Origin of the sequence: Agathobaculum sp. LCP25S3_E8 (assembly GCF_052117165.1) — a bacterium.
Classification (GTDB): Bacteria; Bacillota; Clostridia; order Oscillospirales; family Butyricicoccaceae; genus Agathobaculum.
Window position 1 is genome coordinate 1 of sequence record NZ_JBQKJR010000011.1, and the last position, 56008, is coordinate 56008.

At 56.2% G+C, this 56008-nt stretch carries 63 protein-coding genes and 4 tRNA genes (1 of these 67 cut by a window edge); 29 read left to right on the top strand and 38 right to left on the bottom strand.

What is annotated here, in order from left to right:
• From ACTQ34_RS05885 to ACTQ34_RS05900, 4 genes are all read right to left on the bottom strand, one after another.
• The coding region (locus ACTQ34_RS05885; protein ID WP_441362953.1) for an IS256 family transposase at window positions 1–861 on the bottom strand (861 nt) is incomplete at its 3' end.
• A 503-nt stretch (window positions 862–1364) separates the two neighbouring features.
• The gene (locus ACTQ34_RS05890; RefSeq protein WP_441362954.1) at window positions 1365–2372 is read right to left on the bottom strand and encodes a M42 family metallopeptidase; all 1008 of its coding nucleotides are present in this window, start codon (window positions 2370–2372) and stop codon (window positions 1365–1367) included.
• Window positions 2369–3391, bottom strand: a complete 1023-nt coding sequence (locus ACTQ34_RS05895) for a M42 family metallopeptidase (RefSeq protein ID WP_441362955.1) — start codon at window positions 3389–3391, stop codon at window positions 2369–2371. The genes ACTQ34_RS05890 and ACTQ34_RS05895 overlap by 4 nt, the downstream gene beginning before the upstream one ends.
• Window positions 3388–4422 carry a M20/M25/M40 family metallo-hydrolase gene (locus ACTQ34_RS05900; protein ID WP_441362956.1) on the bottom strand — a complete coding sequence of 345 codons (1035 nt, stop codon included), beginning with the start codon at window positions 4420–4422 and terminating at the stop codon, window positions 3388–3390. The genes ACTQ34_RS05895 and ACTQ34_RS05900 overlap by 4 nt, the downstream gene beginning before the upstream one ends.
• A 247-nt stretch (window positions 4423–4669) precedes the next feature.
• Between ACTQ34_RS05900 and ACTQ34_RS05905 the strand changes: the two genes are divergently transcribed.
• Window positions 4670–4981 carry a DUF6442 family protein gene (locus ACTQ34_RS05905; RefSeq protein ID WP_441362957.1) on the top strand — a complete coding sequence of 104 codons (312 nt, stop codon included), beginning with the start codon at window positions 4670–4672 and terminating at the stop codon, window positions 4979–4981.
• 3 nt (window positions 4982–4984) lie between these two features.
• On the top strand, window positions 4985–5194 hold the full coding sequence (locus ACTQ34_RS05910; RefSeq protein ID WP_441362958.1) for a helix-turn-helix transcriptional regulator: 210 nt from the start codon (window positions 4985–4987) through the stop codon (window positions 5192–5194).
• 44 nt (window positions 5195–5238) lie between these two features.
• Here the strand turns inward: ACTQ34_RS05910 and ACTQ34_RS05915 are convergent, their stop codons facing one another.
• The 20 genes from ACTQ34_RS05915 to ACTQ34_RS06010 all read right to left on the bottom strand — a co-directional run bounded on the left by ACTQ34_RS05915 (window position 5239) and on the right by ACTQ34_RS06010 (window position 24420).
• On the bottom strand, window positions 5239–5655 hold the full coding sequence (locus ACTQ34_RS05915) for a hypothetical protein (protein WP_441362959.1): 417 nt from the start codon (window positions 5653–5655) through the stop codon (window positions 5239–5241).
• Complete coding sequence (locus ACTQ34_RS05920) at window positions 5652–7193, bottom strand: Y-family DNA polymerase (RefSeq protein ID WP_441362960.1); 1542 nt, start codon at window positions 7191–7193, stop codon at window positions 5652–5654. The genes ACTQ34_RS05915 and ACTQ34_RS05920 overlap by 4 nt, the downstream gene beginning before the upstream one ends.
• A gap of 242 nt (window positions 7194–7435) precedes the next feature.
• Window positions 7436–7936 carry a hypothetical protein gene (locus ACTQ34_RS05925; RefSeq protein WP_441362961.1) on the bottom strand — a complete coding sequence of 167 codons (501 nt, stop codon included), beginning with the start codon at window positions 7934–7936 and terminating at the stop codon, window positions 7436–7438.
• 36 nt (window positions 7937–7972) lie between these two features.
• Window positions 7973–9397: an Asp-tRNA(Asn)/Glu-tRNA(Gln) amidotransferase subunit GatB gene (gatB, locus tag ACTQ34_RS05930; protein ID WP_441362962.1), complete on the bottom strand. Its 1425-nt coding sequence runs from the start codon at window positions 9395–9397 to the stop codon at window positions 7973–7975.
• Window positions 9398–9412: 15 nt separating this feature from the next.
• On the bottom strand, window positions 9413–10882 hold the full coding sequence (gatA, locus tag ACTQ34_RS05935) for an Asp-tRNA(Asn)/Glu-tRNA(Gln) amidotransferase subunit GatA (protein ID WP_441362963.1): 1470 nt from the start codon (window positions 10880–10882) through the stop codon (window positions 9413–9415).
• Between the two features lie 14 nt (window positions 10883–10896).
• On the bottom strand, window positions 10897–11184 hold the full coding sequence (gene gatC, locus ACTQ34_RS05940; RefSeq protein ID WP_297275931.1) for an Asp-tRNA(Asn)/Glu-tRNA(Gln) amidotransferase subunit GatC: 288 nt from the start codon (window positions 11182–11184) through the stop codon (window positions 10897–10899).
• Window position 11185: 1 nt separating this feature from the next.
• Entirely contained in the window at window positions 11186–13174 is a 1989-nt protein-coding gene (gene ligA, locus ACTQ34_RS05945) for an NAD-dependent DNA ligase LigA (protein ID WP_441362964.1), read from the bottom strand.
• Window positions 13175–13239: 65 nt separating this feature from the next.
• A complete protein-coding gene (gene yunB / locus ACTQ34_RS05950) occupies window positions 13240–13932 on the bottom strand; it encodes a sporulation protein YunB (RefSeq protein ID WP_441362965.1) in 693 nt (230 codons plus the stop codon).
• Window positions 13933–14018: 86 nt separating this feature from the next.
• Window positions 14019–15953, bottom strand: a complete 1935-nt coding sequence (locus ACTQ34_RS05955; protein ID WP_441362966.1) for a bifunctional 4-hydroxy-3-methylbut-2-enyl diphosphate reductase/30S ribosomal protein S1 — start codon at window positions 15951–15953, stop codon at window positions 14019–14021.
• Window positions 15950–16537 (bottom strand): lysophospholipid acyltransferase family protein, encoded by a 588-nt coding sequence (locus ACTQ34_RS05960; RefSeq protein ID WP_441362967.1) that lies wholly within the window; start codon window positions 16535–16537, stop codon window positions 15950–15952. Before ACTQ34_RS05960 ends, ACTQ34_RS05955 begins: the two co-directional genes overlap by 4 nt.
• Entirely contained in the window at window positions 16534–17214 is a 681-nt protein-coding gene (gene cmk, locus ACTQ34_RS05965) for a (d)CMP kinase (RefSeq protein WP_441362968.1), read from the bottom strand. Before cmk ends, ACTQ34_RS05960 begins: the two co-directional genes overlap by 4 nt.
• Window positions 17214–18446: an NAD(P)/FAD-dependent oxidoreductase gene (locus ACTQ34_RS05970; RefSeq protein WP_441362969.1), complete on the bottom strand. Its 1233-nt coding sequence runs from the start codon at window positions 18444–18446 to the stop codon at window positions 17214–17216. Before ACTQ34_RS05970 ends, cmk begins: the two co-directional genes overlap by 1 nt.
• The gene (locus ACTQ34_RS05975) at window positions 18443–19312 is read right to left on the bottom strand and encodes a MurR/RpiR family transcriptional regulator (RefSeq protein WP_373163308.1); all 870 of its coding nucleotides are present in this window, start codon (window positions 19310–19312) and stop codon (window positions 18443–18445) included. Before ACTQ34_RS05975 ends, ACTQ34_RS05970 begins: the two co-directional genes overlap by 4 nt.
• An 84-nt stretch (window positions 19313–19396) precedes the next feature.
• On the bottom strand, window positions 19397–20122 hold the full coding sequence (locus tag ACTQ34_RS05980) for a pseudouridine synthase (RefSeq protein WP_441362970.1): 726 nt from the start codon (window positions 20120–20122) through the stop codon (window positions 19397–19399).
• A 23-nt stretch (window positions 20123–20145) separates the two neighbouring features.
• Complete coding sequence (locus tag ACTQ34_RS05985; protein WP_441362971.1) at window positions 20146–21231, bottom strand: serine hydrolase; 1086 nt, start codon at window positions 21229–21231, stop codon at window positions 20146–20148.
• Window positions 21232–21304: 73 nt separating this feature from the next.
• Window positions 21305–21736 (bottom strand): GerW family sporulation protein, encoded by a 432-nt coding sequence (ytfJ, locus tag ACTQ34_RS05990; protein ID WP_441362972.1) that lies wholly within the window; start codon window positions 21734–21736, stop codon window positions 21305–21307.
• Window positions 21729–22379, bottom strand: a complete 651-nt coding sequence (locus ACTQ34_RS05995; RefSeq protein ID WP_441362973.1) for a DUF2953 domain-containing protein — start codon at window positions 22377–22379, stop codon at window positions 21729–21731. The genes ytfJ and ACTQ34_RS05995 overlap by 8 nt, the downstream gene beginning before the upstream one ends.
• Window positions 22380–22386: 7 nt before the next feature.
• The gene (gene scpB / locus ACTQ34_RS06000; protein ID WP_441362974.1) at window positions 22387–23034 is read right to left on the bottom strand and encodes an SMC-Scp complex subunit ScpB; all 648 of its coding nucleotides are present in this window, start codon (window positions 23032–23034) and stop codon (window positions 22387–22389) included.
• A gap of 6 nt (window positions 23035–23040) precedes the next feature.
• Window positions 23041–23751: a segregation and condensation protein A gene (locus ACTQ34_RS06005; RefSeq protein WP_441362975.1), complete on the bottom strand. Its 711-nt coding sequence runs from the start codon at window positions 23749–23751 to the stop codon at window positions 23041–23043.
• A 12-nt stretch (window positions 23752–23763) separates the two neighbouring features.
• Entirely contained in the window at window positions 23764–24420 is a 657-nt protein-coding gene (locus ACTQ34_RS06010; protein WP_441362976.1) for a site-2 protease family protein, read from the bottom strand.
• Between the two features lie 399 nt (window positions 24421–24819).
• On the opposite strand from ACTQ34_RS06010, the gene ACTQ34_RS06015 reads away from it, so the two are divergent.
• A complete protein-coding gene (locus ACTQ34_RS06015) occupies window positions 24820–25902 on the top strand; it encodes a sensor histidine kinase (RefSeq protein ID WP_441362977.1) in 1083 nt (360 codons plus the stop codon).
• The gene (locus ACTQ34_RS06020) at window positions 25899–26606 is read left to right on the top strand and encodes a response regulator (RefSeq protein ID WP_441362978.1); all 708 of its coding nucleotides are present in this window, start codon (window positions 25899–25901) and stop codon (window positions 26604–26606) included. Before ACTQ34_RS06015 ends, ACTQ34_RS06020 begins: the two co-directional genes overlap by 4 nt.
• A gap of 63 nt (window positions 26607–26669) precedes the next feature.
• Here ACTQ34_RS06020 and ACTQ34_RS06025 read toward each other — a convergent pair whose 3' ends face one another.
• On the bottom strand, window positions 26670–27092 hold the full coding sequence (locus ACTQ34_RS06025) for an HIT family protein (protein ID WP_373163318.1): 423 nt from the start codon (window positions 27090–27092) through the stop codon (window positions 26670–26672).
• A gap of 70 nt (window positions 27093–27162) precedes the next feature.
• Window positions 27163–28230: an FkbM family methyltransferase gene (locus ACTQ34_RS06030; protein ID WP_441362979.1), complete on the bottom strand. Its 1068-nt coding sequence runs from the start codon at window positions 28228–28230 to the stop codon at window positions 27163–27165.
• Window positions 28231–28383: 153 nt separating this feature from the next.
• On the opposite strand from ACTQ34_RS06030, the gene ACTQ34_RS06035 reads away from it, so the two are divergent.
• Window positions 28384–28989, top strand: a complete 606-nt coding sequence (locus tag ACTQ34_RS06035; protein WP_441362980.1) for a hypothetical protein — start codon at window positions 28384–28386, stop codon at window positions 28987–28989.
• Window positions 28989–29852 (top strand): hypothetical protein, encoded by an 864-nt coding sequence (locus ACTQ34_RS06040; RefSeq protein WP_441362981.1) that lies wholly within the window; start codon window positions 28989–28991, stop codon window positions 29850–29852. Before ACTQ34_RS06035 ends, ACTQ34_RS06040 begins: the two co-directional genes overlap by 1 nt.
• A gap of 47 nt (window positions 29853–29899) precedes the next feature.
• On the opposite strand, the gene ACTQ34_RS06045 is transcribed toward ACTQ34_RS06040, so the two are convergent.
• The 7 genes from ACTQ34_RS06045 to ACTQ34_RS06075 all read right to left on the bottom strand — a co-directional run bounded on the left by ACTQ34_RS06045 (window position 29900) and on the right by ACTQ34_RS06075 (window position 37635).
• Window positions 29900–30862, bottom strand: coding sequence for a carbohydrate kinase family protein (locus ACTQ34_RS06045; protein WP_441362982.1), 963 nt, complete (start codon window positions 30860–30862; stop codon window positions 29900–29902).
• 2 nt (window positions 30863–30864) lie between these two features.
• Window positions 30865–31725, bottom strand: a complete 861-nt coding sequence (locus ACTQ34_RS06050; protein ID WP_441362983.1) for a Cof-type HAD-IIB family hydrolase — start codon at window positions 31723–31725, stop codon at window positions 30865–30867.
• A 3-nt stretch (window positions 31726–31728) separates the two neighbouring features.
• Window positions 31729–33135 carry a glycoside hydrolase family 32 protein gene (locus ACTQ34_RS06055; RefSeq protein WP_441362984.1) on the bottom strand — a complete coding sequence of 469 codons (1407 nt, stop codon included), beginning with the start codon at window positions 33133–33135 and terminating at the stop codon, window positions 31729–31731.
• Between the two features lie 15 nt (window positions 33136–33150).
• Window positions 33151–35037, bottom strand: coding sequence for a glucose PTS transporter subunit IIA (locus ACTQ34_RS06060; RefSeq protein WP_441362985.1), 1887 nt, complete (start codon window positions 35035–35037; stop codon window positions 33151–33153).
• 210 nt (window positions 35038–35247) lie between these two features.
• The gene (locus ACTQ34_RS06065; protein ID WP_441362986.1) at window positions 35248–36312 is read right to left on the bottom strand and encodes a LacI family DNA-binding transcriptional regulator; all 1065 of its coding nucleotides are present in this window, start codon (window positions 36310–36312) and stop codon (window positions 35248–35250) included.
• Window positions 36249–36764: a M48 family metallopeptidase gene (locus ACTQ34_RS06070; protein WP_441362987.1), complete on the bottom strand. Its 516-nt coding sequence runs from the start codon at window positions 36762–36764 to the stop codon at window positions 36249–36251. The genes ACTQ34_RS06065 and ACTQ34_RS06070 overlap by 64 nt, the downstream gene beginning before the upstream one ends.
• Window positions 36751–37635 (bottom strand): DMT family transporter, encoded by an 885-nt coding sequence (locus ACTQ34_RS06075; RefSeq protein ID WP_441362988.1) that lies wholly within the window; start codon window positions 37633–37635, stop codon window positions 36751–36753. The genes ACTQ34_RS06070 and ACTQ34_RS06075 overlap by 14 nt, the downstream gene beginning before the upstream one ends.
• Before the next feature lie 171 nt (window positions 37636–37806).
• Here ACTQ34_RS06075 and selD point away from each other — a divergent pair, with 171 nt between their 5' ends.
• On the top strand, window positions 37807–38844 hold the full coding sequence (gene selD / locus ACTQ34_RS06080; protein WP_441362989.1) for a selenide, water dikinase SelD: 1038 nt from the start codon (window positions 37807–37809) through the stop codon (window positions 38842–38844).
• Here the strand turns inward: selD and ACTQ34_RS06085 are convergent.
• On the bottom strand, window positions 38831–39982 hold the full coding sequence (locus ACTQ34_RS06085; RefSeq protein WP_441362990.1) for an aminotransferase class V-fold PLP-dependent enzyme: 1152 nt from the start codon (window positions 39980–39982) through the stop codon (window positions 38831–38833). The two genes, selD and ACTQ34_RS06085, sit on opposite strands and share 14 nt — an antisense overlap.
• Window positions 39983–40109: 127 nt before the next feature.
• On the opposite strand from ACTQ34_RS06085, the gene yedE reads away from it, so the two are divergent.
• Genes yedE through yqeC form a run of 4 tightly spaced genes read left to right on the top strand, consistent with a single transcriptional unit; the run spans window position 40110 to window position 42350 of the window.
• Window positions 40110–41204 carry a YedE family putative selenium transporter gene (gene yedE / locus ACTQ34_RS06090; protein ID WP_441362991.1) on the top strand — a complete coding sequence of 365 codons (1095 nt, stop codon included), beginning with the start codon at window positions 40110–40112 and terminating at the stop codon, window positions 41202–41204.
• Window positions 41197–41409 (top strand): sulfurtransferase TusA family protein, encoded by a 213-nt coding sequence (locus ACTQ34_RS06095; protein ID WP_346704300.1) that lies wholly within the window; start codon window positions 41197–41199, stop codon window positions 41407–41409. Before yedE ends, ACTQ34_RS06095 begins: the two co-directional genes overlap by 8 nt.
• Window positions 41406–41648, top strand: a complete 243-nt coding sequence (locus ACTQ34_RS06100) for a DUF3343 domain-containing protein (RefSeq protein WP_441362992.1) — start codon at window positions 41406–41408, stop codon at window positions 41646–41648. The genes ACTQ34_RS06095 and ACTQ34_RS06100 overlap by 4 nt, the downstream gene beginning before the upstream one ends.
• Before the next feature lie 3 nt (window positions 41649–41651).
• Window positions 41652–42350 carry a selenium cofactor biosynthesis protein YqeC gene (gene yqeC / locus ACTQ34_RS06105; RefSeq protein ID WP_441362993.1) on the top strand — a complete coding sequence of 233 codons (699 nt, stop codon included), beginning with the start codon at window positions 41652–41654 and terminating at the stop codon, window positions 42348–42350.
• A gap of 35 nt (window positions 42351–42385) precedes the next feature.
• Here yqeC and yqeB read toward each other — a convergent pair whose 3' ends face one another.
• Both yqeB and ACTQ34_RS06115 read right to left on the bottom strand, forming a co-directional pair.
• Window positions 42386–43228 carry a selenium-dependent molybdenum cofactor biosynthesis protein YqeB gene (gene yqeB, locus ACTQ34_RS06110; RefSeq protein ID WP_441362994.1) on the bottom strand — a complete coding sequence of 281 codons (843 nt, stop codon included), beginning with the start codon at window positions 43226–43228 and terminating at the stop codon, window positions 42386–42388.
• A 5-nt stretch (window positions 43229–43233) separates the two neighbouring features.
• Window positions 43234–43590, bottom strand: a complete 357-nt coding sequence (locus tag ACTQ34_RS06115; RefSeq protein ID WP_441362995.1) for a winged helix-turn-helix domain-containing protein — start codon at window positions 43588–43590, stop codon at window positions 43234–43236.
• Window positions 43591–43835: 245 nt separating this feature from the next.
• Between ACTQ34_RS06115 and ACTQ34_RS06120 the strand changes: the two genes are divergently transcribed.
• The 9 genes from ACTQ34_RS06120 (at window position 43836) to ACTQ34_RS06160 (ending at window position 50753) form a co-directional block, all read left to right on the top strand.
• Window positions 43836–44861 carry a molybdopterin-binding protein gene (locus ACTQ34_RS06120; RefSeq protein ID WP_441362996.1) on the top strand — a complete coding sequence of 342 codons (1026 nt, stop codon included), beginning with the start codon at window positions 43836–43838 and terminating at the stop codon, window positions 44859–44861.
• Window positions 44862–44863: 2 nt separating this feature from the next.
• Window positions 44864–45832, top strand: a complete 969-nt coding sequence (gene moaA / locus ACTQ34_RS06125; RefSeq protein ID WP_441362997.1) for a GTP 3',8-cyclase MoaA — start codon at window positions 44864–44866, stop codon at window positions 45830–45832.
• 1 nt (window position 45833) lies between these two features.
• The gene (locus ACTQ34_RS06130; RefSeq protein ID WP_441362998.1) at window positions 45834–46766 is read left to right on the top strand and encodes a molybdopterin-binding protein; all 933 of its coding nucleotides are present in this window, start codon (window positions 45834–45836) and stop codon (window positions 46764–46766) included.
• An 80-nt stretch (window positions 46767–46846) separates the two neighbouring features.
• Window positions 46847–47692 (top strand): molybdate ABC transporter substrate-binding protein, encoded by an 846-nt coding sequence (modA, locus tag ACTQ34_RS06135; protein ID WP_441362999.1) that lies wholly within the window; start codon window positions 46847–46849, stop codon window positions 47690–47692.
• A gap of 67 nt (window positions 47693–47759) precedes the next feature.
• Window positions 47760–48425, top strand: a complete 666-nt coding sequence (gene modB / locus ACTQ34_RS06140; RefSeq protein ID WP_441363000.1) for a molybdate ABC transporter permease subunit — start codon at window positions 47760–47762, stop codon at window positions 48423–48425.
• On the top strand, window positions 48422–49465 hold the full coding sequence (locus tag ACTQ34_RS06145; RefSeq protein WP_441363001.1) for a sulfate/molybdate ABC transporter ATP-binding protein: 1044 nt from the start codon (window positions 48422–48424) through the stop codon (window positions 49463–49465). Before modB ends, ACTQ34_RS06145 begins: the two co-directional genes overlap by 4 nt.
• A gap of 12 nt (window positions 49466–49477) precedes the next feature.
• Window positions 49478–50431, top strand: a complete 954-nt coding sequence (locus ACTQ34_RS06150; RefSeq protein ID WP_441363002.1) for an XdhC family protein — start codon at window positions 49478–49480, stop codon at window positions 50429–50431.
• Between the two features lie 127 nt (window positions 50432–50558).
• A tRNA-Leu gene (locus ACTQ34_RS06155) sits at window positions 50559–50643 on the top strand.
• A gap of 24 nt (window positions 50644–50667) precedes the next feature.
• A tRNA-Leu gene (locus ACTQ34_RS06160) sits at window positions 50668–50753 on the top strand.
• Window positions 50754–50940: 187 nt separating this feature from the next.
• Here the strand turns inward: ACTQ34_RS06160 and ACTQ34_RS06165 are convergent.
• Both ACTQ34_RS06165 and ACTQ34_RS06170 read right to left on the bottom strand, forming a co-directional pair.
• Entirely contained in the window at window positions 50941–51279 is a 339-nt protein-coding gene (locus ACTQ34_RS06165) for a hypothetical protein (protein ID WP_441363003.1), read from the bottom strand.
• The gene (locus ACTQ34_RS06170) at window positions 51276–51488 is read right to left on the bottom strand and encodes a hypothetical protein (RefSeq protein ID WP_441363004.1); all 213 of its coding nucleotides are present in this window, start codon (window positions 51486–51488) and stop codon (window positions 51276–51278) included. Before ACTQ34_RS06170 ends, ACTQ34_RS06165 begins: the two co-directional genes overlap by 4 nt.
• A gap of 261 nt (window positions 51489–51749) precedes the next feature.
• Between ACTQ34_RS06170 and ACTQ34_RS06175 the strand changes: the two genes are divergently transcribed.
• From ACTQ34_RS06175 to ACTQ34_RS06215, 9 genes are all read left to right on the top strand, one after another.
• Window positions 51750–52058 carry a CD3324 family protein gene (locus tag ACTQ34_RS06175; RefSeq protein WP_441363029.1) on the top strand — a complete coding sequence of 103 codons (309 nt, stop codon included), beginning with the start codon at window positions 51750–51752 and terminating at the stop codon, window positions 52056–52058.
• Window positions 52059–52195: 137 nt separating this feature from the next.
• A complete protein-coding gene (locus ACTQ34_RS06180; protein ID WP_441363005.1) occupies window positions 52196–52894 on the top strand; it encodes a conjugal transfer protein in 699 nt (232 codons plus the stop codon).
• Window positions 52895–52914: 20 nt separating this feature from the next.
• A complete protein-coding gene (locus ACTQ34_RS06185) occupies window positions 52915–53571 on the top strand; it encodes a CatB-related O-acetyltransferase (RefSeq protein ID WP_441363006.1) in 657 nt (218 codons plus the stop codon).
• On the top strand, window positions 53558–53731 hold the full coding sequence (locus ACTQ34_RS06190) for a hypothetical protein (protein WP_441363007.1): 174 nt from the start codon (window positions 53558–53560) through the stop codon (window positions 53729–53731). The genes ACTQ34_RS06185 and ACTQ34_RS06190 overlap by 14 nt, the downstream gene beginning before the upstream one ends.
• Before the next feature lie 160 nt (window positions 53732–53891).
• On the top strand, window positions 53892–54206 hold the full coding sequence (locus ACTQ34_RS06195) for a helix-turn-helix domain-containing protein (RefSeq protein ID WP_441363008.1): 315 nt from the start codon (window positions 53892–53894) through the stop codon (window positions 54204–54206).
• Between the two features lie 234 nt (window positions 54207–54440).
• Window positions 54441–54725: a hypothetical protein gene (locus ACTQ34_RS06200; RefSeq protein WP_441363009.1), complete on the top strand. Its 285-nt coding sequence runs from the start codon at window positions 54441–54443 to the stop codon at window positions 54723–54725.
• Window positions 54726–55014: 289 nt separating this feature from the next.
• Window positions 55015–55099 (top strand) — tRNA-Leu (locus ACTQ34_RS06205).
• Window positions 55100–55122: 23 nt separating this feature from the next.
• Window positions 55123–55208, top strand: a tRNA-Leu gene (locus ACTQ34_RS06210).
• Between the two features lie 340 nt (window positions 55209–55548).
• Window positions 55549–56008, top strand: the 5' portion of a protein-coding gene (locus ACTQ34_RS06215; protein ID WP_441363010.1) for a DNA adenine methylase. It continues 680 nt past the right edge of the window; 460 of the gene's 1140 nt are visible here — the first part of the coding sequence; the start codon lies at window positions 55549–55551; the stop codon falls past the right edge of the window.

Consider the following 56008-nt stretch of genomic DNA (forward strand, 5'->3'; position numbering starts at 1 on the left):
TTCTCGGGCGGCTTTCTTGCTCTCCTGAGCGTGGATCGCCTTGAGCATCTTGGCCACCAGCTTCACCTTTGAGCGAGGTGTGACAGAGAACACATTTCGGTAAAAATGGACGGTACACCGCTGGTATTTGGCCTCAGGAAATATCTCTCCCACGGCTTCCAGCATACCAAGACACTTGTCGCCAACAATGAGTTTCACACCGTTCAGACCACGGCCACGCAGCCACTGGAAGAAGCTGATCCAGCTGGCCTTATCCTCCTTCATGCCCTCTGCGGCGCCCAAAACCTCACGATATCCATCCTCATTAACCGCAATTGCCACAAGAATGGCTACATTTTCAAATTCTCCACCCCAATTGCGGCGCAGGTAGATCCCATCCACATAGACATATGGATACCGCCCACCTCGCAGAGGACGGTTCCGCCAATCTTCAATGTGGACATACGCTTTCTTATTCAGCTCACTGATGGTGGAGGGAGAGACTTTGCTGCCCCACAGGGCCTCAGTGATGTCCTCTACACGCCGGACGGATACACCTGCCAGGTACATTTCAATAAGAGCCTCTTCCACACTGCTCTCCCGGCGGCGATACCGCTCAATAATGGCAGTCTCAAAGGAGATTCCCTTGAGCTTAGGCACCTTGAGAGTGACATCCCCAGAAGTGGTGGTGAGGTTGCGGCTGTAGTGACCGCTGCGGTAGCCCTGGCGCTGCTTGTTACGCTCGTACCGGGCCGCCTGGGTTAGCTTCTCCGCCTCGGCCTCCAGAAGCTCATTGAGTGTTTCTTCTACGCTTCCACGTACAAGTTCCTTGAGCTGCCCCTTGATAACTTCCTCGTTTAGCTGTACAATCTTCTCGGACATGGTTTGCTGTCTCCTTTCGAATGGTGTGTCGCGACTTCATTCTACCAAAGATCTGCAAACCATGTCTTTTTTGTTTTTGCGAAACTTATTCTACCTGACCAAATACTATCATGCAAGTCATACAAATCATACAAGTAAACTCATTTAATTGTCATCACTTGGTTAAGTTGATAATATCGAAAAAAACCGCTTATTTTTACAAATAAGCGGTTGCATATATTTTTAATTTAGAATAAAATAATAATGGAGGCCTTTGGATGGTATCTCCCCCAGTCAAGCACGCTACCAGCTGCGCTACACCCGGATAGATTCACCGAAATAAATCTTGCTAAAATAGAATAACAAATTTGACAGCGATTGTCAAGAAAAATCTATAAAAAAGCTGCAAGTCTGGAGCAAACTACAAACAGGCTCATGCTTTTGCCCGTTGCAGAATAGAGCCTTCCAACTGCAGACCGGACGGGACACGATATCTTCCGTATCCCGTCCGGTTTTCTGCTGTTTTATGCATTGTTTGTTCCATAGGTCATTGCAAACCGCGCAAGCAGTTTTGCTGCGTCCTCGACATCGCTCACCGCGCACATCTCGCTCGGAGAATGGATATAGCGCGTCGGAATAGACACTGCGCCTGCCTGCACGCCCGCGCGCGCCTTTTGCAGCGCGGCCGTATCCGTACCGCCGAACTGTAAAATCTCGCGCTGGGTGGCAACGCCGCAGTCGTGAGCCGCCCGCTCGAGTGCTGCACACACCGCCGGTGTGCAGATGACCGAGCGGTCCATCACCTTGACCGCCGGGCCTTTTCCCATGTCGACTGCCATCGGCGTTTTACGCTCAGGCAGGTCGCCCGTGTCGGTCACATCCACTGCAATGGCGACATCCGGCTGCACGGCAAACGCCGCCGCTCCCGCGCCGCGCAGGCCGACTTCCTCTTGCGCCGTGAATACGAAATACAGGTCGTTGTCCGTCTCCCCTACCTGCTCCATCGCGCGCAGCAGCGTCACGCAGCCGATGCGGTTGTCCAGATACGGGCCGCACAGCACACCATTCTGCTCAAAGCGTGGCGCTTCAAATACCGCAAAATCACCCACTTGCACCTGCTTTTCCGCATCCGCGCGGTCCTTTGCGCCGATATCGATGAACAGATTGTCCAGCGTCAAGTCCTTAAACGGTGTTTTCTCTTCATAAGAGATGACCCCACGCGTACCGTTTGCAAAGCGCACGGTGATATTGATGAGGTCGCCCTTGAACAAGCCGCCGACTTGCGAAAAGCGGATAAATCCCTTTTCGTCGATATAGGTGGCCACCACGCCGATGGAATCCATATGTGCGGCAAACAGCACCTTTTTACCGCTTCCCTTTTTGCGGCAAATGAGATTGCCCAACGCGTCGGTCGTCACGTCGTCAATATATTCTCCTGCGATGGCCGCAATCGCCTCGCGCACGGCATCCTCGCGGCCGGATGGGCCAAACGCACCGCCGACCTCGTTCCATAAATCAAAAACCTTGCTCATTCGGTTTCTCCTCCCAGTTCCTCCAGAAATGCGCGTGCAGCCTGCAAAACCGCCTCGCAGTCGCTCAGTGCCGCCACGCTCGACGGCGAATGGATATAGCGCACGGGCGCGGCCACGGCGCACACGCGCACGCCTGCCCGGCTCTTATGGATGCGGCCTGCATCCGTGCCGCCGGAAATGCGCGTCTTGGTCTGCCACGGAATGCCGCGCCGGATACATGCGTCACGCAGCATCTCAAACAGCGCCGCATCATAAATCGTCGCGCCGTCCATGAACGGAATAACCGCCCCGCCGCGCACGCGGCAAACCGCTTTACCATCCTTCACTTCCGCCAAATCGGCTGCGGTCGTGCCCTCGATGACGAGCGCAAATCCCGGGTCGAGCGCATAGGCCATACTCGCCGCACCACGCAGGCCGGTCTCCTCCTGCACGGTAAAGCAGAACCAGGTATCAACCAGCGGCTGCTCCTCCAGCAGCGTCAGCAGCGCCGCGCAGCCGATACGATCGTCAATTGCCTTGGCTTTGATGAGCCCATCTCCGAACAGCACCACATCCGAATCGAACACGCCGTAATCGCCCAGCGAAACCTTGGCTTCGGCCGCCGTGCGACTGGTTGCGCCAATATCGATATATAAGTCCTTAATTTTGGGCATAGTGCGCCGCTCGGCAGCGGTTGTCAAATGCACCGCCTTGATGCCGATGACGCCGCGCGTGTCGCCAAACCGCACGCCCTTGCCGATTACAACGCGCGGGTCGACCCCGCCGACAAAACCAAATTTCAGCATGCCATCCTCGGTGATTTTTTTGACGATAACGCCAACCTCGTCCATGTGCGCGCACACGGCGACCGGCCGCTCGAGTGTCTTTTTCCCCTTGCGGAACACCATGACGTTACCGATGGAATCCGTTCGGATTTCATCCGCGAAAGGTTTTGCTTTTTTGAGCACAAACTCGCGCACCGCGTCCTCACAGCCGGATGGACCGGGCAGCGCGCACAGCGTTTTGAGCAGTTCGGTCATGCTTCCACCTCCCCGTCAAAGTCGCACAGGAACCGATACATCAGTTCTGCCACATCCTCCACATCGGATGTTTTGACTACCTCGACCGGCGTGTGCATGTATTTCTCCGGGATGGACAGCAGTGCAGTCGCAATGCCGTGCGCGACAATCTGCATTGTCCACGCATTCGTACCCGTATTGCCCTCCATCACCTCGAGCGAATAGTCGATATCGTTGGCCTTCGCGGTTTTGATAAGCCGCTTGGTCAGCCCGCGGTGCAGATTCGGCCCCACGCCGATGGCCGGGCCGCTGCCCAACTCAAACACGCCGTCCGACGGGCCATCCGGCGTTTTACCGTGCGTTACGTCCACCGCAATTGCATACTCCGGCTGTACGACAAACGCGCCGGTCTGTGCGCCGAGGCCTGTGACTTCTTCCTGCGCGCTGATGAGCACCGCGATATTACAGCGGCGCTTTTTATGCTTTTTGATTTTTTCCAACGCAAGCAGAATCGCGGCCACGCCCGCGCGGTCATCCAAGCATTTGCTGCAAACCTGCCCGCCAAGCAGCTTGACCGGCTGCTGTGCAAACACGATCGGCGTGCCAATACGGATTTTCTCCTTGGCGTTTTCCAGTCCGGTGTCAATCAGCATTTGATCCACCGGCACCGCCTTATCCTGTTCGCCCGCTTTCAGCAGGTGCGGCGGCATGCAGCTGACAACGCCGTATAACGGCTCGTCCGCCAGAATAGTCACTTCGGTTGCCAGCAGCATGCGCGGGTCAACGCCGCCCACCGGCGCAAAGCGCAAAAAGCCACCGTCCAGCACCTCGGTAACGACAAAGCCAATCTGGTCGAGGTGTGCGTCAAGCAGCACGGTTTTGGCGTGCTTGCGACCGCAGCCCTTATAGCCCAGCACATTGCCGTTGTGGTCGATTTCAACCGTATCACACAGCGGACGCAGCAGCGCGGCAACTGCCTGTGCCGCCTGTTCTTCAAACCCGCTCACCGCCGGCAGCGCGCACAGCGTTTGCAGGGTTTTCTCTATCTGCAAGGAACATTCCTCCTTTTTTCTCTACGGTGGGCCGCAGCCCGCCCGTAGACTCTATTATACCCGTTTCCCCTGCCGGAAACAATACGCCATCCACAGTGATGGATAGATTTTACGTCCGATTTTCCGCTTCCAAGCATTTTGCCAAGAAAACTTTGCAAATCTTCTTGACAAGTTTACTTGGCGTGTTATACTGAATATGCAAAGAACACTTGGTATATTATTGGATAGAGACAGTGAGGTGTTCCCTATGAATAAAGAGGAAATTCTGGCAAAAAGCCGCAGAGAAAATCTGGATGAAGGCAAAAAGAATGCAGAAAATCAGGGCAGACAAATCGGCATCATCTCATTCATCACCGTTCTGATTTTTCTCTTCATTTTCAACATGTGTACCAATCGGTCAAACGACGCGCTGGCCGCAGTCTTTTGGGCATATGTTGCAGCCGAAGCCTATCCCCGCTATCGGTTCAGCAAAGATAAATCTCTATTGGTGACCTCCATTGCAGGCGGTTTTCTCTCCATTACCAACCTTATCACCTATGTAATGCGCGTGGTGGGATGAGCGATGAACGAAAAACTGATTCTGCGCAACCGTCTGAAAGAAGCGCGCGGTGAGAAAAATTTATCGCAGGCACAGCTGGCCGAGCTGGTCGGTGTATCACGCAACACGATTAGTTCCATCGAGACCGGACAATTCAACCCAACCGCCAAGCTCGCGCTCATTCTGTGCATCGCACTGGACAAAAAATTCGAAGATTTATTTTACTTCGAGTGAGCAATCCAAACAGGCCGGCCGCTTTCCGCGGTCGGCCTGTTTCATCATAGCAAATGCAGGTCCATCACCTGCTCCACCGGCACGATCGTGCCGTCTTCCAGCACGATCTGCTTTTCAAAATCGCGTATTTTACAAACGCGGCCGCGTACGGTCACATACGCTCCGCCCTCCTTTTTATGGTCCGGCACGAAATAGGTAATCTCCGCTGCCGGTTGTGTGCCGATCTGCGCGCGCAGCTGACCGATGCGTGCGTCCAGTTCAGCGATCACGCCTTCGTCAAGCGCTGCACGCGGCTGGGTCAACCGCGCGGTTTCCGCGACTGCATCCACATGACCGGTCAATGCAGCAAAAGGGGCAAACTGCGCCGCACGATTTTCCCGCGGCATAGGCGGATGCCGCAACGATGTGTGATGCGGCAAATACAGCAGCTCCGCATATCGCTCCACTTCGTTTTTTCTCATGCCTTATGTCCTCCGATCTGGTCGTTGCGCGCCCGCGTGGTCGCTGTATCCTGCAAATCCATGCCTTTCAGAATCGCATTTTTGCCAAATTTACGCTTGATGGAAAGAATCGCTTGCTGCATCTGCTGTTCTCGCGCCAGTATAGCAGCCTGCTCCCGTTCCTGCTGCTGCCGCGCCGCATAATCAGTAAATAAATCAATCTGCTCATATTCCGGCACTCGCTCCAATGTGGCCTCGTCCCGCAGGTGATTGGCCGACAGCGATAACCGCCGCACAAGCAGTTCGCGCCGCACAATACGATCATAGAGTCCACTTACCGCATCGGTCAACAGCTTAGCGGATGCGGTGTGCTGTTCCAAATTTGTCGTACCATGCGCATGCTTTGGTATTGTACGGCCATAATGGTCGGTCACAACAGCACCCTGATACTGCGCACGCCGCGCTGGATCGGTTAGACTAACACGGTCATATCCCACCGTCAGCACAATCTGGTCGGTTGTCAAATGCTTTTCCACCAATTCAAGTGCAAGCAAATCAACCATTTCGCGCACCACCAAACGCGCATCGGCAAAGGAATACGGTTCTTGCAGCACCTGCCCGGAGGCAATACTTTTTTGCGCCGGACGATAGGACTTAATCTCCTCCATCGTGCATGACTCAAATCCCCATGCATGGTCAATCAGCAGCTCTGCATTCACACCGAACAGACGATACAGCAATTCTTCGTTGTAGTAATCCTGCGGTGCTCCTATGGAACAGCGCGCAATATCACCCATGGTGCGCAGCCCGTGCTGCTCCAGTTTGCGTGCGTAGCCGTGCCCCACCCGCCAGAAGTCGGTCAGCGGCCGATGTGTCCACAACTGCTGCCGATAGGACATCTCGTCGAGCTGCGCGATGCGGATACCATCCGCATCCGGTGTGATATGCTTCGCCACAATATCCATCGCAACCTTGGCCAGATACAGATTGGTGCCGATACCTGCCGCTGCCGTGATGCCGGTTGTGTGCAGGATATCCCGCACGATATGGGCGGCCAGTTCGCGCGCGGTCAGGCCATAGTGCGGCAGATAGGCAGTCGCATCGATAAACACCTCGTCAATCGAATACACATGGATATCCTCCGGCGCAATATATTTGAGATAGATCTCATAAATTCTTGTGCTCCACGCAAGATAATGCGCCATTTGTGGCGGCGCAGTCAGATAATCCACCGCAAGGGACGGATTTTTCCGCAGCGTGCTGTCATCACAGGATTTGCCGGTTAGGCGATGCCCCGGTGCCTGATACCGGCGCATTTGGTTTACCTGCCTGAGCCGCTCGTTCACCTCAAACAAGCGCGCCCGTCCTGGGATTCCATAGGCCTTGAGCGAGGGTGACACCGCAAGGCAGATGGTCTTTTCCGTGCGGTTGGGGTCTGCCACCACCAGATTGGTGGTGAGCGGATCCAGCCCGCGCTCCACACACTCTACCGAAGCATAGAAGGACTTCAGATCGATTGCAAAGTAGATGCGCGTCTGCGCTGCACTTGCCGACACCATTTCTCTCTCCCTTCCAGCTATACTTACATTGGTTACCCTCATTATAACATGCTCTTGCCCCAAAATCAAACATTTGTTCGATTTTTATCCTACATCATTCTTCCATATTCCTATACTATGTCGTTCTTTCTGTTTACAGCATCTATTTTGCCGCTTGTTTTCAGTTTTTCCATTCGATCAAATGTCATACATGAAACAAAAAAGCCTGAGGGATGCTCCCTCAGGCTTTTTTATGCGTTTATTCAAGTATCCAGCTCACAGCAATACAGCGTATTGGTATCGGTGTCATAAATCCCCACGGTGAAATTGAAAGACGCCCGGTTCAGAATATCCGTACCGGTTGCCTTTCCCTGCTCCACCTGCCGATCGATCAAACGATAATATCCATTTGCAATCTCAGGCACTAAGACCTTGCCGTCTTCATCCGTCAAAAACGGGCCGACACTGCTTGTCTCATCAGACACCCCATATACCAACGTCTGAACGGTTTTGTCCAGCGGAAATGGTTTCCATGCGTTGTCTGCTTTGATCTGTTTTATCATCTCGTTACCGTCAAAATGCAGCACAACACAGAACGTGCCGTCGCCGTTGCCGCTATGCGTGTCCATACTGGACATTGTGCTGCCGGTAGAAGCATCCACCCCAAGCGCTTCCGAAACCATGTCCTGTGGGTTCTTCGAACCACAGGCGGCCAATGAAAAGACGAAAACGAGAACAATCCCTATCCAACCTAACTTTTTCACCGCAAGCACCTCCGCTTATCATGTAGGAAAACCTACTTAGAGCTTGGCCAACTCCTGTGCAATCAGCTTGTTGATGATCTGCGGGTTGCCCTGCCCCTTGGAAGCCTTCATGCACTGGCTCACAAGGAAACCGGTGACATTCTTGCCTGCCTTGAAGTCCGCGACTGCCTTTTCGTTCTTTGCAATCACGTCCTGCACGATGGCAAGGATTGCACCCTCGTCGGACACCTGCTTGAGGCCCATGCGCTCTACAATCGCCTCAACCGTTTCTTCAGTCTCGAACATGCTAGGCAGAACCTTCTTGCCAGCCGCACCCGAAATCGTGCCCGCTTCAATGAGTTTGACCAAATCGACCAGCTTGTCTGCGGTCAGCTTGGTGTCCGGCAATTCCACGCCCTTGTCGTTGAGATACTTGGAGATATCGGACAGAATCCAGTTTGCCGCCGCCTTGGGCTTGACCTGTTTTGCCGCCGCGTCGAGCAGCTCCGCCTTGGCAAAGCTGTCCGAAATCAGACGCGCCTCCATCGCGGTCATGCCGTATTCGTTCAGATAGCGCTCATAACGCGAAATCGGCAGCTCAGGGATTTCGCTCTCGATCTGCTGCATCCACTCATCCGAAATTTCCACCGCAATCAGGTCCGGATCGGGGAAATAACGGTAGTCCTGCGCATCCTCCTTGGTGCGCATGACTGTGTTCTTGAGCTTCACATCATCCCAGCGACGGGTCTCCTGCTGAATTTCGCCGCCGTTCTCGACCACTTCGATCTGGCGGGCAATTTCATAGTCAATCGCACGAACCGCGCCCGAAAACGTGTTGATATTCTTCATCTCCACGCGCGTGCCCAGCTCCTCCGAGCCTTCCGGACGGATGGAGACGTTCACGTCGCAGCGGATCGAGCCTTCCTCCATCTTGCAGTCGCAGATATCGAGGTAGGACAGCGTATTTTTAATCATTTCAAGGAATTCCTTCGCTTCCGCCGAGGAATGCAGATCAGGCTTGGTGACCATCTCAATCAGCGGCACACCACAACGGTTGAAGTCCACCACCGTGCCGTCGATCTCGTCATGCAGCAGCTTGCCCGCGTCCTCCTCGAAGTGGATGCGCTCGAGACGGCAGGACTTCTTCTCGCCATCAACATAGAAGAACACCTCGCCGTTTTCACAGATCGGCACATCGAACTGCGAAATCTGGTACGCCTTGGGCAGGTCGGGATAAAAGTAATTCTTACGGTCAGCCTTGCAAAGCTGGTTGACCGTGCAGCCGGTCGCCTTGCCCATCTTGGCCGCATAGTGAACCACCTGCTTGTTGAGCACAGGCAGCGCGCCCGGCATACCGGTGCAAACCGGGCAGGTGTGGGTATTGATCGGTGCGCCGAACGAAGTCGAGCACGAGCAGTAAATCTTGCTCTTGGTGGACAGCTCCGCATGCACCTCAAGGCCGATGACAGCTTGATATTTCATTTGTCTATTCCTCCCTTACAGTGCCGCGATGATGTTTTTCAGGCCGGACGCCTGCTCGAATGCAAGACCCGCGTCCAGCAGCTTCTGCTCACCAAAGCGCGGCCCGATGAGCTGCATGCCGATCGGCATCTTATCTGCGTCAAAGCCGCAAGGCTGCACCAGACCCGGCAGGCCCGCGATATTGACCGATACCGTGCAGATATCGCCTGCGTACATCTCCAGCGGATTGGTGGTCTTGGAGCCCATTTCATAAGCGGTAGTGGGGGCAACCGGTGTCAGAATGACATCGCACTTCTCAAACGCATTTGCAAACTCCTCTCGGATCTTGCGCTGCGCCGCGCGCGCCTTCTTATAATATGCGTCGTAATAGCCGGAGGACAGCACATAGGTGCCCAGCATGATGCGGCGCTGTACCTCCGCGCCGAAGCCCTCAGAACGGCTCTTGGTGTAGAGCGCAATCAGATCATCACCCGCGTTCGGGGTGCGATAGCCGTACTTCACGCCGTCAAAGCGCGCCAGGTTGGACGATGCCTCGGCAGACGACAGGATGTAGTACACCGGCAGCGCGTATTCAACCAGCGGCAGCGAAATCTCGAACACCTCTGCGCCGAGGTTCTTGTACGTCTCGGCAGCGGCCAGCACGCTCTCACGTACCGCGTCCGAAATACCCGCGCCGAAATATTCCTTGGGCAGACCGATCTTCATGCCCTTGATATCGGCATTCAGGTTTGCACGGGTCGAGCCTTCAAACGGGGTTTTGACCGAGGTCGAATCGTGCATCGGGTCGTGACCGGTGATGGCATCGAGCAGCATCGCTACATCTTCTACCGAACGGCCGAACGGGCCAATCTGGTCGAGCGAAGACGCAAATGCGATCAGGCCGTAACGGGAAACCGCACCATAGGTCGGCTTAAGGCCGACTACGCCGCAGAAGGACGCCGGCTGACGAATCGATCCGCCGGTATCCGAGCCGAGTGCCAGCGGAACCTCGCCCGCCGCAACGACCGCCGCCGAACCGCCGGACGAGCCGCCCGGCACGCGGTTTAAGCCGTGCGGGTTGTGGGTCGGATGCGCGGCCGAATTTTCACAGGACGAACCCATTGCAAACTCATCCATGTTTGCCTTGCCGGTCATGACCATATCGTTTGCGGTCAGCTTCTCCATCACCGTCGCGTTGTACGGCGGCTTAAAGTTGTACAGCATCTTGGATGCGCAGGTAGTCAGCGTCCCCTTGGTGCAAATGTTGTCCTTAACGGCAACCGGAATGCCCGCCAGTGCGGACAGCTTCTCGCCTGCAGCACGCTTCTTGTCCACTTCAGCTGCCTGCGCGAGCGCAGACTCCTCCGCGACCGTCACATAACCCTGCACCTTGTCCTCGACCGCTTTCGTGCGGGCGAAAACATCCTGTGCAAGCTCCACCGCGGAGATTTCCTTATCGGCGAGCATTTTGGAAAGCTCGGCCGCTGTTTTCTCAAAAAGTGCCATTGCTTCTGTCCCCCTTATTCTACCACGCGCGGCACGGCTACGCCGCCCGCCTGAAAGTCCGGCGCGTTCGGCTCGATAAGCTCATCAGGCGTATACTCCTGCACAACCACGTCCTCGTGAAACGCGTTCTTGCGCTCCGTGTTGATAACGTCCGTGATGTCGCCAAGGTCCAGCTCCGCGAGCTTGTCCACCATGCCGACGATACCCTGCATGTCATCCGCGAGACGGTCAAAAATGCCGCCCGTTGAGTCCAGACGCGCAAGGGATGCGATGTGCTCAATTTCTTTTCTGGAAATTGCCATGTCAAAGTTCCTCCTGCTGTATCATATTTTTGAATTCTTCCTCTGTTAAGACCGGGATGCCAAGCTCGGCTGCCTTTTGCAGCTTGCTGCCCGCGTTTTCCCCGGCCACCACATAGCTTGTTTTCTTGGAAACCGACCCGGCCGCCTTGCCGCCGAGCGACTCAATCAGGTCATTAATCTCTTTGCGAGTGTAGAGCGTCAGACTGCCGGTGGCCACAATCGTCTTTCCTGCAAGCAGGTCGCTTTTTGCAGTCTTTTCGCCGACAAAATTCACGCCCGCCGCGCGCAGCTTTTCAATGAGTTCTTTCGACTGGTCGAGTTCGCGCCACGCCGCAATGCTTTCCGCGGTCGTCTGACCGATGTCTCGAATCTCGGTCATTTCCTCGACCGATGCCGCGAGCAGCGCATCCAGGCTGCCGAAATGGTTGCTCAGTATCTTGCCCGCTTTCTGCCCAACATGCCGGATACCGAACGCAAACAGCAGCCGCGACAGGTCGCGCGTTTTGCTCGCCTCGATGCCGCGCAGCAGGTTGTTCGCCCAAGTATCGACCTTTTTGCCGAGCGGCAGCAGCTGCTCCACTGTCAGGTCGTACAAATCAGCAGCGGATTTCACTAGCCCCGCGTCAATCAGTTTTTGCAAATTGCCTTCGCCGCAGCCGTCAATATCCATCGCGTCGCGCGAGGCAAAGTGCATCAGATTGCGCAGCAGCTGCGCCGGGCACGCTGCACCTGTGCAGCGGATGGCGGCCTCTTCGTCATCTTCAAATACCGGCGCGCCGCATACCGGACAAAGCTTCGGCATTTCATACGGCTGCGCATCCGCGGGACGCTTATCCAGCGCCACCCCGATAATTTCCGGGATAATCTCGCCTGCCTTGCGCACCGAAACCGTGTCCCCCACCCGTACATCCAGTTGGCGAATGAAGTCGCGGTTGTGCAGCGTCGCACGCGACACGGTCGTGCCCGCAAGCCGCACCGGCTCCAGCACCGCATTGGGCGTCAAAACGCCCGTGCGTCCGACCGAAATAATGATATCCTTGAGCAGTGTCTGCTTGACCTCGGGCGGGTACTTGTACGCCGCCGCCCAGCGCGGGAACTTCGCCGTCGAGCCGAGTGTCTGTCGCTGGGCAAACGAATTGACTTTGACGACCGCGCCGTCGATGTCGAAATCCAGCTCGCCCCGCGTCTCGCCCATGTTCTCAATCTCACGCTGTACATCCGCAGGATTGGTATAGACCGGATAGCGCGGACTGACCGGAAAACCAAGCGATTTCAGATAATCAAGTGAATCAGTATGGCTGGTCAGCGGAAGCTCGTCCGCATTCTGGATATTAAAGCAGAAAATGGATAGCTTGCGCTGCTTGGTGATTTTGCTGTCCTTTTGCCGCAGCGAACCCGCCGCCGCGTTGCGCGGATTGGCGAGCAGCGGCTTTTCGTGCAGCTCCAGCTCCCTGTTGAGCGCGTCGAACACCGACTTTTTCATATAGACCTCGCCGCGCACAATCAGGTGCGGCGGCGCGTTTTCCAGCTTATGCGGAATATCCTTTATCGTCTTGAGGTTGGCGGTCACGTCCTCGCCGACCTGTCCGTCGCCGCGCGTCGCGCCACGCACAAATTCGCCGTCGACGTATTCCAGCGCAACCGAAAGCCCGTCGATTTTATACTCGACCACATATTCCGCCTGCCCGACCGAGCCTTCGACGCGGCCATAAAACTCGGAAAGCTCGTCAAAGGAAAAAACATCCTGCAAGCTCTCAAGCGGATAGGCATGCGTGACCTTGGCGAACCGGCCGGATGCCGTGCCGCCGACGCGCTGCGTCGGAGAATCCGCATCCGCGTATTCCGGATGCGCAGCTTCGAGTGCGCGCAGCTCACGCTGCATCATATCATATTCGTAATCCGAAATCTCCGGTGCATCTTCGTTATAATATTTTTCGTTATGATACCGCAGCTTTTCACGCAATGCGGTGATCTGCCCGAGGGCATCCATGCAAGCACCCCTTCACATTCCAATACAGAATATAGTATATCAAATTTTTGGCTTATTCGGAAGTATTATTTTCCGTTTTCCGACGAATTATCATAATCGCTGATCTCCCCAAGCAGTCCGGAACCCAAATCGTCAATATAGGTATATCGCTCGGGCACGGTACCGACAATCACCGTATCGGTGACCGGATAGCTGGTGACAATTTCACGGTCCTCGCCGCCCAGCGGCGTCAGAATACGGAAACCCGCATGGATTTCGATGATGATGTTATGCCGTGTCTGGTTGATACCTGCCGCGGAAAAGGCGCTGACAAACTCGGCCTCCATCTGGGTCAGGCCCGCCATGCCGATGTCCACCGACGGCCCCATGCCGGTAAAATAGTTTGGGGCAAACACCGTGCCGAGCGGCACCTCAACCGTTGTCTGTTCCAAATCGCTAAGCCGCTCAAACAGCCCGTTGACCAGCCGCGCCTTGATTTGCCCGATGGCAATCACATCCGTGCGCAGCGCGGTGACATGATTCTCGCTATCTCGCTCCAGAACCACCATATTTTCGTATGTCTTGGGGTCGGAAAAGACCTCCTCCTGCATCAGGTTGTTGATCTCCTGAATTGCGCTGTCCTCGCAGACATTGGTGGCGTATTCCATGAAAATCTGCCGCATCCGCACGGTCGCCATGATACCGGCGGCAGCCAACACAGCCAGCAGCACCATCAGCCGCAAGCCTTTCCCTCTTCCGCGATACCTGCGCCGCCGCATAACTTCCGCCCCCTCCGGGGACAGTATACGCAGCGCAAACACAAAAAAGAAGCACCCGTTTGGGGTGCTTCTTTGCAGCTTCGGAATTACTCCTCGTCGTACTCGTCATCCGCAACGAGCAGCGCACGGATGGAGAGAGAAACCTTCTTCTTCTCATCGTTGATGTCGATGATCTTGGCCTCAACCTGCTGGCCAACCTCGAGCACATCCTCGGGCTTAGCGATGCGGTGATCCGCGATCTGAGAGATATGAATCAGGCCGTCCACGCCCGGAACAATCTCAGCGAATGCGCCGAACGGCATAAACTTGAGGATCTTAACCTCAGCCACGTCGCCCACGCCGTACTTGGACTTGAATACGTTCCACGGATTGTCCTCCTCGCGCTTGTAGCCGAGGGAGATCTTCTTGTTTTCCTTATCCAGACCGATAACGAACACCTTGACCTTGTCGCCGACATTGACAACTTCAGACGGGTGCTTGATGCGGCCCCAAGACAGTTCGGAAATGTGAACCATGCCGTCCACACCGCCGATGTCAACAAACGCGCCGTAGGAGGTCAGGCTCTTGACCGTGCCCTCGTACTCGTTGCCAACCTCGATGGTGCTCCAGATCTTCTCGGCAGCAGCCTTGCGAGCTTCCTGCTGGATCTGGCGGATAGAGCCAACCACGCGCTTGCGCTGACGGTTGATCTCGGTGATATAGAAAGACTGCTTGGTCTTTACCAGCTGGCTCATCGGCTGATCCTTCGGCACGCCGGTCTGGCTGGCCGGAATAAAGACGCGCACGCCAAATGCGGTAGCAACCACACCGCCGCGGTTCTCTTCCACGATGGTGCCTTCCACAACAGTGTGTTCCTCATACGCCTTCTCGATGGTCTCCCAGCCCTTGAGCTGGTCAACGCGCTTCTTGGACAGAGTAACCGTACCCTCGCCGTCGTTGACGCGAACTACAACCGCTTCGATCTCATCGCCCGGATGGATGTTGGCAGCTACATCGTAATTCGGATCATCCGACAGTTCGCTGACCGGGATATACGCAGTGTGCTTAACGCCAAGGTCGACCTGTACGTCGGTCGTGGACACTGCGACAACGGTACCGGTGACTTTCTCTCCTGTATTTAAAGTCTTGAAGGACTCTTCGAGCATTGCGGCAAAGTCCTCGCCATTTTCGATTTTCGTTTCTTCGCTCATCATGTTACTGACCTCCTTAATTATCCATGCCGGTGTCGATGCCCCTGCTGTGATCCCGACGCGCCCATCCCGGCAGAGCTCCTGCGTCGTAAGCTCCGCGGCGTCCTCGATATAAAGCACATTTTTGCACAGCGACCGACTGATTTCATACAGCCGTTTTGTGTTGGAACTTTTCTTGTCGCCGATCACAACCATTTGATCCGACGCACCGGCAAGCAGACGAGCCTCCGACTGACGCTCATCCGTCGCTTTACATATTGTATCAAAAATTTTGAGGTTTGTACACCTTTTTTTTATCAGACCGACGGAAATATTCCAAATTGCCCGATTGACAGTGGTTTGTGCAACTACGGCAAGCGGCCTGTCAACCATCTCCAACTGCTCGGTGAACGCCCGCGCCTGTGCTTCTCCCTCCAGCACGACCGACTCACCGCACCAACCTTGAATCCCCACAACCTCGGGATGGCCCGCGCTGCCCAGAATGACAATCAGGCGACCGTCCCGACTTTCCCGGTCAACAATGCGGTGAATTTTCTGGACAAAGGGACAGGTTGCATCGAAAACCTCGCAGTCTTTTGCCGCAAGGGTATCATAAACCGTGCGCGGCACGCCGTGCGCGCGGATGAGCACCTTTGCCCCGTCCGGAATTTCCTCCAGCGTCTGCGCGGTGCGCACGCCGCGCTCCTCCAGTCGCCGAATCTCATGCATATTGTGGATAATTTCACCGTAGGCGTAAAGCACGCCGTTTTTTCCGGCCTGCTGCTCGGCTAAATCGACCGCGCGACGCACCCCAAAGCAGAATCCTGCGGTTTTTGCAACTGTAACACTCATACTTTTTCCTTCAGCGCGTAAATACGGTGCAGAATATCATCCGCAATCACGCCATAATCCTTTTCTTTTGCATCCGGACGAAAGGGTTCACCGATGACAACGGTTGCCTTGCAGCGAAAGCTCTTGTTTTCCGTGATGTACATCGGCAGAATCGGCGCGCGGGTCTTGACCGCCAGCATCGCCGCGCCTTTTTTGGTTTCGCCCTCGCCCGCGCCGCGTGTGCCTTGCGGGAAGATAATCAGCTTGCGGCCTTCGCGCACCGCGCCCAGCGCCGTCTTAATAGCTGTGATATCCGCGCCCTCACGGTCAATCGGAAACGCGCCCAGCGCTGCAATCAACCACGCAAACAGCTTATTACCTTGAAACAGCTCTTTTTTCGCCATCAGACGCAGCGGCGTTTTGTGTCCCAGCGCCACGGCTGCAAACGGTGGGTCGGACAGCTGCACATGATTGGGGCAGACCACGCAGCCGCCCTCCGGGATATTCTCCCGGCCGATTATCTTATATCCGAAATAGATATGAAAGCCCAGCGCCACGAACGGCACCGCAAGCCATTGAAACCAGCGGTGGAATTTGAATTTCATGGATTTTCCTCCGTTTTTTCCCGAATGATGCGCAGCACAGCCTGGATGCTCTGCTCAAGCGTAATATCACTCGTATCCAGCAGCACAGCGTCCTCCGCCTGCCTCAGCGGTGCAACTGCGCGCGTCATGTCCTTATGGTCGCGCTGGCGAATATCGCGCAGCACTTCGTCCAGCGTCACCTGCTGTCCTTTCTCGCGCAGCTCTAAAAAGCGTCGCTGCGCACGCGCCTCGGCCGAGGCCGTTAGAAAAATCTTGACCGGCGCATCCGGCAGAATAACCGTGCCAATGTCGCGCCCGTCCATGAGTATATTGCCGTTTTTGGCCATATTCCGCTGAGTGTCGAGCAGAAACTGCCGCACTTCGGGCACCGCCGACACCTGAGAAGCATACTTTGCAATCTCCGGCGTTCGAATGGCCTCGGACACATCCTCGCCGCACAGCAGAATATGCTGCGCGCCGTTCTGATAGGTCAGCGAAAGCGTAATTTCGGGCAAAACCGAAACAATGCCCGCCGTATCGTCCCCGGAAATACCCTTACGGCACACCGCAAGGCCGATGGCGCGATACATTGCACCCGTATCCACATACACATAACCCAGCTGTGCCGCCGCCGCACGCGCGACCGTCGATTTGCCCGCGCCCGACGGGCCGTCGATGGCGACAGAAATATAACCCATCACGATTCCTCCTCCTGCGCGGCGGATACCCCGGCTAACCGGCCGGTTGACCACGCGATTTGCAAATTAAAACCGCCCGTGTAGGCGTCTACGTCCAGCACCTCGCCTGCGAAATACAAACCGGCGCATTTTTTCGACTCCATGGTTTTCGGGCTGACCTCACGCACACTCACGCCACCCGTTGTCACAATTGCCTCGGCAATCGGACGCTTGCCCGACACCGCCACCGAAAAATGCTTGAGTGTATGCAAGAGCGAGGCACGCTGCACTTTAGTGATGCTGTTTACCTTGGCATGCGGGTCGATTTTGGACATCCGCACCACCACGGGAATCATTTTGCGGGGCAGCAGATCGCCCAGCGCATTGATAAAATCGCTGTTTTTATGCTTATCAAAGTCCGAGAGCAGACGCTTATCCAGCATTTTTTCGTCCAACGCAGGCTTGAGGTCAATTTCAACATGATATGTCTTACTTCCAAAATGCCGCATATGCGCGGACGCAGACAGAATCAGCGGGCCGGACAAGCCAAAATGCGTGAACAGCATCTCGCCGAACTCGGAAAAAATCCTTTTGTTGTTTTCAAACACGGTCACCTGCACATTGCGCAGGCTCAGTCCCATCAGCTCCCGACAAGTCTCCCCTCCCTCGACCAGCGGCACAAGCGAAGGATTGGGCGGCACAACCGTGTGCCCTGCCTGCTTAGCAAAACGGTAGCCGTCTCCGGTCGAGCCGGTCTGCGGATAGGATGCACCGCCGGTGGCCACAATCACACGGTCGCCCGCGTAAGCCTTGCCGCCCGCGCGCACACCGGTGACACGGTTATCCTGTATTTCCAGTTGTTCCACTGTTTTCTGTATGATTGTAACACCCAGACGTTTGATCCAGGTAAAAAGTGCGTCAATAATGTCCGCGGACTTGTCCGAAACCGGAAAAACACGGTTGCCACGCTCGGTCTTAAGCGGCACGCCATGCGCTTCAAAGAACGCCATCACATCCGCAGGCGAAAGGCAATCCAGCGCGGAATATAAAAACCGCGGATTGACCGGCACGTTCTGCAAAACCGTCTGCGCATCGCAGTCATTGCACACATTGCAGCGGCCCTTGCCGGTGATGAATAATTTGCGACCAACCTTTTCATTCGTCTCAAACAACGTTACACGCGCACCATTTTCCGCTGCCGTGCCCGCAGCCATCAGCCCTGCCGCGCCGCCGCCGACTACCAGAATATTCAATTTGTCTCGTCCTCCGGCTTTTCGTATACGTCGTATTCCTCCCAAATGCGCTCGAGCTTGTTGAAGGTCTGCTCGATTTCGTCGCGCCTGCTCATGCCGACGGCAACAATCAGTGCATTGACAACCGAAAGCGGTGCTACCAGCGAATCAACAAAACTCGCCATATCGCTGCGCGCAAGCAGCAAATGGTCGGCTACGCGCGCCAAAGGTGACAGACGCGAATCGGTCAGTGCAATGACGCGCGCGCCGCGATCGCGCGCATACTGCATCGCACTGAGCGTGCGCTTGGAATAACGCGGGAAGCTGACGCCGAGCACCACATCACCCGGTCCGACGCGCAGCACCTGCTCAAAAATTTCACTGACGCTGTTGGTATGTACAAGCGTCACATTTTCAAACAAAAGGTTAAAATAAAATCCAACAAAATTGGACAGCGCACTCGAAGAGCGCACGCCGAGTATGTAAATCCGTTTCGCCCCGATCAGCGCATCCACCGCGCCCTGAAAGGCGTCCCGGTCGATTTCGTCCAGCGTCTGCCGAATCATGTCCATGTCCGCGTGCAGCACCGTCTGCAGCACATCGCGTCCACCCATGCGGTCGCTTGACACCTCCATACGCTGCACCGAGGTCAGTTTGTTCCGAATCATCTCCTGCAGGGCGCGCTGCAAATGCGGATAGCCGTCGTAGCCCAATTCAGTCGCAAACCGCACCACAGTGGATTCGCTCACGCCGACGGTCGTGCCCAGACGGCTGGCCGTCATGAAGGCGGCTTTGTCATAGTGCTCCAATATGAAGCGCGCAATCTGCTTCTGTCCCTTGGAAAAGCCGGACAGCTCGCTCTGGATTTTATTGATCAGGTCGTTCATGGTTTCTCTCCCTTGGCATGCAAAACCTGCATTTTGCCGTTTCTATTTTAAGCGGTTACCGTACAAAATGCAAGAAGTTTTGCATCAATCCTGCAAATTTGCAGCAATTTCCTGCAAGTAGGCCAGCTCGTCCGCCGTCAGGTCGCGCCACGCGCCCGATTTCAAATGCGTATCCAGCGGCAGCTTGCCTACTGCCACCCGCTTGAGTCGGCGTACCTCCAGTCCGCATTGCTCGCACATTTTGCGGATTTGACGGTTGCGGCCTTCATGGATGGTCAGACGCAGTTTGGCGCTCTGCTCGTCTCTTTCCAAAATGACAACCTCTGCCGGACGGATTGCATATCCGTCGATTGTCATCGGTTCTGACAGGCGCGGGATATTCTCCAACCGGCCGCGCACGCGCACCTCGTAATGTTTTTCCACCTCATGCCGCGGGTGGGTCAGCGCATTGACCAGCTCGCCGTCGTTGGTCAGCAGCAGCAACCCTTCCGAGTTGTAATCCAGCCGCCCGACCGGCACCACACGCGCGCCGCAGTCCCGCACCAGATCAGCTACGGTCTTTCGTCCACGTTCATCATGCAGCGTCGTCACATAACCGCGCGGCTTGTACAGCATCAGATAGCGTTTCTCTTCCGCCATACCGATCGGCTTGCCGTCCACCTGAATTTTGTCGCGCCGCAAATCCGCGCGGTCGCCCAGCGACGCCGCATGGCCGTTAACCAGAACACGGCCCTCCAAAATCCAACGCTCTGCTTCACGGCGCGAACACAACCCCGCCTGTGCGAGCAGCTTTTGCAGTCTCTCTTCCACTTGTTGTCCTCCATCCTATTCTGTCAATCATCACCAAACAGACGGTCCCATATCCGTTCGGTGATGCTCTTTTCCTCGGGCGGCAGCAGCACCGCCCCGCCGTATACCAGCGCATCGTCCGCCAGCACCATTCCGTCCAGACGGTATTCAATCCGCCCGGCGGATGCGCTCTGCACCACCGGCGCATAACAAATCCGATCGCCGTACCTCACGGTCTGGATGCGCTCCTGCTCGCCGGGCAGAAGCATCGCGGTCACGGTATTGCGCGCGACGAGCGGCACGGTATCTGCATTGCCGCCGAACACCTGCTGCTGCATAATCTGTTCGCCTGCCTCGTGCAGGGTCACCTGCTCATACTGCGCAAAGCCCTGATCCAGCAGCGCCATGTGATCATTCCAGTCATCCGGGTCGTTGAGCGTCACCACAATTACCGTGCGGCCGTTTTTCTCCGCCGCAGACACCAGACAGCGCCCCGCCGCCTTGGTATAACCGGTTTTGACGCCAATCGCACCGTCATACATGCTCAGCAGCCGGTTATGGTTGGTAAAGGTGCGCTGCCCCACCGTGTAGCTTTCGGTCGATACAATCTGCCGGAATACCGGGTCGCGCAGCGCCTCGGCCGTGATGACCGCAAGCTCACGCGCGGTGGTATAGTGCGTCTCACTCGGCAGACCGTTCGGGTTGTCAAAATGGGTGTTCGTCAGCCCGAGGGCAGCCGCCTTGTCGTTCATTTTCTGTATAAACGTTTCCAGCCCGCCGCATTCGCCCGCAATCGCGACCGCCGCATCGTTGCCCGATTCCAGCATCAGACCGTACAGCGTATCGCGCAGGGTGAGCGTTTCACCCTCCTGTAAATACATGGATGAGCCTTCCACCTGCGTATACTCCTTGCGGACCTTGTATTCCCGGTCGAGGTCACCCTCTCCGAGTGCCACGAGCGCCGTCATAATTTTGGTAGTGGACGCCATCGGCAGTCGGGCATCTGCATTCTGCTCCAGCAGCACTTCACCGGTGTCCGCATCGATTACAATAGCTGCCTTTGCGCTGATTGCGCCGGCAGCAGGCAGACAAAGCACACAGCACAGCAGGCCGCACAGTAGTTTCTTCACGTTCGCATCTCTCCCCTGCATAACAAAACCTACTCAGCATATCTGTGAGTAGGTTTTGCGGAGAAACGCGGCCTTATTCGTCGGTTTCCGCCGCAGGCTGCTGGTCGGGCTGCATTTTTCCCTTGTAGCCCTCCACAAAGCTGGAAACCTTGTTAATTGCACCCGGAATCATTTCCACCAAGCGGTCGACCGTCGTGGATGCCTGTGCGTTGACGCCCAGAATGTTGGCACTGCCGTCGCGTCCGATGATCAGAAAGCACACAGGCGAAACCGTAACGCCCGCGCCGCCGCCGCCGCCAAAGGCCAGCGGTGCGCCGGACGGCATATGCTTGGGCGCAAAATCACTGCCGCCGGACGCAAAACCAAAGGTCACCTTGGACACCGGAATGACTGTTGTGCCGTCCGGCGTGGTGATCGGCGTGCCGATGATCGTGTTCACGTCCACCATTTCCTTGATTTTGGCCATGGTTTCCGTCATCAGATTGCTGATGGGATGCTCACTCATGTGTTATCGCCTCTTCTTTCTTTATCATTCGTTTATACATCCGGTACAGTTCCCCGCTGTGCCGCAGCAGACACCAAAGCACCCGCAACGGCCGCAGCCAGCAGAACACAGTTAACGCCCATTCCGTGTGGTCGGCCTCAAAATCCGCATCCACATTCACATGATAATCCCGCATGGTAAAAGTATTCTCCAAAAACGGGACAATCATGCCGGTCAGTGCCGCGGACTCTCCGAGCAAAATGCCGGTTTTGGCGGCGTCATCCGTCCCGATGATCACACGCACCCGCAAGCGGCTGACTTGCACTGCATCGGTTAAATCACTGTGCAAACGGTGCGTTAAATCCGCCAGTTCACCAATATCCAGTTCCTCCCGGTTGAGCGAATACCGGTACTTTTTCTTTTTTCTTTTTTTTTGCGGCTTTTGTCCGCCCTCCTGCTGTTCGGATGACGGCTTTTCTTTTTTCCGTCGGGGCGGCGGCCAGACTGGAATCCGCACCGGGCCATAACGCACTTCCGCGCTCACATCCCCATTGACCCCGACGATATCTATGCCGGTTCGCACACACAGCAGCAACAGAATCAGCAGCAGCACAAGCAGCGCAAGCCCCAAGACTGCCGCCAGTATCACGAGTAGTACCGACATGCACGTTTCACTCCGTTTCCTGCGGTGCGTCCGGCGGCTGAGTATCCTCTCCACCGGATGTCTGCGGCACCGGCGGCGTCAGCGTTATCATTTGTGCGGGCGGCTGCTCGGCAGACTCCTCCAGCTCCAGCTCCATCTGCTCGTTTTCCTCCAGTGCGGGCAGCGCGGGCAGCTCCTCCAGCCCGCTCAGACCAAAGGTGCGCAAAAACGCCTCGGTCGTGCGGAACAGCATCGGGCGTCCGGGCACATCCAGCCGGCCCGCCTCCTCAATCAGCCCTTTTTCCGTAAGGCCAGCCACGGTGCCGCCCGAATCCACGCCGCGCAGTTGGTCGATAAACGCGCGGGTGACCGGCTGGCGGTATGCCACGATGGTCAAGACCTCAAGCGCAGCAGCGGACAGCGACGGCGGCTTGCGCGACTCGGTCACGCGGCGTGCCGCCTCGGCATAAAGCGGGCGCGAACAAAGCTGCAGCTTGTCCTCCAGACGCAGCAACATGATGCCGCGGTTTTCAAAATCATACAGATTTTCCAGCGCGGCGGCCGCATCCAGCAGCGCATCGCGCGAGGTTTCCAGCGCGGCAACAAGCCGATCCACCGGCACCGCGTCGCCTGCAGCAAACAGCACGGCCTCCAGCCCGGCCTCCAGTTGGGTCATCGCACGTTACTCTCCTTTATCATCTATCAGCGTCAGTTCCATATCCTCGCCGTCCCCTTCCAGCCGGATACGCCGGTTCTTGGACAGCTCCAAAACCGCCAGAAAAGTTGCCACAATCTCCGAACGGCTTCTCGCATCGTCAAACAGACGACGAAACGGCAGCCGGACATGGTGCAAAAAACGCTTGAGGATAGAAGTAATCCGTCCCTCAACCGGCACAGGCTCCCGCCCAACAATGCCGGAAAACGCACTGGCCGGCGGCGGCACGCGCCGCTGCGCCCGGCGCAGCATGTTGTTGGCTGCCCGGATAAGGTCGCTGACCGACTGTCGGTATTCCTTGGGTGTATCGCCCAGATGCTCCGGCGGCTTGACAAAAATATCGCGCCCCATCTCGCCTTTTTCCCGGAAGAAGGACGCTGTTTCCTTGATACGCTGGTATTCCAGCAGCATTTCCACCAGACTGGTACGCGGGTCCTCCTCTTCCTCTTCCTCATGGCGCGGCAGAAGCATTTTAGATTTGATATACACCAGCTGCGCCGCCATAGCGACAAAATCCCCCGCCACATCCAGATCCATCGCCTCGGCTGCATGCAGCACTTCCATGTATTGTTCCAGAATCTCCGCAATCGGGATGTCGTAAATGCTGACCTTGTTTTTTGCAATCAGGTGCAGCAATAGGTCAAGCGGACCGTCAAAATTCTCCAGATGAAATTCCATGCCGCGTAATCCTTACAGAAACAGATTGACCAGCTGCAGCGCCAAATGCAGGATGCGCATGCCAACCCAGCTCATGATTCCGTCCAGCCAGCCGCGCCACAGTGCCAGAATGAACACCAGCAGTATGATATTCTGATATCTCTGCAGTTTGAGCGACCACGAAAACGGCAGAAACGCATCCAGAACGCGCGAGCCGTCCAGCGGATGCACCGGAATCAGGTTGAACACACCCAAACCGACCGACATACTCGCTACAATCGACAGGAACATGCCCACCGTCTGCATGAATGCACTTGTGCCGTATATCCACACCGGCACATACAGGCAATAGGCGACCAACGCTGTGACAAAATTGGATGCAGGACCGGCAAGCGCGGTCAGCGCCATGCCCCAGCGTCGGTTTTTGAAGTTGGAAATATTGACCGGCACAGGCCGCGCCCAGCCAAATCCAAACAGCAGCAGGCACAAAAACCCAAGCGGGTCAATATGGGCCATCGGAGACAGTGTCATCCGGCCCGAATCATGTGCCGTGCGATCGCCCAACAGGTACGCCGCACCGCCGTGCGCCGCCTCGTGCACTGACAAGCATAATACAATTGCGGGAAGCGACAACGCCAACGTAATGAACGCGGACTGCAAATCCCCGCTCAGTAAAGCTCTCCAAAGCAAACTAAAATACCTCCTGTGGCAGCGCAGGCCCGCCGTTCATGCAAGCCGGCACTCCAGTTTACCCGTTTTGGCCGGTTTTTAACGTACCCCAGCCTGTATATGTTTGAAATTATATCACGCCTACAGGAAATTGTCACCTCTTTCTTTGTTTGTGCTCCCATGACACACAAAAAGAGAGATATAATGGGCCAACCTGTGTTTTGATGATCCGGTCATCTCATCTCCGTGTTGCATCGCCGCTGGTGTCATAGGTCCTATCGTTAATTTTTCGATAAGGTCAGCCTCTCTGCCGTTTAGATCTCGTCAAGTTCTTAGCAGACTTTTAACAATTTTTCTGTTATACTATAGTTGGATTGGAATAGACTTTTGATATTTTGGCCATCTCAAAGGAGAATCTTCATGTGGCAAGCACAAAACAAAGTCTCGTTTTTCCCATTTACATTTCGGGACTTTTTCATCTTTATCGGTATTTTCACCTGCGCAGTCGAGCTATGCATCCTGCTGCGCATGGCTGACAGCAGCGATGGTTTTGCCTCGCCCGTGTTTGTGCTCGCCGTTCTGCTGATTTCCCGCTTCACCAATGGCTATCTGTTCGGCACACTTGCCGCCATTCTCAGCGTCATCGGCGTCAACTATATTTTCACCTACCCTTATTGGGAATTCAATTTCACGCTTGCCGGCTATCCACTCACCTTTCTGACCATGCTCGGCGTATCACTGGTTACCTGCACCATGACCACCAAAATCAAGCAGCAGGAACGCCTGCGCGTTGAAGGGGAGAAGGAAAAAATGCGTGCCAATCTGCTCCGCTCGGTTTCACATGATATCCGCACGCCGCTGACCTCGATCGTCGGCGCCACCTCCACCCTGCTGGAAACCGAAGGGCTGTCTCAGGAAGAACAGCGCGCCTTGCTGGAGGATGCGCGCAATGAAGCGCAGTGGCTCATTCGCGTTGTGGAAAACCTGCTCTCCATCACACGCATGGGCGACACACGCACACAGCTGTCCAAAGTTCCGGAAGCCGCCGAAGAAATTCTTGGCGAGACGGCGCGCAAATTCCACAAACGCTTTCCCGCAATTCAGGTTGCCGTATCTGTGCCGGATGAGCTGCTGCTTGTGCCGATGGACGCTATTCTCATCGAACAAGTACTCTCCAATCTGTTGGAAAACGCCGCCACACATGGACAAACCGTGACGCAAATCCGACTTTCGGTTCAGCGTGAAGAGGCATATGCCCGTTTTTCTATACAGGACAACGGCTGCGGTATCCCGCCAAAAGAGTTGCCGCAACTATTTGACGGCACGTTTAAGCGCAGCGAAACTCCGTCCGGCGACGGCAAACGCAACATGGGAATCGGGCTTTCGGTCTGCATGGCCATCGTGCGGGCGCACGGCGGCACCATGGAAGCGAAGAATTTATCCCGCGGTGCAGAATTTTCGTTTCGGCTGCCGCTATCTGAAAAGGAGTCTCAAGCATTATGAATATTCGTGAAAAAATACTGATTGTCGAGGATGAAAAAAGCATTGCGCACTTTATTTCGACCATCCTTACCTCCAACGGATACGAAACCATTCAGGCGCGCACCGGAAACGAAGCCATGACGATGATCTCCTCTCATTGCCCGGATTTGGTGATTCTTGATCTCGGGCTGCCGGACATGGACGGCATGGAGGTACTCAGCAGCCTGCGCTCGTGGTCGAGCCTGCCGGTCGTTGTTGTTTCCGCACGGTCACATGAGCACGATAAGGTCGCTGCGCTCGACCTTGGTGCAGACGATTATCTGACCAAGCCTTTTGGCACGGCAGAGCTGCTCGCCCGCGTGCGCACCGCTATCCGGCATACCCGCACTACCTCCCCCAGCAGCGAAATTGCCCAGCGTGGCACCTACACGGTCGGCGATCTGACCATTGACTATAACAAGCATCAGGTGCTGGTACGCGGTGAAAACGTCCATCTAACCCTCAGTGAATTCCGCATCGTCGCGCTGCTCGGTAAATACGCAGGCAAAGTGCTGACCTACGATTACATCATCAAGGAGCTGTGGGGACCGCGTGCAGGTGGAGATAATCAGATTCTGCGCGTCAACATGGCCAATATCCGCCGCAAAATCGAAAAAAATCCCGCCGAACCGGAATACCTGTTCACCGAAGTGGGCGTCGGCTACCGATTGGCGGAAAATGAATGAGTCCGAAAAACAAACAAAAGGCGAACCCATAAGGGTTCGCCTTTTTGCTGATTGCATCAAAAATCAGATGTTCAACTCTTTCTTGAGCGCCGCAATCATTTCCTGATATTCCTCGTCCTTCAGATGTACCGGCTCGGGATTGGTGATGGCAAAGCTGCCGCCAAACTCAAAGCCGCCCTCATACTTCGGGACGATATGGAAATGCAGATGCGGGTTGGTGTCGCCAAACGAGCCAAGATTGAGCTTGGTGCAGCCCCACAGCTTCTTGATTGCGCCGGACGCCGCTGCCAGATCGGCCATAAAGTCGTTGCGCTCCTGATCGTCACACTCGCAAAGCTCCTTCTTATGCGTGCCCAGCGCCAGTACGCAGCGGCCCTTGTGCGCCTGATCTTTAAACAGGTAAAGCGTACCTGCCTTCATATCGCCAACCTTGAACATGATCGCCTCACGGCCCTCATGATGCTCGTCACAGTAAAAACATCCCATTGCAAACCTCTCCTTTACAGATTACTGTATTTTCATTATACCGCTTGTCCCCTGCAATTTCCAGCATTTTTTACGGACAGACCGCATATAAATTGGTGTCCCACGCGGGCACATACGGATGGTGCCGCAGGTACAGCCGGTAATCCGGGCAGAGCGCGTGGACAAGCAACGGCAGCTGGAAAAAGTCCTCGCTTTTGTGATAGGCGGCAATATTGAGTTTGGGCCGGTGCTGACGGATGGTCTGCGCCGCGCCCGCGATCGCCTCGCGCTCCGCGCCCTCCACATCCATTTTCAAATAGGTGCAGGGGGCGCCGTCCAGCACGCTGTCCAGCGCGCGCATTTGGGTTTCCTTGCCCTGCTTTGCCACGCGCGACTGCCGTCCCGCCTGATCGGAAAAGCAAAGCACCGTATCACTCGACCACGCGCCCGCCTGCTCGCACCGGACGCTGCCGGACAACTCTTCTGCATAGGCGGTCAGCTTGCGAAAGCTGCGTCGGTCGGGCTCGAGCGCCGTGATGGACGCAAACGCACCCTCGGTATAGTGCAGCAGCTCTCGGATCGTGTCGCCCGTATACGCGCCCAAATCTGCAAAATGCTCCTCATGCGTGGGCCGCAAAATGGTGTGAAACACCTCGTCCTTGTCGGTCTCGCTGGCACGCAGGTAGCGCAGCCGGCCGGACAGCTTAAACCGCACGGTATCAAGGAACACCTGCCGCGACTGCTCATCTGCGAGAAGGTCAAACGCCTGCTGCATCTCCGTTTCGTGCATCCGGATAAATTCCTCGTCAAACACCGCCCCCGGTACCACCGGCACATCGGGCGCAACTACATCGAACCGCGCGTCGAGCGCGTACATTTTTTCCAGCACCTCGGGCCGCTGGCTGGCAAACGCAATCACAATCACAGCATCTTCGCCGAACCGTTCCATCACCTCGGACAGTTTTTGCACCCGAAAGCCGTGAAAACTATGTCCGCGCACAAACTCATCGCTGGCAAATACGCCCGATGCGCGAATGCCGCATGCATCAAACCGCGCGAGAATTTTATCCGCGCCGTCGCCCATGCCATATAAAACGATCGGGCGTTTTTCCTCCCGCAGAACCTGCCAAACCGAGCGTTCCAGTGACAAAAAATCCATGTTCTTCTCCCCTTTTCCGTGCTTTCCATTATAGTCGGTGCATACGCCTCTGTAAAGCGGAAAAAACTTTTTCACGACGCGATTTTCTCATTGCGGTTTACCCCGCAGTACAGTATAATTTGAATATAAGGCAAAGGAAAAGGGGGCGTGGCCATGTCAAAATCCAACGGTATTCTGGCGATGGATCCAAGCAAATACCGAGAGATCGACGGCGTGGTTTTTGATCTGGACAGCTACGCCAAACACTGTGCCCCCCCGGAACAAGATCCGCCCACGCCGGAAGAACCGACACCCGCCGCGCCCATTCCCGCGCCGGAGGGCATTCTGGCGATGGACCCGGAGCATTATCGCGCGCTCGATGGCGTCGCCATGGACGAGGACAGCTTCGAGCGTCACAGCCAGCCGCCCACAGACGAAAAAAACACAGCGCAAACCGTCGAGGTTGAGGAATCCGCACCCACCGGTGTATTTGCGGTCGATCCATTTCCGAACGGCTGGTATCCCACCGAGGACGGCAAGCCTCCGGTTCCCATCATGGGCGGCGCGCTGCCGCCGGTCGAGATTTTGGAAAACGGCACTCATGTGGTCACGGTCATCCGCACGGTCTTTCTGCACACCGGCTCTGGTTCAGGTTCCGGCTCCTATGTGACCTCGTACACCACCTCGTACCGCACCAGCTATCTTTCCTCAGGTTCCGGCTCATATGTGTTTGGCTCATGCACCTATCTGGTCGGCGGCTACGGATTGGAGCTGATTTGATGCTGCGTGCGTTTCACTCCACCTGGACGCGCCCGTTTTTCGCGCGATCGCCCGACCGCCCTTACAGGGTCGAGCCGTTCGAGCTGTTGACCACCGCGCTGTCCGCGCTGGCATGGCGGCGGGAAAACGGCCCCATCCGTATGATTTGCGATACCAAGGCCCAGCGGTATTATGACGCGCTCGGCCTTTCTTTTTTGTGGGATGAAGGCGTGCATCCCCTGCTCGACGCTGTGCCGGAGGACGTAAACCCTATGGCATTCTGGGCCGCAGGCAAGCTGTATGCGCTATCCGCAATGCCGTCCCCCTGTGTGATGATAGACACCGACTTCATCTGCTGGAAGCCGCTCTCTCCACTGCTGACGGAGCTGAATGTTGCCGCGATTCATCGCGAGGACATCACGCCCGACATCTATCCGGACGCGCATGCATTTACCCAGACACACGGCTTTGACTTTGCGGCCTTCGATTGGACAGTTCAGCCGTTCAACACCGCGCTTTGCTACCTTGCTGATGATGATTTTCGGCAGTATTATACGGATACCGCCATCCGCTTTATGCGGTGCTCACCAGACGCAGACGACGTGCTAACCTACATGGTCTTTGCCGAGCAGCGTCTGCTTGCAATGTGCGCTGCGCGCAAGCATATCCGCGCCGCTGCGCTATCCGATCTGGAATCGCTGTTCACCGGCGCGCAACAGGGATTTTTCACGCATGTTTGGGGCTTCAAACAGCAGATGCGGGACGATCCCATGCTTTACGAGGACTTTTGTCGCCGCTGTGCCGCGCGCCTGCGGCGTGACTTTCCAGATGCGGCCAAACGCATTGCCGTTATTCCCACGCTTGCCCCCTATTTTACCTGCTGACCGCAAAACGGCCTGCACCACATCGGTGCAGGCCGTTTTTATGTATTTTAGTCCGGATACGCCTGTTTCAGCTCGTCCAGTGTTGCCATGACCGCACCTTTGTGCTGCACGGTCAGCGATGCATACTGCGCGGAAAAACGCAGATATGTTTCGAGCTGCGCCTGTGGCAGCGTGGACAAATCATTCACGCCCACACCATCCCGCGTCAGCTGATAGAGGAACGAGCCGATAAACGAATCGCCCGCGCCGGTCGTATCGGTCACCGGTACGGACAACGTATCAGTAAATGCCTCGGTCTGCGGCGTGTAAACCGCCGAACCGTTCGCGCCGCGCGTGACCAGCAGCAGCTTGCAGCCACCTTCAAACAGCAGCTTTGCCGCCGCGCGCTCATCCGTGCAGCCGGTCACGAACTCCACCTCATCGTCCGACAGCTTGACCAAATCCGCACTGGGCAGGAATGCCCGAATCGCCGCCTGACAATCCGCCGGGTCATCCCACAGCGGCAATCGAACGTTGGGGTCGAATGAAATCAGCGCGCCCGCTTCGCGCGCAAGCGTAATCGCACGCCGGTGCGCGGCCCGAACGGGCCAATCCACTAAATCGACCGAGCAAAAATGAAGCGCTGCACAGTCGGCAAACATTTCCGGCTGAATCTGTGCCTCATCGAGAAACAGGTCAGCCGACGGATTGCGGAAAAAGGAAAACTCACGGTTTCCGGTAGCATCCAGCGAGACAAAGGCAAGCCCAGTGTTGGCGCGCTTTGTACGGAACACTGAAGAAATATCCACGCCGTTCCCTTCCAGCACCTTCAAAATATGGGTACCAAAGGCATCCTCACCCACCTGTGAAATCATGGCCGCATGACCGCCCAGCCGTGCAACCGCTGCCGCCACATTGGCCGGCGCACCGCCCGCGACGCGCTCAAAATGCGTCACCTCGTCGAGCGCACAACCCTTCTGCTGCGGCACAAAGTCAATCAGCAGTTCTCCAATCGCCACCACTTTTTTCATGCCTATCCCTCCAAAATAAACTGTTTCACCGCTGCTGCCACACCGTTTGACGTATTATCCAGTGTCACCGCATCCGCTGCCGCACGAATATTCGGCGCAGCGTTTGCCATAGCAACGCCCAAACCTGCCATTTGCAGCATGGTTAAATCATTGTCACTATCGCCGATCGCCATCACTGCATCCATGCCAAAACCAAGGTGCTTCGCCAACCGTTCGAGCGCGCCTCCCTTGTGCACACCCTTTCGGTTAATCTCGACATTTTTCAGCTCACCGCCATACATAATCGATGGCGTCAACTCAAATAATCCGGTCCTTTCCAGCGTCCGTGTAATTTTGTCAATCTCTCTGGGATCAAGATGGTGCAGAATGGCCTTGACCACGCGTCCATCCTCACGCGCGAGCACATCGTCCCATCCGGCTGCATCCGGGACAAATTCATACCCCTCGGCCGCCTCATTCAGAGTGACACGTCCACGCCGGCGCAGTTCCTCCAGGAAACGCAGAAAATCCCGCCCATAGTACAGCCTGTCCGCCGTATACAGACATAAGTCGATTCCGAATTCCGCACATATTGCGCGCACCGAAGCGCACATTGCGCGGTCCAGCCCGTCATACGCAATCTGCATGCCATCCGAAAAGCGCATCACCGCCGCGCCGTTGGTGATAACCGCCCAGTCCGCAGAGACGTCGAGCTGCGCGTTAAACGCGCGCATCTCGGTCAGGTTGCGCCCTGTACACAGCACAACCTGAACCCCCGCCTGCTGTGCCAGACGCACCGCATCTGCGTTTTCTTTCGTCACGCGGCTGTGCGAATCGAGCAGCGTTCCGTCCAGATCAAGTGCAAGCAGCTTGATTTCCGACATATGTTATTTCACATCCTGTTGCTCCGTAATTTGCAGCGATCCCATCTCCCAAATCTTCATTTCCGCACCAAACACTGTCACGCCATGCGTATAGGGTGCCGGATAATAGCGGGTAGACAGCACCTGCTCTCCGTCGTTTATGAAAACTTCCAACGAGGACGCATCCGCCAGCACACGCAGCGTTTGCACCGCAGGCACCTCTGCACAGCGAACCGTGCGGCCCGCGCCGCCGCCGTCAATCTTCAGACGAAGCAGTCCTTCTTCCCATTCTATCACAGCGCTGCCACGGATGACAAGTCTGCCCTGTTTTTCCGTGCGACACTCCAGGTCAAATACGCTTGCATCTTCAGGTGCAACATGTTTGCCGCGCAGCGCGTCAATTTCCGGAACAGGCGTACGCAGCAGCCGCTCACCGTCGCGCCGCAGCAGACACGGTACGGTCATGCAGTGCTGCCAGCCCTGCTCTACGGTCGGATTGGTATACGGTGCATCCGGCATACCCATCCAGCCAATGAGCACACGACGTTCTCCATCCACAAAGGTCTGCGGCGCGTAAAAATCAAAGCCGTAATCCAGTTCCTGAAATTCTCCCAGCGTGTATTCACCGCGGAAGTCGCCGCACAGCGGGAAATACCCGCAGGTGTACACATTCTGGAAATGGTTGCCCTGCTGCCGTACACCCTGCGGTGAGCACTGCAAAAACCACTGTCCGTCCAGACAGAACAGGTCGGGGCACTCCCACATATAACCAAACGGCTCGGGCGTTGTAAGCGTATTGATATGCTGCCAGTTCCGCTTGTCTGCCGATTCATAGACGAGCAGCTCGCCGCGATCATCCTTGGTACGCGCACCCAGCACCATATAATACTTGCCGTCCTGCGCCCATACCTTGGGGTCGCGCACATGGCAGGTCAAATCGGACGGATAATCCTTGTTTTCCAGCAGCAGCTCGTTGCTTTCGACCGTTACGCCGTCGCGCGAGACGGCGAGCGCGGTATTATGACCGCGCCCCGCCGTAATATAATCGTAATCGCCCGAAAACTTGACATTACCCGTGTAGTACAGATACAGCGTTCCATCCTCGACCAGCGCCGAGCCGGAATACACCCCGTGTATATCCCACGGCTGGTCGGGATACAGCATGGGCGGCATCTGCTCCCAGTGCAGCAGGTCACGGCTGCGATAGTGCCCCCACATCTTAACGCCGCCCGTCGGGTCAAACGGACCATACTGATAGAACACATGATACCACTCGCCGCAGCGGCACAAGCCGTTGGGGTCGTTCATCCAGCCGACCGGCGGCATCAGATGAAAACGCTGGCGGAACGGGTCGGCCGCCGCACGCGGCCCATCTTCCCGCTCGATACGGCGCACCAGCCGCACAAGATCCCGTTGTAATGCATTGCTCATGGCGATTCTCTCCTATTATTTCAGCGTCAGAACCGTGTCTTTCCCAGCCTGTACCGTGCCGAACGACGGCTCCACGGACGCAAATTTTTCCGTATTTGTCACAATGACCGGTGTAATCACCGGATAACCGGCTTTTTGAATCTCCGCGCTGTCAAACTCCAGCAGCAAGTCACCCGCTTTAACACGCTGCCCCTCCTGCACATGGCCAGTAAAGTATTTACCTTCCAAATTGACGGTGTCTACGCCCACATGAATGAGCAGTTCCACGCCATTGTCGCATTCCAGCCCGACCGCGTGGCCCATGACCGCAGATACTGTCGCGTCGCACGGTGCAACGATGCGGTTTTCCGCAGGCTTTATCGCCACACCCTTGCCCAGCGCCCCAGCCATGAACGCGGGGTCATTGGTTTCCTCCAGCGAGACCGCCTCGCCGCTCAGCGGAGACACCAGCGCGATATCTCCCTGCGGCACGGCAACGACAGGCTTTTCCTCCTGTACAGGTGCGGTTTTCTCTTGGTTTTTTTCCTCCGGAATGCCCAGAATCCACGATATTACAAAGGCAACGCCGGTTGCAATACCAATCGTGAGGATGTACTGTACCGGATGATGCAGATGCAGCAGAATGCCGAAAATACCCGTCACGCCCGTGCCGGTCGCGCCCAGACCAACCACCGACGCATACAGCGCGCCGCATGCAGCGCCAATCGATGAGGCGATAAACGGCCGGACAAAGCGCAGATTCACACCGAAGATAGCAGGCTCGGTGATGCCCATAAACGCGGAGAGCGATGCGGGCAACGCCATGGATTTGAGTTTTTTGTTCTTGGTCTTGATGGCGACTGCAAGCGCTGCGCCACCCTGTGCTACGTTTGCCGCGCTGGCCAGCGGCAGCCAGTACGTCAGTCCATACGTGCTGAGCTGACCAAGGTCAATGATGGTATACATATGATGGATGCCGGAAACCACGGTTGTGGCATAAAGGCCGCCCATGATAAAAGAACCGATGCCGAACGGAATGGCAATCAGCCACTGCACGCCGTTGATGACGAAATTCTCGACCGTGGTGAACACCGGGCCGATAGCTGCGAGCGTCAGATAGCCGGTTACGAACACAGAAACCAGCGGCGTGACGAACAGATCGAACATCGGCGGCACTACTTTGTGCAGTTTCTTTTCGATAAAACTCATCAGCCATACCGCGATGATAACCGGGATAACGTGTCCCTGATAGCCGACCAGCGGCACGCTATACAGGCCGAAGAACACTTCCTGATAGGTATGTACGCCCTCGGTGGCCACCGTCCATGCGTTTTGCAGATTGGGGTGCAGCATAATCATGCCGATAACCGCACCGAGGAACGGGTTGCCGCCGAATACTCTGGCCGCCGAAAATGCGATCAGAATCGGCAGGAAGGTATAGGCCACATTGGAAAACAAATCGGCAAACACAAATAGTGAGCTGGTGCTGTCGAGCGTAATAAAGCCGTTGTTAATCATAAACTTGAGCGACTCCATGATACCCATGAGGAAGCCCGAAGCCACAATTGCCGGAATGATCGGCACGAAGATATCGCCCAGTGTCTTGATAGCGCGCTGGAACCAGTTGCCCTTCTGCGCCGCCTGTGCCTTGGCCTCGTCCTTGCTGACGGCCGCTGCACCTGACTGCGCGATAAACTGATCATACACCTTGTTGACTGTACCGGTGCCGAAGATGATTTGCAATTGTCCCTGCGCTTCAAATACACCCTGCACACCCGTCGCATTCTCCAGCGCGTCTTTATTCACCTTTTTATTGTCCGCTATCACCAGCCGCAGACGTGTCGCGCAATGTGCTGCCGAAATCACATTATCCTTTCCGCCGATGCAGTCCAGCACCTCGGAAGCCGCTTTGCTATAGTCCACCTTTGTTCCGCCCTTTCCTTGTTATATATGAAATCGATTTCATCTTTTCTGCATTTATTATACCGCCGTACCGGTATTTTTGTAAATGCGCAATTCTATCCAAACCTTTCCCGTCGTTTTTGAACACTGTGCAACAGGCGCTGTGTAACATACACAAAAAAGCAGCCTGTGTTTTGTGTAACACAGGCTGCTCTCTCGCGTTTTTTATGGCTATATTGATTCGCCCGGACAAACCTCAAATCCAAGCATCAGCTGTTTTTTCCTATCCACACCCTGCCCAATGATTTCAAGCAGATCGTGCGCTGCCTCTTCACCACTGGTCTGGTAATAATAATGTGCTGTTGCCAGACGCGGCCGTACCAGCTCACTCATACGGGAATGTCCGATGCCTGCCAGCGCCACATCGTCCGGAATGTGCCTGCCTTGCTCCTCCAAGCGCTTCTTGGCGCCAATCGCTATGGAATCGGTTGCACAAAAAATCCCCTCAACATCCGGTACGCGGGCCAGCAGCCGCTCCGCCGCCGCATACCCGCCGTCAATGGAGAAATCACTCTGCTCCATCCACTCTGGCCGCGGCTCTTCGCCTGCCGCATGCAAAGCATCCTGATAGCCTGCCCGGCGCCCCGCGCCTGCGGCTTTATCGCGCGGCGTTACGCCAATATACCCTACCCGCCGACGACCGTTTTGCAGCAGCAGCTCGGTCACCGCGCGCGCCGCGCCTCGGTCATCGTGAAACACACAGGACATCACATCCATCTGCTGTCCAACCAATACTGCTGGTACGCCCAGCGCCGTCAGCGCCTTGCGATGCGCCGCAGAAAGCATAGTTGCTACCAGAATCACGCCGTCTACATTGCCGCTGCGGAACACCTCCAGATATTCCAGCTCTTTTTCGATGCGATTATCCGTGTTGGCAAGCAGCAGCCGATAGCCCTGTTCTTCCAGCACGCGCGAAATCCCCGCCACCACGCGACTGATAGACTCGGAATCAATACGCGGCACAATCACACCAATCATATGGCTTTTGCCCGTGCGCAGCGTCTGTGCCTGCTGCGAAGGCACATAACCGGTTTCCTCGATTACACGGCGAATGGCTTCCCGCTTTTCCGAACTGACATAACCGTTGTTCAGATAGCGCGATACCGCCGCCTTGGATACCCCTGCGCGGCGCGCGATTTCCGCAATCGTCATTTTCCTTCCTCCTTCGGCCCCTACTCCCGCAGCAGCGCACGACGGGCGCGGTAATCCGGCATGTACTGTTGTACCAGCGCCCAAAAGCGGGGGCCGTGGTTTTTGTGCACAATATGGGCCAGCTCATGCACAACGACATAGTCGACCGCCGCATCCGGATAGTCCATCAGCCGCCACGAAAAGCACAGCCGGTTTTGTGCGCTGCACGAACCAAATCGTGTACGCGCCGACGTAATACGCATGCCGGCCGGTTTCAGCCCCATCCGCTGCGCATAATACGCCACCTTGGGTGGCAGTTCCTCCCGCGCGCGGCGCATCAGCTCCGCCTGCCGTGCCTCATCCGGCTCGGGATGCGCTTCCAAACGCGCCCGCTGCCGCGCCTGTGCGCGGGCAATCCAGTCCATATGGTCGCGAACAAACCGCTCAATCGCAGCCGACGACGCACGCAGCGGGGCACGCACAATCACATGCCCTTCGCGCGTGACCTCCAGCCCTAGCGTGCGGCGGCGGGAGCGACGCAGCTCAACTCCGTCCACTGGCCTGCTCCCGACTTTCCAGCGTACGGTTATAGAAGAACATCAGCACCGATACACCACAAATCACAATATACCCGAGCACGCTCAACCCGTCCGGAATCTGGTTGAACAGGAAAAAGCCAAGCAGCGCGGAAAACAGCACCTGCGTATAGTCGAACACCGAGATTTCCTTTGCCGGTGCATGCGCATAGGCCAGTGTCACGCCGAACTGACCAAGCGTTGCCGCTGCACCTGCACCCAGCAAGCTCACCAGCTGCCACCACTGCATTGGATGGAAATCCACAATCAAATAAGGCAGACAAACCAGCGTGGAAAACGTCGAGAAGAAAAACACGATGCGCGCGCTGTTCTCTCCTTTTTTAGACAATGCACGCACCGCCGTATAAGCCGCACCCGCAAAAATACCGCCGAACAGACCAATCATCGCCGGAAACATATCCGCCGAAAAACCCGGCTTGATAATCAGCATGCTGCCGCCGAACGCCGCCAACACCGCCAGATACTGCCAAATATTTGCACGCTCCTTGAGCATAAAAAGCGAAAACAAAATGGCAAAAAACGGCGACATCTTATTTAAGATATTCGCATCCGCCAGCACCAGACGGTCGATTGCATAGTAGTTACACAAAATACCCAGCGTGCCGCAGGTTGCGCGCAGCAGCAGCATAGGCAGGTTGCCCTTTTCCCATTTCCAGCTGACGCCCTTGCGCCGCAGCGCCACCGCCGCCACAAACATCGCAACCAGATTGCGGAAAAACGACTTCTGCATGGACGGCAAATCGCCTGCCAGGCGCACAAACGTACTCATCAGCGCAAAGCCGAACGCAGACAGCAGAATAAATCCGATTGCTTTGCTTTTATTGGAAAGCACAGGCCTTCCCCTCCCTGTATTTTTATCATATGTACTGCATTATAGCACAGTTTCGCCCAGCATGCAAAGGCGTGCACGCATCCGCTTGACCTTTCATGCGACACATGTTATCTTTTTATAAGGATAACGGTCCCTTGTCCGTTTCCCCCACTTTTTCAGAAGGAGCGGCCTATGGAACAAGAAATCAAACTCACTAAACTCGCCAGCTGCGCAGGCTGCGGCGCGAAAGTCGGCGCGGGCACACTCGCCCGCCTGCTGGACGGTCTTGCCGTGCGCGCGGATGAAAATCTGCTGGTCGGCTTTGACAAAAGTGATGATGCAGCGGTCTATCGCGTGTCGGATGACCTTGCACTCGTACAGACCGTGGACTTTTTCCCTCCGATTGCGGATGACCCGTATCTGTTCGGGCAGATTGCGGCGACTAACGCCTTGTCCGACGTATACGCCATGGGCGGCGAGCCACACATCGCACTCAACCTGCTGTGTATTCCGAAATCCATGCCGGACGGCGCAGTACATGACCTACTGCGCGGTGGTTACAGCAAAGTCTATGAAGCCGGGGCGGTCATCGCGGGCGGCCACAGCATTCTGGACGAAGAACCCAAATACGGACTGTGCGTGACCGGATTTGTCCACCCGAACAAAATCCTGACCAATGCAGGCGCGCAGTCGGGCGACGTGTTGTTTCTGACCAAGCCGCTCGGCGCGGGCATCCTGACAACCGCCGCCAAGGCCGACCTATGCCCACCCGACGTGCTGGATGCTGTTTTTGCGCGCATGACTACGCTCAACAAAGCCGCGCGCGACGCAATGGTGCAGTTCCGCACACATGCCTGCACGGACGTGACCGGCTTCGGCCTGCTCGGTCACGGACTCGAAATGGCGCAAGGCAGCGGCGTGCAGCTGGAGCTGGACGTTGCCGCACTGCCCATCCCGCCCGAAGCACTCGAATTTGCCCGTATGGGGATTCTGCCGGAGGGAATGTACCGAAACCGCAAATATGCGGAAGCCTTGGTCGCAGCAGACGATGTGCCGCTCGAAGTGCAGGATGCGCTGTATGACCCGCAGACCTCGGGCGGACTGCTGATTGCGGTCGATGCCGCAGACGCAGACGCACTGGCAGCCGAACTGCAAAAAACCGTCCCAGATGCGCGGCGCATCGGAACGGTTTCGGATTTTGCAGGGACGGCCCGCGTTATTCTGCGCTGACCGCGGCGATTGCCTCCAGCGCGCGGTCAATCTCGCTTTCGGTGGTAAACCAGCTGAAGGACAGTCGCACCGTGCCGCGCGGGAACGTACCGAGCGTGCGGTGCGCACTGGGCGCACAGTGCAGGCCGCAGCGCGTCAGGATGCCGAATCGCTCCTCAAGCGCCACCGCAACCTCCGCATTGTCCTTTCCTGGGAAATCCAGACTGAACACCCCGACGCGGCCATCTACCGTATCCGGCCCGACAAGTTCCGCACTCGAAATGGTGCGCAACCCATCCAGAAAGCGCTGGGATAGCACGCGGTCATGCGCCTGCACCGCGGAAACGGTCACTTGCTGCAAATAGTCCAGCGCGGCCTCCCAGCCGAATATTCCGGGGAGATTGGGCGTGCCCGGCTCCAGCCGGTCGGGAAAATACGCGGGTACTTCCTCCGAATCCGATACACTGCCCGTGCCGCCGCTGACCAGCGGTTCCAGCGTTTCCGCAAAGTCCGGACGCAGCAGCAGCGCACCGATGCCCTGCGGGCCGAGCAGCCCTTTATGACCGGGTACAGCCAGCGCGCTCAAACCGAGCGCGGCAAAGTCAATCGGCACATGACCCGCCGTCTGTGCGGCATCAAGCGCAAAGGGAATGCCGCGCGCGCGGCAAATCTCTCCCACCGCCTGCGCATCCTGTACCGTGCCGGACACATTGGACGCATGCGCAAGCAGCACCAGACGGGTGTTCTCCCGCAGCAGCGGCTGGATTTGGCCCACCTGCAAGCGGCCATCCCGGTCGCACGGGATACGGTCAAACGTCACGCCGCGGCGGGCAAGCTGCCCAAGCGGCCGCATGACCGCGTTGTGTTCCATCGCAGACACCAGACAATGGTCGCCCGGCCGCAGCACGCCGAATAGCAAGAGATTAAGTCCCCAAGTATTACCCGGTGTCAGCACTGCATGCGGTATCGATTGAAACGCAAACAGTTCACACAGACGTTGGCGCAAACGCAGCGTAACGAGTTCGGCCTGCTGCGCAGGTGCATATGAGCCACGGTTTACACTCGCGCCGATTTGTTCCACATATTCGCGCATGCGTGCGGCAACAGCAGGCGGCTTGGGAAACGAGGTCGCGGCATTATCCAGATAAACCGAATGCATAGCATTTTCCTCCCGACGTCTGCGGAGCACTTTGTCCGCATACTTTTCAATTAGTGTAACACAGGACCGGACAAATGTAAAACCGGCCTTGTTGCAGCATACATTTCACAAACCAAAGGAGATTCACATGAACAAAAACAAGTATCTGGTGATTTGCACCGGTGTGGTCGTCGGCCTTGCGGCGCTGGCGCTCACGGCGGCGGGCAACCCCGCTAATATGGGCTTCTGCATTGCCTGTTTCCTCCGCGATATTGCGGGCGGACTAGGCCTGCACAGTGCAGAAAAGGTGCAGTATCTGCGGCCTGAGATTGTCGGTCTTGTCCTTGGCGCGACAATTGCCGCCTTTGCGAGCAAGGAATTCCGCGCGCGCGCCGGTTCCGCGCCTGCTCTGCGCTTTGTGCTGGGTATGATTGTCATGGTCGGCGCGCTGGCCTTCCTCGGCTGCCCGCTGCGCATGGTGCTGCGTCTGGGCGGTGGCGATGTGACCGCGATTGCAGGTCTTATCGGCTTTGCCGCGGGCATCGGCGCGGGCGTGCTGTGCCTGAAAAAGGGCTTTTCGCTTGGCCGTGCACGCAAAGTGCAGAAAGCGGACGGATTTGTGTTGCCCGGCTTTGTCATTGCCGTTCTGGCGCTGCTGCTGCTCGCGCCGTCTTTCATCCGTTTTTCGCAAGCAGGCCCGGGCGCAAGCCACGCTCCGTGGCTGATTTCGCTCGCAGGCGGTCTGGTTGTCGGCGTGCTGGCACAGAAGAGCCGTTTGTGCATGGCGGGCGGCCTGCGCGACATGTTCCTATTCCGCGATTTTCATCTGCTGACCGGTTTTATCGCCATTTTCGTGACCGTTCTGGTCGGCAACCTTGTGTTGGGTAACTTCAATCCCACCCTCGCCGTACAGCCGATTGCCCACCACGATTACGTGTGGAGCTTCCTCGGTATGGCAATGGCGGGCTGGGGCTCGGTGCTGCTGGGCGGCTGTCCGCTGCGCCAGCTCATTCTGTCCGGTGAGGGCAGCGGCGACAGCGCGGTGACCGTATTCGGCATGCTGGTCGGCGCGGCGCTCGCGCACAACTTTGGCATGGCGGGCAACGCAGACGCGATGACCGACGGCGTATTCACCGCAGGCGGCGTGGCGCAGACCGGCCGCATCGGCATTGTTATCGGGCTGGTGCTGCTTGCCATCATCTCTTACGCGAATTTACATCGGGAGGAAAAACAAAATGATTGACGCAAGAGGATATTCCTGCCCCATGCCCGTAGTCATGGTGCAGAAGGAAGTCAAGAAAAACGCACCTGACAAGCTGGAAGTTTTGGTTGATGACCCGTGCGCGGTGGAAAACATCACCCGCTTTGCAAACAACAACGGCTACGAGGCCGCGTCCCGCGAAACGGGCGACGAAGAATTCGCCCTGACGCTGACCAAAAAGGCATGAGCGAGTTTGTTGCAACCTTCCACACGCATCTGAGCGCGATGCTGAGCTTTCAGACGTTGCAAAAGCTCGGATGCACAGCGAAAATGCAGCCCGTACCGCGTGCGCTCAGCTCATCCTGCGGCACCTGCGTGCGATTTTCGGCTGAAACCGACTGCCGCGACCTGCTCGATACAGACGCGGAAGCGCTCTATGCCGTCGAGAATGGCACATACCGTCTGCTGTGGCAGAATGAGGACTGAGAAATGCAGCCGAAATTTATTTCCATCGTCGGCGCAGGCGGCAAAACGACCGCGCTCCGTGTCCTCGCCCGCGCGCTGGCATCCCGCCGCGTGCTGGTGACCACCACGACCCATATGTTCCCCGTTCTGCCGCCGGACTGCCGCACGGTACTGACCGACCCAACGCCGGACGCGCTGCTTGCGCAGCTCCAGCTGCCGGGCGCGGTCTGTGCGGGCCGGCAAGCAGACGGCGGCAAACTGAGCGCACTCCCCTCCGACCTGCTCGCGCAGGCGGCGGCGACAGCCGATATCGTGCTGTGCGAAGCGGACGGCGCGCACCGTCTGCCGCTGAAATTGCACCGTGCAGACGAGCCGATGCTGCCACCGCAGACCGACTTGTGTCTGGTCGTTGCCGGGTTGTCCGCACTCGGCCAGCCAGTACAAGATGCCGTACACCGCTATGCGCTGTGTCCGGACTGGGCCGCGAACCCAGAACAGCTTGTCGGCATCCCGGAGCTACTGTACTGCGTGCGCGAAACCGCCGCGGCTTGCGGCCTGCCGCCGGAACAGCTGCGCGTGCTGCTCAATCAAGCGGACACGCCTGCGCTTGCGGCACAGGCTGAGCCAGCCGCACAGGCGCTTCGCGCCGATGGGCTGGACTGCCGCATCGGCAGCCTGCATGCCGACCCCGCCTTGCTGTATCGCTGGATATTTACAGAATAAAAAAAGAACGGGCAAACAGCCCGTTCTTTTCTTGTTTACAGCAGCCGAATGCCTTTTTCCCGCGCAAGTCGCAGCAGTGCCTCAACCACGCCGCCGCCGATGGCGCGCGCCTTATCGGACACCGTATCGCAATAGGCCACCTGCTCAGGCCGCGGGTCGATGTCCGCAATTTTCAGTCCTTCGTTCACCGGATAGCCCGCGCGAATCAGGCCGCGCAGCACACCGTCTATCGTAGCGAGCACTGGTACACCGCCGACGCGCGCGATTTCCTGCCCCTTGTGAACCAGCGCACCGATATCGATGGTCTGTCCATTTTCGTCCTGCACGAACACCATTTCGCCGGACGCAGGCGCGTGGATGACCCGTTCGGCAGCATAGCCCGCAATGACCCCCGGCACGCCCGTGTTGGGAATCGCCGCCCCCTGCAAAATCACACGCCCCAGATGATGCCCGCGCATGGTTTCGACCACCGCGTCTACATCCTCACCCGCGGTAAAGCCCGGCCCGAGGCCAACCGTGATGGGCGCCATTTCCCGACTGGTGCCTAAATTACGCTTGGCAAGAATTGCATCCACAACTGCCGCCGGGTGCAGTGCGGACACACACGCCGCCCGCTCGTCTACCAACAGCGGCACCTCGCCCGCCTGCGAGACGCGTACCGCTTCGTCTGCGTTCGTCACGCGGCGGCAGGTTACGCCTTCGACCGTTGTCTGTCCCTGCCAGACCGCTTCACACAGCGCCGCGCGCCGCCGGATGGCGGAAGGGTTGGCGCATTCGGTCACTGCCACGCGGAAGCCGCAGCGGTGCAGCCGCACAATGACGCCGGTGGCCAAATCGCCCGCGCCCCTCACCAATACCCAAGGCTGTTGTTCCTGCATGTTTGTCACCTTTCTTTCAAAATATCCGAAAAATATTCTTCTGCCATTTGGTCAAGCAATTCATGCGCTTTGTTCGAAAACGCCCGATAGCGCACAAGCAGCGTTTTTCCCGATTCGGTCAGCACTGCACCGCCGCCGCCTGCGCCACCGATGCGCCGCTCCAGCAGCGCAAAGCCGAGCGCCTCCTCGCAGCCATGCACCACACTCCACGCCTTGTTATAGCTCATCTCCATGCGCGCCGCGCTGCGCCGCAGCGAACCGAGTTCTTCGACCCCTTCCAGCAGCTGCGCCACCCCTGGACCAAACAGCTTATCCTCCCGCACGATACGCAGGCTTGCACGCACCTTCAGCGGCTGCTCCATTCGCGTCTCCTCCTTTCCTCACCTTGGACTGCACATTATTCTCCAACAAAATGCACTTTTATTCATCAAATAAAACGTTATTTGCATATTTTCGTTGAACTTTTATAAATATAACGAAAAACTTTGGCAACATTGCCCGCCCCGACCGAACGGTTAGCAGTTGCTTGCTCGTGCTCAAATATGATACAATTTTACCATAGCAAGGATTGCATCTGCAATCCGCATTTTACTGTTGGAGGCTTATCATGAAACTGATGCGCACACAGGACGCCGTCGGGCAGGTCCTGTGCCATGATATCACCCAGATTATCCCGGGCGTGACCAAGGATGCGGTGTTCCGCAAGGGACACATCATCCAGCCGGAGGACATTCCGGTGCTGCTGAGTGTCGGCAAGGAGCACATCTATATCTGGGAAGCGGGCGAGAACATGCTGCACGAAAACGATGCGGCCGAAATCCTGCGCGCGCTGTGCCAGGGCACGCACATGCACGCAACCGCTCCTAAAGAGGGTAAAATCGAGCTGATTGCAGACGAGGATGGTCTGCTGCTAGTCGATGTGGAGCGTCTGCGCGCGGTCAACGCGCTGGGTGAAATGATGATTGCAACCCGCGCGGGCGGTTTTCCGGTCAAAAAGGGCGATAAGCTCTGCGGCACGCGCGTTATCCCCCTTGTCATCGAAAAGGAAAAGATGGAGCAGGCGCGCCGCACGGCAGGCGATACGCCGCTGTTGCAGCTGCTCCCCTTCCATCCGCGCTCCTTTGGCGTAGTGACCACAGGCAGCGAGGTTGCAAAAGGGCTGATTGAAGATGCGTTCACCCCTGTTTTAGAATGTAAACTCGCCGAATATGGCTGTGAAATGGTCGCGCATGCCATTTGCGGCGACGACCCGGAGTCAATCACCGCCGCCATCACACAAATGGCTTCTGACGGCGTGCAGATGATTTTTTGCACCGGCGGCATGAGTGTCGACCCGGATGACCGCACTCCGCTTGCCATCCGTCAATCCGGCGCACAGATCGTCAGCTACGGCGCGCCCGTGCTACCCGGCGCAATGTTCCTCGTTTCCTACCTGCCGGACGGTCGACCGGTCTGCGGCCTGCCCGGCTGCGTGATGTACGCGAAACGTACCATTTTTGACCTCGTCCTACCTCGCCTGCTGGCTGATGTGCCGGTCACGGCGGATTGGCTGGCCGGTCTCGGCCATGGCGGGCTGTGTCTGAACTGTCCCGAATGCCACTTCCCCAACTGCGGCTTCGGCAAGGGCGTATAACCATGCTGGATGCATTCGGACGAGAAATCCGCTATCTGCGCCTGTCCATCACAGACCGCTGCAACCTGCGCTGCCGCTACTGCATGCCGGACGAGGGCGTGCCGCCCACCGCGCATGATGATTTATTGCGCTATGAGGAGCTGCTGCGCGTCGCAGAGGCGGCAGTTTCGCTCGGCATCGACCGCTTCAAGGTCACGGGCGGTGAACCTCTCGTGCGGCGCGGCTGCACAGGTTTTATCCGTGCGCTCAAAGCGCTGCGCGGTGTCCGTCAGGTCACGCTGACCACCAACGGCCTGCTGCTTCCCCCCCTGCTGGATGAGCTGTGCGCGGCGAGGCTGGACGGAGTCAACATCAGCCTAGACACGCTGGACAACATGCAGTACCAGCACTTGACCCGCCGCACGCACACCGCCGACGAAGTGCTGGATGCCGTGCGCCTGTGCGCCGCGCGCCTGCCGACCAAGGTCAATGCCGTGCTGCTGCCCGAAACTGCCGACCAGCTTATCCCGCTGGCTGAGTTGACACAGGCGCTGCCGGTGGACGTGCGGTTTATCGAGCGGATGCCACTGGGAACGGCCCAAACCGGCCAAACGGCAGGCGCTGATATCGCGCTCGACCGTCTGCGCGTACACTGGCCCCAGCTAAAGCCGGTAAACGAGCCGCGCGGCAATGGACCTGCGCGGTATTTTCGCGCGCCCGGTATGCAGGGCTGTATCGGGCTGATTGACGCGGTCAGCCACGGCTTTTGCGACCGCTGCAACCGTCTGCGGCTGACCAGCACCGGATTGCTCAAGCCCTGCCTGTGCTATGAGCAAGGCGTGGAGCTGCGCCCTCTGCTGCGCGGCGGCGCGGATGATGCCGCGCTGCGAGATGCGTTCCGCGAAGCAATTTTGCAAAAACCCGCCGCGCACTGCTTCAATCAGCGAGAAAACATCACGGAACACAAATCCATGAACCAAATCGGAGGATAATATGGGAAAGGTACTCGCCGTGTGCACCAGTGCGGTGCGCGGCGTACAAAAGGAGGACCGCGGCGCGGCGCTATTTGTGGCAAACCACGGTCTGGAAGGCGACGCGCACGCGGGCGACTGGCACCGACAGGTCAGCCTGCTTTCTGCGGACGAAATCGCCGCGTTCAATGCGCGCGGCGCGGATGTCTCCCCTGGCGCGTTCGGGGAAAATCTGGTGGGCGAGGGCATCGACTTTCGCACGCTGCCGGTCGGCACACTGCTGCGCTGCGGCGACGTATTGCTGGAAGTGACGCAAATCGGCAAAGCCTGCCACCACCACTGCGCCATCTTTCAAAAGATGGGCGACTGCATCATGCCGCGTGAGGGCATTTTCGCCCGCGTGCTTGAGGGCGGTCGCATTGCAACCGGCGACGAAATGACCGTCCAGCCGCGAGAATCGCCGCTGCCCTTGCAGGCGGCGGTCATCACCCTGTCCGACCGCTGCGCGGCGGGCGAGCGACAGGACGAAAGCGGCCCCGCCGTCGCGCGGCGGCTGCAAGAGGCAGGCTATGCGATTCTCGAACAGCTTGTTCTGCCCGATGGCCGCGAAGGGCTGACCAAAGAACTTATTCGGCTGGCCGACCAGCGCCAGCCCGACCTGGTTCTGACCACGGGCGGCACGGGCTTTTCCCCACGCGACCTCACGCCAGAGGCAACGCTGGACGCTGCCGAGCGACTCGCGCCCGGCATCGCGGAGGCCATGCGCGCGGCCAGTCTGCGCATCACCCCGCGCGCGATGCTGACACGCGCGGTTTCGGTCATCCGCGGCCGGACGCTTATCATCAATCTGCCCGGCAGCCCCAAGGCCTGCATGGAGTGCATGGACGTTTTTCTGGACCAGCTTCCGCACGCGCACGCGCTGCTGCGCGGCGAGCGGATGGACTGTGCCCGCTGACTTTTGCTTCGACCGCGCCGTAAAACCGGTGGGTTGAAAATAAAACGTCCCTGAAAGACGGGACAAAGGAGAAAATCACCATGAAAAAACGACTTGCAGGGCTGCTTGCCGCGTGTATGTCGATCAGCCTGACCGCCTGCTCGACGAGTGGCGGGACGGATGCTTCGGCAAACGCGGACAGCGGTGAGCCAACCGAACTCATTGTGTTCGCAGCGGCCAGCCTGACCGAAACGCTCGAACAGATTGCGGAGGACTACAAGGCCGCCGCGCCCGATGTGACGCTGACCTTCAACTTTGATTCCTCCGGCACACTCAAGACCCAGATTCAGGAGGGCGCGGACTGCGATGTGTTCATTTCCGCGGCGCAGAAGCAGATGGACCAGCTGGACGCCACAGCAGACCCGTCGGTCAACACCGAAGGGCTGGACTTCGTGCAGTCGGACAGCCGCCTTGACCTGCTGGAAAACAAGGTCACGCTCGCCGTGCCCGAGGGCAACCCCAAGGGCATCGACAGCTTTGATTCGCTTGCGCAGCACTTGCAGGCGGGCGATATCCTGCTGGCGATGGGCAACAGCGACGTGCCGGTCGGACAGTACACGCAGAAAATCCTGACCCACTACGGGCTGGATGAAGCCGCACTGGCCAGCGCAGGCTGCATCACCTATGGCACGAACGTCAAAGAAGTCACCACACAGGTGCGCGAGGGCAGCGTGGACGCGGGCATCATCTATGCGACCGACGCGTTCAGCGACGGCCTGACTGTCGTTGACGAGGCAACCGCCAACATGTGCGGACAGGTCATCTATCCGGCCGCAGTGCTCAAGACGTCGACGCATCCGGAAGCGGCGCAGGCGTTTCTCGATTACCTGTCTACCGACGAGGCGATGGCTGTATTTGCGTCCGTGGGATTCTCCCCGGTTTCCTGATTTTAAACAACACAGACGGGGCGGGGCGTGTGCACTGCCCCGTTTGCCAAAGGAGTGATTGTTCCCCTTGGACTGGTATCCGCTCTTCAATTCCCTGCGCATCGCGGCGCTGAGCAGTGTAATCGTGTTTTTCACCGGCATTGCCGCGGCATATTACGCGCTGCGTCTGCCGCGCCTGCTGAAAGGCGTGATCGACGTAGTGCTCACGCTGCCGCTTGTGCTGCCGCCCACGGTCGTGGGCTATTTTCTGCTGCTGTTTGGTTCTCGCCGTCCGCTCGGCATCGCGCTCGATCAAATCGGCATCAAATTTGTCATGACGTGGTACGGCGGCGTGATTGCGGCGGCCGTCGTTGCCTTTCCCCTGCTCTACCGCACTGCGCGCGGCGCGTTCGAGGCCCTTGACCAGACGCTTGCGCAAGCCGGACAAACGCTCGGCTTATCAAACACTTATATTTTCTGGCGCATCCGCATGCCCACCTGCCGTCAGGGCATCATCGCGGGCATGGTGCTCGCCTTTGCGCGCGCGCTGGGCGAATACGGCGCGACCAGTATGCTGATTGGCTACACACCCGGCAAGACCGCAACCATCTCGACCACAGTGTACCAGCTCTGGCGCACGGGCGATGACGCCCACGCCTTTCTCTGGGTGCTGGTCAACCTTGCGATCTCCGCAGCGGTGCTGCTGACCGTCAACCTGCTGGAATGCCGGCAAAAGGAGCTGCGCCGCGTATGAGCCTGCATGTGGACATCCGCAAGAAGCTGGGGGATTTTGTGCTGGAAACCGCCTTTGACGCGGAGAATGCCGTCACCGGCCTGCTGGGCGCATCCGGCTGCGGCAAGAGCATGACGCTCAAATGCATCGCAGGCGTGGAAACGCCGGACAGCGGCTGCATTGTGCTGGACGGCGAAACACTGTTTGACTCCGCGCGCGGCATCAATCTCAAGCCGCAGCAACGGCGCGTGGGCTATCTGTTCCAGCAGTACGCCCTGTTTCCGCACCTGACGGTCGAGCGCAACATCTTAACCGGTCTGCATCGTGAGCGCAACACCGCCACGCGCCAGCGCCGCCTGCGGGACATCATCGAAATGATGCAGCTGGAAGGGCTGGAAAAGCTGCGTCCGGCACAGCTCTCCGGCGGACAGGCACAGCGTGTGGCCCTCGCCCGCATGCTGGTAAACGAGCCGCGCCTGCTGCTGCTGGACGAGCCGTTTTCTGCGCTGGACAGCCACCTGCGCGACCAGCTGCAGCCACAGTTTCTGTCCTTGCTGCGCTCCTACGGACGACAGGCCGTGCTGGTCACACACAGCCGCGATGAGGCCTACCATCTGTGCGGTCAGCTATGTGTGATGGAGAATGGACGCATCGTGCGTGACGGCGCAACCAAAGAAGTTTTTGCCGACCCGCGCACCGAGGCCGCAGCACGTCTGACCGGCTGCAAAAACATTACCCCAGCCCGCAAAATCGACGAGCAGACGGTCGAAGCGCCCGCATGGGGACTTCGCTTTACCGCCGCGCATCCCGTACCAGACAATTTATGCGCCATTGGGCTGCGTGCACACTATTTTCACCCACGCGCTGCGGCCAACCGTGCCAACGTGCAATGGGTGGATGAACTGGAGGAGCCGTTTGAATGGATTTTGCTGTTCCGCTACGCAGGACAGGACCAAAACACGCCACCCTTGTGGTGGCGGATGCCCAAAGATCGCAAACCGGCCGCACTGCCCGATGTGCTGGGCATCGCGCCGGAAAACGTACTGCTGCTGACCCGATAAGGAGGATATCGAATGTTTGAGCAACTGCTGACCACCGCCCTGCATGAAATCGAGGCGAGCCGCCCTGTCCTGCTGGTTTCGGTCGCCCGCGCAACCGGATCGACGCCGCGCAAAGAAGGCGCAATGATGCTGGCAGGCACACAGAGGTTGCTGTGCGGCACCATCGGCGGCGGCCTACTCGAACACCGTTGTCTGTCCCTGGCAGCTGTCCAGCCTGCCCACGGCCATCTGGAGCACTTTGAACTGGACAACCGCAAAGCAGGCAGTCTGGGCATGGTGTGCGGCGGCTCGACCGAAGTGTTGTTCACGCCACTGACCGATTTTGCACCGCTACGCGCAGCACTTACCGCCTTGCAAAACAGATCGCCGGCCTGGCTGTGCCTGCCGCTGGATGGCTCTGCGCCTCATATCGCGCAGGACAGCACACTGCCTCCCCGGCCGACTGTTTTATCGCTGCATGGCAAAGATTCGCTATGCGTGCCTCTGACCGACGCAGGACGGGTCTTCGTCATCGGAGGCGGCCATGTGTCGCATGAGCTATGCGCGCTGCTGCACCGGCTGGACTTCCGACACATTGTCATCGACGACCGTGTAGACTTCTGCTCCCCGACACGTTTCCCGCACGCAGAGCACACACTGACCGTTCCCCTAAACGAACTTGCCGAGACACTTAACGGCACATTGTATCCCACCGAAGCAGATGCCTTCTGTATCATGACGCGCGGCCACGAGGGCGATGCGGACGCGGTACGCTATGCCCTGTCAACGTCTGCCTCGTACATCGGCCTGATGGGTAGCCGCCGCAAACGGGAAACGCTGTTTTACACCCTAGCGCAGGAAGGGTTTTCCGATGCCGCACAGCGGCGCATCGTCACCCCCATCGGCTTGGAGATCGGCGCACAGACTCCTGCGGAGATTGCCGTCTCCATCGCCGCACAGCTGATCAAGTGGCGTGCTGCCCGCTGATCTTTTGGGGCTGTTTTGCAGCCCCAAAAAAATTTATTTTTTTGAGGAAATGTGTTGACAAGACGGATTTTCTTGGATATAATACTATTTGTCGCTGACAGTGAGGCGACTCGATACGAAAGAGAATGCGAGTGTGCTGGAACTGGTAGACAGGCACGTTTGAGGGGCGTGTGTCAATCGACGTACGGGTTCAAGTCCCGTCACTCGCACCACCTTCAAGCAACAAAATGAAATATGCGGATGTGGCGGAATGGCAGACGCGCTAGCTTCAGGTGCTAGTGTTCGCAAGGACGTGGGGGTTCAAGTCCCCCCATCCGCACCAAGCCAATATAATCCGAACTTGTTTCCACTAGGAAATGGGTTCGGATTATTTGTTTTTTCGAGCGTTATGAGGACACCCATTTCCGCAATGGGGTGAAACGGAAACCTACATCTAAGCCAAGAGGATGACGGAAAATAAAATGTTGTAATGAAATGCGGTGGTACCTTGCTGATACCACCGCATTTTATCATTTTCTTCTATTCTGACCGCCTGTAGTAGCACCTTTTGATTTTGATAAAATGGCGTTTGCACAAAGTTGAGTTAACGGTTCACCAATCGCTGCTTTGTAATTAAAGCCCGATAATTGAATTGCCTTGAGGGTGTCTACACGAATCAATTCTTTTATTTGCTCAAAGGTTTCTATTGGATCATTTTGGTTCATAACTTTTAAGATTTCCAGAAGCTTCTCAACTGTATTATGCAAATGCTGTATATCTTCGTCACTTATTTCAATTCGCTCAATCTCGTTCTTATATATTTGTGCTATGCGCACAGCTTGCTCACGTTCAGAAATAAGCTCATTCACAACTCTGTCTTGCTCTCCCGCCTCTTCGCTTTAGGATGCTGTTTCCATTTTGCAAACTCCTTCTGCCCTTCCTCGCTTTCATAGAAATGCAAAATGTCAGGTAAAAGGCAGCGGGCTATCGCCTCGATCTGATGTTGTGGTATGGTGGTGTTATTGATTAGCTTTTTCCTTCGGCCAAAAAATCCCTCCATCCGGGCTGTCAGCTTCAAGTTACCGGTCACATTGCTGCTGTCAATCCGTCGGAGGCTTTGTGCCTTCCACCATACTCTTTCAAATCCTGTTACAAAATCTCACATCCCCTTCCTTTATTTACAAAAAGTCATTGAGCGATTTCAAGTTGCGTGGTATGATAAAGATGCTATGAAACAGAAAGAAGTGGTGTCAAATGACAAAACTCAACGAAGTGCGGCTCCATGCAAAGCCAGTGGATTGCGACGTTTGCATGGAGTAAAAATCGTCGCATAATCAATATGCTGGCTTTGCTGCTTGACGATCATTTCAAGGAGGAAGCCTGCATGAAATACATCAATGCAAAAAATCTTCTTCCCGATGCGCTGGTCAAGGAATTGCAAAACTATATTCAAGGGGGCTATCTTTATGTCCCCGCCGATCAAGCGCAGCAAAAACGATGGGGAGAAGCTTCGGGCTACCGGCAGGAATTGCAGCAACGAAACCGCCAAATCGTAGAGGAGTTTCAGAACGGAATCTCTATGGGGACGTTAGCGGAAAAATACTTCCTGTCCGTATCGGCCATTCGTAAAATCATTTATCAGAAATGAACCGGCAGGGGTTGCAGAAATGCAGCCCCTGCTTTTTGTTTGATACAGATCGATTCTGTATTGTCTGGTGGATGGAAAAGTGTTCGTATCGGCAGTACGATAAGAATAACAAATACATCACAAGAGAGGAAAAGACCATGTGTACTCGATTTGTCTACCGAGGTGACGATACCATCACCGGCTTTAATTTTGAGATTGACCTTGCCGTATGGGATCACAAAATCATAACAGAAAAAGACCGCTTTTATATCGGCATCCTACGGCCCGATGGGGTGCGTCATTCCTATCACGGCGTGAACCGCAACGGAAATGTCGGAACCTTGTTGTATGTTCACGGAAACCCAGAAGGGGCCTATCAGAATTCCGAAAACTGCATGACAATCGCAGACCTGACAGAACAGTTTGTGCAGGCAAAAATCAGCTTTGACGATGCACTACAAATCGTGCGGGAACGGAAGATCGTCTATGCTCCGGATGCCACCATGCAGGCCATGCTGTCCGATCGGCAGGGTCGTACCCTGATCGTTGAACCGGGTATTGGCTGGCGAGAAGATCATGGGCGTTACTCGCTGATTACCAATTACTCTGTCCTTGCCCCCGAAAGCACAATGCCCTTTCTTGTGCCGGGAGATGACCGATACGAAAGAGCCGCTCAACTTCTGAACACTTACGGAAAGCAGTTTACTGTCACCGATGCGTTTTCTGTACTTCAAACCGTCCGACAGGAAGGGCTCTGGGCTACCAGAGTTTCTTTTGTTTATTCAGCAAAGGAACACGCTGTTTACTATGTGGAGAACAACCATTTTTCACAGATTGAGAGATACGAGTTCTCGTAACTTCGAGATGAGGGAAAGTCATGAATCCAGAGAACATTTATCCTCGCACCAACGACCACGAAACCGTTTATCTGAAAAATGTCATCAAAAATCCCAACATCCTTGTCGGGGACTTTACCATGTATAACGACTTCGTCTATGACCCGCAGCAGTTTGAGAAGAACAATGTACTGTACCACTATCCGATCAACCATGACAAACTTATCATTGGAAGATTTTGTTCTATCGCCTGCGGGGCAAAGTTTTTGTTCACCAGCGCCAACCATACACAAGCATCTTTGTCCACCTATCCGTTCCCGATCTTTTTTGAGGAATGGGGATTGGATGTCCAGAACATAACGAGCGCATGGGATAACAAAGGCGATATTATCATTGGCAACGATGTGTGGATTGGATATGAGGCAGTGATTCTGTCTGGTGTTACCATTGGAGATGGAGCAATCGTCGGCACTCGCGCCGTCGTAACAAAAGATGTACCCCCGTACACCATTGTTGGAGGTGTTCCTGCTAAGCCGATCCGCAAACGCTTCTCGGATGATACCATCGCAGCCTTACTACAAATTAAATGGTGGGACTGGCCTGAAGAAAAAATAAAGCAGCATGTTTCAGATATTCAAGCCGGGAGAATTGACCGTTTGCAGCCGTTATGCAAAGGAGAGTTCCATGATGGTCTATGAAGATACTGCGGAGCGCCACCTCTTTGACTCCTTCTGTAAAGTTGTACTGCGCCATGCAATGCTGGACCGTTTTCGGGAATTTCCCTATCAAAACAAATGGCTGGTATCTCTGAATCATTTGCCGCAGCCGATTTTAGATGACATCTGCACGACAGACTAGTACCCCAGCGATTACATAACCTTTTCAGCGGATGGTTGTACCCTGCAAATCAGCAATGAGCAGTTGCAAATATCATTGAGAAGCTACCGCAGTCAGAGCGACGACTTTTGATTTAGCGCTTTGTGCTGGAACTGAACGACCGAGAAATTGGCAGGAGGATGTGCTGTTCCAGAAGTGCCATTCAGCGCCGCCGTACAAGTGTTTTGCGGAATATGCAGGAACAACTGATGGAGAAACTGGCACGAAAAAATCAAGCGGCAAATACAAGCACCTACCGCTTCTATCCGTTATCGAGGCAGCCCGCGCAGGAGTGGCCGATGCAATGGAACAGATTTTGCAGCACCATGATGCTTATATCAACAAGCTGTGTTTGCGGACAATGGTCGATGAAAACGGGCAGCCCCATAAGCAGGTAGACCCATATATAAAAGGCCGTTTGCAAAGTAAATTGATGCAAGCTTTTACGAAGAAATAGCAAAGCCGGGGAATGCCGTGCAAGGGTCAAGATGAACGCTTCGCGCCCTTGACGTCATTCCCCGGTTTTGCTGTGCAGTAACCAAGTGGGTGCAAGCAGAAAGCTGCTTGCGCTCACCAATCAGTATATGTCTACGCATTTCAGACCCAAAAGCGAAGTACTATGCGGTTGCTGGCGGCGTGTCCGCACTACGGTAATATGATTCCTTACACTGACGGCTAGAACGGCTTTGAAATGCGTAGAAACGCGGACACGGCCATTCAAAACCTGCTGAACGCAATCCAGCAGGGGATTTTGACTAAGCCCACAAAAGGCCGTCTGGAAAAACTGGAAGCCACGAAAGAGAAACTGGAAACCAAGATTGCCTGCGAGAAGCTGGCGAAGCCCAAGGTCAGCGCCGAATTAATGACCTTCTGGCTCCAACGCTTCCGCAAGCTGGATGTGCGGCAGAAGTCCCACCGCAAGATGCTGATTGACACTTTTATCAACACTATTTTTCTGTACGATGCAAAATGGTGATAACCTTCAACTACAAAGAAGGAACAACGACCATCACTTTTGATGACCTCAAAACCGCATTGGCCGATCAGAAAACAGGTTCGGATTTGGATTGCTCAACTGTACCAAGAAACAAGTACTGTTTTTCTTTTGAAAGCAGTACTTGTTCTTTTGCATCGACTCATAGCACGTAGAAACACCAGAACCAATTTAATCAAATAGATTGGACAAAACATCTTGACAGAATTGTTTCTTTTTGCTATAATACTATCCGTCGCTGACAGTGATGCGACACGACGCAAAAGAGAATGCGAGTGTGCTGGAACTGGTAGACAGGCACGTTTGAGGGGCGTGTGTCAATCGACGTACGGGTTCAAGTCCCGTCACTCGCACCACTTTCAAACGAAAAACAAAATATGCGGATGTGGCGGAATGGCAGACGCGCTAGCTTCAGGTGCTAGTGTTCGCAAGGACGTGGGGGTTCAAGTCCCCCCATCCGCACCATATTAGGACGTCACTGTGGAGAACATAGTGGTGTCACATCGAGTTTAGGGACACCCCCGTTAAACCGGGGGTGTCCCGCTTTTTTGCACCAGTTTTCGTTACTGCCGGGAGCGTAGAAGGCCGAGTTATGCACCCAAAAGTGAGCGCGTGATTATCCGCAGAAACGTCGAAGTGAGCTGGTTGCACCAGTTTTGACCGGCTATTTTTTGTTTTTGGTGCAAAAAAATAGTGCAGCAGGATTGAGATTGGTGCGCTACCCAAGAAATAGATGACAATTTCATCTGAAGCTTCGTTTTTGCGTATACTTGTTTGTTTTTGGCTTTGTGGTAAAATTATATGAGTGGCAAACGAAGATACGCATTATCTATGGAATCAGAATAGCATTGATTTTAATGATTCTTATTTTTCCACTCATCTGATTACTTATCTAGGCAATAAGAGAAAACTACTCCCATTCATTAATTCCGCTGTCGAAATAGTAAAGAAAGAACTTGGATCTGATAGAATAACGGCATTCGATGGTTTTGCTGGCAGCGGTGTGGTGTCCAGACTCCTAAAGCAGCACACAACTACTCTATATGTAAATGATTTTGAGCAATATTCTAAAACGGTAAATACCGCTTTTTTATCTAATTCCGAAGTCGTTGATATGGATCGCCTATCAAAATCCATTGATTACCTCAACAAAAATCGTCTATCACCAACTAAATCTCCGTATTTCATTTCACAAAATTATGCTCCAAAAAATGATGATGATATCCAGTTGGGTGAGAGAGTTTTCTATACTCATAATAATGCTC

Coding starts and splice junctions, on each gene's coding strand:
- ACTQ34_RS06115 (WP_441362995.1), bottom strand. CDS start 43,590: ATGGAGCAGCCGCTGAAGGTGCGTGCAAGCCTGCGTATCGTGCGGGAG.
- ACTQ34_RS05920 (WP_441362960.1), bottom strand. CDS start 7,193: ATGGTGTCGGCAAGTGCAGCGCAGACGCGCATCTACTTTGCAATCGAT.
- ACTQ34_RS06055 (WP_441362984.1), bottom strand. CDS start 33,135: ATGAGCAATGCATTACAACGGGATCTTGTGCGGCTGGTGCGCCGTATC.
- ytfJ (WP_441362972.1), bottom strand. CDS start 21,736: ATGAGTGAGCATCCCATCAGCAATCTGATGACGGAAACCATGGCCAAA.
- gatB (WP_441362962.1), bottom strand. CDS start 9,397: ATGAAATATCAAGCTGTCATCGGCCTTGAGGTGCATGCGGAGCTGTCC.
- ACTQ34_RS06175 (WP_441363029.1), top strand. CDS start 51,750: ATGCTGGCTTTGCTGCTTGACGATCATTTCAAGGAGGAAGCCTGCATG.
- ligA (WP_441362964.1), bottom strand. CDS start 13,174: ATGGATGCCCTCGGGCAGATCACCGCATTGCGTGAAAAGCTGCGGTAT.
- gatC (WP_297275931.1), bottom strand. CDS start 11,184: ATGGCAATTTCCAGAAAAGAAATTGAGCACATCGCATCCCTTGCGCGT.
- ACTQ34_RS06120 (WP_441362996.1), top strand. CDS start 43,836: ATGAAACTGATGCGCACACAGGACGCCGTCGGGCAGGTCCTGTGCCAT.
- ACTQ34_RS06040 (WP_441362981.1), top strand. CDS start 28,989: ATGCTGCGTGCGTTTCACTCCACCTGGACGCGCCCGTTTTTCGCGCGA.
- gatA (WP_441362963.1), bottom strand. CDS start 10,882: ATGGCACTTTTTGAGAAAACAGCGGCCGAGCTTTCCAAAATGCTCGCC.
- ACTQ34_RS06130 (WP_441362998.1), top strand. CDS start 45,834: ATGGGAAAGGTACTCGCCGTGTGCACCAGTGCGGTGCGCGGCGTACAA.
- moaA (WP_441362997.1), top strand. CDS start 44,864: ATGCTGGATGCATTCGGACGAGAAATCCGCTATCTGCGCCTGTCCATC.
- ACTQ34_RS05895 (WP_441362955.1), bottom strand. CDS start 3,391: ATGACCGAACTGCTCAAAACGCTGTGCGCGCTGCCCGGTCCATCCGGC.
- ACTQ34_RS06020 (WP_441362978.1), top strand. CDS start 25,899: ATGAATATTCGTGAAAAAATACTGATTGTCGAGGATGAAAAAAGCATT.
- yedE (WP_441362991.1), top strand. CDS start 40,110: ATGAACAAAAACAAGTATCTGGTGATTTGCACCGGTGTGGTCGTCGGC.
- yqeC (WP_441362993.1), top strand. CDS start 41,652: ATGCAGCCGAAATTTATTTCCATCGTCGGCGCAGGCGGCAAAACGACC.
- ACTQ34_RS06095 (WP_346704300.1), top strand. CDS start 41,197: ATGATTGACGCAAGAGGATATTCCTGCCCCATGCCCGTAGTCATGGTG.
- yqeB (WP_441362994.1), bottom strand. CDS start 43,228: ATGCAGGAACAACAGCCTTGGGTATTGGTGAGGGGCGCGGGCGATTTG.
- ACTQ34_RS06085 (WP_441362990.1), bottom strand. CDS start 39,982: ATGCATTCGGTTTATCTGGATAATGCCGCGACCTCGTTTCCCAAGCCG.
- ACTQ34_RS05905 (WP_441362957.1), top strand. CDS start 4,670: ATGAATAAAGAGGAAATTCTGGCAAAAAGCCGCAGAGAAAATCTGGAT.
- modA (WP_441362999.1), top strand. CDS start 46,847: ATGAAAAAACGACTTGCAGGGCTGCTTGCCGCGTGTATGTCGATCAGC.
- ACTQ34_RS05910 (WP_441362958.1), top strand. CDS start 4,985: ATGAACGAAAAACTGATTCTGCGCAACCGTCTGAAAGAAGCGCGCGGT.
- ACTQ34_RS06005 (WP_441362975.1), bottom strand. CDS start 23,751: ATGGAATTTCATCTGGAGAATTTTGACGGTCCGCTTGACCTATTGCTG.
- yunB (WP_441362965.1), bottom strand. CDS start 13,932: ATGCGGCGGCGCAGGTATCGCGGAAGAGGGAAAGGCTTGCGGCTGATG.
- ACTQ34_RS05975 (WP_373163308.1), bottom strand. CDS start 19,312: ATGAACGACCTGATCAATAAAATCCAGAGCGAGCTGTCCGGCTTTTCC.
- ACTQ34_RS05960 (WP_441362967.1), bottom strand. CDS start 16,537: ATGAAATTCAAATTCCACCGCTGGTTTCAATGGCTTGCGGTGCCGTTC.
- ACTQ34_RS05890 (WP_441362954.1), bottom strand. CDS start 2,372: ATGAGCAAGGTTTTTGATTTATGGAACGAGGTCGGCGGTGCGTTTGGC.
- cmk (WP_441362968.1), bottom strand. CDS start 17,214: ATGGGTTATATTTCTGTCGCCATCGACGGCCCGTCGGGCGCGGGCAAA.
- ACTQ34_RS06150 (WP_441363002.1), top strand. CDS start 49,478: ATGTTTGAGCAACTGCTGACCACCGCCCTGCATGAAATCGAGGCGAGC.
- ACTQ34_RS06030 (WP_441362979.1), bottom strand. CDS start 28,230: ATGGATTTTTTGTCACTGGAACGCTCGGTTTGGCAGGTTCTGCGGGAG.
- ACTQ34_RS06185 (WP_441363006.1), top strand. CDS start 52,915: ATGAATCCAGAGAACATTTATCCTCGCACCAACGACCACGAAACCGTT.
- ACTQ34_RS06100 (WP_441362992.1), top strand. CDS start 41,406: ATGAGCGAGTTTGTTGCAACCTTCCACACGCATCTGAGCGCGATGCTG.
- ACTQ34_RS06015 (WP_441362977.1), top strand. CDS start 24,820: ATGTGGCAAGCACAAAACAAAGTCTCGTTTTTCCCATTTACATTTCGG.
- ACTQ34_RS06045 (WP_441362982.1), bottom strand. CDS start 30,862: ATGAAAAAAGTGGTGGCGATTGGAGAACTGCTGATTGACTTTGTGCCG.
- ACTQ34_RS06180 (WP_441363005.1), top strand. CDS start 52,196: ATGTGTACTCGATTTGTCTACCGAGGTGACGATACCATCACCGGCTTT.
- ACTQ34_RS06050 (WP_441362983.1), bottom strand. CDS start 31,725: ATGTCGGAAATCAAGCTGCTTGCACTTGATCTGGACGGAACGCTGCTC.
- ACTQ34_RS06025 (WP_373163318.1), bottom strand. CDS start 27,092: ATGGGATGTTTTTACTGTGACGAGCATCATGAGGGCCGTGAGGCGATC.
- selD (WP_441362989.1), top strand. CDS start 37,807: ATGGAACAAGAAATCAAACTCACTAAACTCGCCAGCTGCGCAGGCTGC.
- ACTQ34_RS06200 (WP_441363009.1), top strand. CDS start 54,441: ATGCGTAGAAACGCGGACACGGCCATTCAAAACCTGCTGAACGCAATC.
- ACTQ34_RS06145 (WP_441363001.1), top strand. CDS start 48,422: ATGAGCCTGCATGTGGACATCCGCAAGAAGCTGGGGGATTTTGTGCTG.
- ACTQ34_RS05995 (WP_441362973.1), bottom strand. CDS start 22,379: ATGTCGGTACTACTCGTGATACTGGCGGCAGTCTTGGGGCTTGCGCTG.
- scpB (WP_441362974.1), bottom strand. CDS start 23,034: ATGACCCAACTGGAGGCCGGGCTGGAGGCCGTGCTGTTTGCTGCAGGC.
- ACTQ34_RS05955 (WP_441362966.1), bottom strand. CDS start 15,953: ATGAGTGTTACAGTTGCAAAAACCGCAGGATTCTGCTTTGGGGTGCGT.
- ACTQ34_RS06190 (WP_441363007.1), top strand. CDS start 53,558: ATGATGGTCTATGAAGATACTGCGGAGCGCCACCTCTTTGACTCCTTC.
- ACTQ34_RS06035 (WP_441362980.1), top strand. CDS start 28,384: ATGTCAAAATCCAACGGTATTCTGGCGATGGATCCAAGCAAATACCGA.
- ACTQ34_RS05915 (WP_441362959.1), bottom strand. CDS start 5,655: ATGAGAAAAAACGAAGTGGAGCGATATGCGGAGCTGCTGTATTTGCCG.